Origin of the sequence: Slackia equolifaciens, from assembly GCF_003725995.1 — a bacterium.
GTDB classification, from domain to species: Bacteria; Actinomycetota; Coriobacteriia; order Coriobacteriales; family Eggerthellaceae; genus Slackia; species Slackia equolifaciens.
Genome location: NZ_QIBX01000001.1, coordinates 346,028 through 403,698 on the forward strand (window position 1 = coordinate 346,028; position 57,671 = coordinate 403,698).

Sequence of the window (57,671 nt, forward strand, 5' to 3'; positions counted from 1 at the left end):
TGTCCGGACGACCTCTCATAGGCCTCCATCGCCTCTTCCTCGGCGCCGAATCCTAGGATTTCCTTGCACATGGCGGGATAATCCGCATAGCCCTTGAGCAGCGCCTTTCGCTCGAGCATGCCCATGCATTCCTCGAACTGCGCCGCCTGCGCCGTCCGTACGCGGCACTCGGCCAGCACGTACGGCGTACCGGGGTAGAAGTATTCCCCGTTGGCATATTTCGGATGCACATCGTAGGTCTCGAAGATGGCATCCGCGAGGTACTCCTCCACATCGACATACATGTAACGCACCCAACCGGGACGCCACGAGTCGATACGAATATAGTTGGCTGTTCCGTATTCAGCCATGCATCCTCCGATTTCGTCCACCCAAAGCGCTATCGCGTAAGCGCCTGCCAAACTTCCTGCACCTGGGCCTGCGCTTCCTCCAGCGAGCCGTCGTTGCGAATCACGTAGTCGGCCACAGCTTCGCGCTGCTCGTCGGTGAGCTGAATGGCCAAGCGAGCGCGCACGTCTTCCTCGGTCTGCTCGCCGCGCGCTACCGCACGGGCCACGCGCACATCCTCGGCTGCGCTCACCGCAACAATAGCATCCGCCCACGGAAGCGTCTTGTGCGAGATTTCTCCCGACGTGACCTCCACCAGCACCAAGGGGTGAATCTGCGCGAGCTCTTTGATGCGACGGCGACACTCCTTCATGATGGCGGGATGCGTTATGCCGTTGAGCCATTCGGTGTGTTCGGGCGTGTCGAAGGCCGCCTTCGCAAGGCGCGGACGCACCACCTCGCCCTTCTCGTCAAAGATTCCCGTGCCGAACGTGCGCGCCAAATCGAACTTGACCTCAGGCGTAGTGAGCACATAGTGCCCGATGGCATCCAGACTGATGACGCCCGCGCCCATCTGCGCGAACATACCCGACACGGTGGACTTGCCCGATCCGATGCCGCCTATCAAAGCAGCCGTTGTCATGCGTTTCCTCCTCATGCCTCTTCCGCCAGGCGAACCGACTCGATGACGCCCGCGCCCAGCACGGCATCGCCATCGTAAAGCACGGCGAACTGCCCGGGGGCCGTGGGCGTTTGCGGCTGGTCGAGCAGGACGGTCGCCGCAGGAATGGACCCCTCGACACCAACCGGCTTGAACTGCATGCCGCGGCTGTTCACAAACGCGAGTCCCATATCGCCCTCCATGTCGGCGGGCACCAGACGGCACGGCACCGCATGCTGGCGATAGCGAAGCTTAACCGAGCACGCAAGCGGCCCGCGCTCAGCAAAGCGGGCAGCGAGCTCTTCTGGCGAAGCAGCCTGCCAGTTCATGCGCGCAAGCCGCACGCAATCGATGCGCGCCTCATGCGCGAACCCCACAATCAAGCGGTTTTGGACGGCGTCCTTGCCTACCACGTAATACGGTTCAGGTGCGCCACCGATGCCGAGCCCTTTTCGCTGGCCGATGGTATAGCGGAACAGCCCGTCGTGGCGGCCGACCACGATTCCATCGCGCGTCACGATGTCGCCCGAGGCGGCGCTTACGCCTCGATGCTCGAGAAATGCCAGATGGTTGCCGTCGGGAATGAAACAGATGTCCTGACTGTCCGACTTTGACGCCACGGGAAGCCCCAGCTCATGCGCCATACTACGAACCTCGGGCTTGCCGCCTTCGATATCGCCCAGCGGCAGCACGAGTCTCGCGAGCTGTTCTTGCGAGAGCAGGGAGAGCATATAGGACTGATCCTTGGAGAGGTCGGCCGCGCGGGCAACGGCAAAGCGGTCACGTCGGCGCGTCACGCGTGCGTAATGGCCAGTAGCGACAAAGAAATCAGGGGCGCTATCCGCAGCATCCGCGATGCCGGCATTCGCACCGTCATCAGCATCAGCCATCGCCTGTTCGGCCGCGGCAAAAAGCGCCGGAATCTTTACGCGGGCGTTGCACCCCACGCACGGACTGGGCGTCATACCGCATGCGTAGCCGTCCACGAAATCCCGGACAACGCGCTCTTCGAACAGGGCGCGCGCATCGTATACCACATGGCGAATGCCCAAACGCTCCGCCACGGCACGCGCATCTTCGACCGCCTGCTGCACCGATTCGTCATCGGAGAACAGGCACGTTACACCTAGCACCTCGTAACCCGCCCGCTGCAGCAACGCGGCGGCGACAGACGAATCCACCCCGCCGCTCATGCCCAAAACGACGCGCCGCTTTCCCGAAACAAATGCTTGTGTATGCGTGTAATCTTGATTCATAGGGGCATTCTAGCGCAAGGAGAGCCCCGTCACCCAATCCACACCCCGAAACGCAAAGAACCGCCCCGAAGGGCGGTTCTCGGTCGATACAAAGCGCGACACATAGAGGGAGGGGCATCGCGCTTGAGTCGATGTCGATTTACTGCTGGGCTTTCCAGGTCATGCCGTCGGCCACCGTGGGCTCGCCAGCACCGTAGTCATGGCAGTTGTCGCAGGCATCGGGAATGCCGCCCAGCTGCTCAGGCGTGTACTGGGTGCTGCCGCCATGGACCGGATTGTACGGGTTCCAATCGCCCATGCTCTCGTAGGAAGCCATCTCTTCCTCGCTCACCGCAGCGCCCTCGGCATACACGGCGAGCGGAGCGGCATTGCCGTCGAGCTTGGGGCCAACACCGAGCGTACCGTTGACGGCGCTCTCGGCAGCCACGTAGCCAAAAGTAATAGCGCGACCGATAGAGGTACCAGGAATGTGGCGCGGATAGTTGCCCGCAAAGAAGCTGCCGGACGCATTGCCGCATGCGAACAGACCCTTGATGGGGTTGTCGTTCACATCGAGCACGCTGCAGTTGCCGTCGATGCACAGACCGCCCACCGTAGCGAGGATGTTGCTGTTGGTGGTAAAGGCGTAGAAGGTCTTGCCGGTGATGGGCATGGCGGAATTCAGGTCGCGAGCGAAATCCTCGTCCTTCTTGGCGTCGAAGAAACCGTTATAGCGCTCGACCTCGGCGACCAAACCCTCGGGATCGATGCCCGCGGCCTCGGCCAGCTCCTCGAGCGTGGAGCCCTCGAACAGCCAGCTCTTGGCTTCGTAGCCCTCGATATCCATGCCGGTGGCCATGGTCTCGTCGAAAATGTACCAGCAGTTCTTGCCGTAGGCAGGCTGCGCGTTCTGGGCATTGGATACCACCTGGAAAGGAGCGTCCTCGCGCACGAAACGCTTGCCGCGACCGTTCACCAGGATGCCCAGGCTCACAGCGCCCCATGTGTCGGCGGCGCAGAACGAATCGGGAGTGCCCCAGCGGAAGTTCATGACCGGCTGCGGAATGGGATCCATCTGCGCGCCGATCTTGAGGCCCATCATATGACCGTCACCCGTGGTGCCCCAGCCCGGGTTCCACCAGCTGGAGTTGGCGTAGTCCTCGGGACGAGTCCATGCCTGCATCATCTCAGGGTTGCAGTCATAGCCGCCGGTGGCCATGATGACGCCCTTGGCAGCGTTGACCTTGAAGTATCCGTCGGCATCCTTGGCGATGACGCCGGTCACGGCACCGGAGTCGTCAGTGGTCAGCTGCACGGCGGGCGTGGAGAAGCGCATGTCGATGGTGTCGTATGCGGTCTTGGCCACGTCCTGCATCTCCAGGCACACATAGATGCCGGAAAGGCCGGAGCGAACGCCTGCGTCCTCGGGCAGACAGGGCGAGTCATAGAAGCCCAGCTCGCTGTCGATGAGGTCGGTCATCGCAGGGAAACCACAGGTGGACGGTGCCTGCTCAACCTTGGTAATAACGAAGCCGTTAGCTCCCTTGTCCAGCATTTCCTGCCAAAAATCAGTAGCCTCGCCGGAACGGTCAACATAGGTGCGTGCGGGCTCAGGGCGCGTGCGGAAGTATGCGGAGCGATAGATTTCGTCCAGAAGCACGGTTTTGTCGATTTTGGTGCCTTCCTGGCACTTGGCCCCAACGGCGCCGAAGCACTCGAAGCAGCCGCGACCCTTGGTCATCTTCTCGAGGATGAGCACATTAGCGCCCATGTCGGCGGCCTTAAGGCCGGCAATCAAACCGCCCACGCCGGCGCCCACGACAACCACGTCGAAGCTCTCTTCACGCTGGATTTCATCGTCGCCGATCTCGCGCGCCTCGAACGCCACGGGGCCGCGCGGGCCAGGGCATTCGGCCTTGCGGCCCGGCATGAGATTCACGCCATCGGCATAGATGTTCTGGTAGTCTGCCGCAGCGGCGGTGGTGCCCTCCGCCGTTCCCTCGGCGGCACCTTCGGCAGCGCCCTCGCTGGTGCCCGCAGGCGAGCAACCGGCAGCAACCGCGCCTACGCCCATGGCGGCAGCGGCGGCAAGAGCGCCCTTCATGAAGTTCCTGCGCGTGAAGGAATACTTGGTTTCGTCAGTTTTCGTCATCCTGACTCATCCCCTCTCTTGTTGCTTTGCGGAGGCAACGCTGAGCGAATTGGTTTTGGCTTGAACGATGCAGGATGATTCGCATCCCAGAATTGAGCGTGAACGTATCGGGGCTCCTAGAGTCGAGTACACCGGACACTTCCACGTCGCCTGCAATGCACCAAGACCGCCATGCGATTCCAACGACATAACACTCGCAAGAACCCCGCGGTCGCACATCATTCGCCGCAACAAATTCGCTATGTTGTTCTCCGCAATCCCTCCTTGTGTACACTGTACACGTTAGGCGAAAGTGTACGCCGTACACACGAATACTTCAAGAGGCTATTTGATTTTTTGCTATGAGCACGAACGACTCCGAGGCCTTTTCTCTTTAACAGCGCGACATTTTTGCGCGTTTGGTCGAAACGAAACCCCTTTGACGCAATTCCTGCTACCATCCTTCAGAACACTAACCGATTCATACGTTTCGAGGAATCATGCACAATTCGCCGACCCCGGCATCTATGATAAACACCCCCACCGAGCCGATAGGCACAGCACAGTCCGACGAACGGCTCACCAAGAACATCATTCGCAAAAAAGCGCTCGAGCTTGCCGACGAGGAGGGAATCGAAAACCTGTCGATTCGCAAGCTGGCAAAAGCACTCAATAAAACGCCCATGGCACTGTACCGTCATTACGGCTCAATTGACGAAATCAAGCAAGCAGTGTTCGCTCTGGCGTTCGAAGAAGTGGACGCCGATCCCATTCTGGGCGAGCGCTGGGACGAAACCCTTCGACGCACCATGACCTCCATTCGGCAGGTCCACCTCAACCACGCCCATGCGCACCTCCACCTCGTGCAGGCGCCTGCATGGAGCCCCGCCCTCATCCGCCATACCGAACGCATCCAAAAGCTACACCATGACCAGGGCATGCCCGAGGATGTTCTTACTCGAGTATGGCGTATCGTCGATGCCTTTCTTACGGGGTTCAACGCAAATGAGGGCATGCAGATTGAGGGGCATTACGATTCGGACCCTGAAAACCGCCCCTCGTGGTTTGAGACGGCTGAAAAGGCCTATTCTGATCAGGCATTTCAGGACGGTATAGACATCATCATCGCCGGGATTCGCAATCTGGCCGCGCCCGATCCCTGCAATTGGCATACGCCCGATAATTAAACGCGAACAGCACGAGCGGCACATGCGACGGGGCGGGGTCGGGCGGCCCTGCTCTTCCGCCCTTTCTATTGATGTTGAAAAACTCACGTTTAGCGCGATTTGGGCGCATTGCTGCTGAAAAACTCGCGTTTAGAACGACCGATTAGGCGCAGAATGGGCGAAATGGAGCGCGGCAAAAGTTGTGACCTGGGGAAACGTGCTCAAGACGTCCGTCGCCCCCCTTTTGGCGCGGCTTGCCGTCCGCGCTAAACGCGACTTTTTCAGCAGGGGAGTCCGGAAATCGCGCTAAACGCGACTTTTTCAGCAGGGAAATCCGGGACAGACCAGACCTGTCCGTCAAGGCTGCAGGAGCTGCCCTCTACCGCAATGAGAAATGGGCGAGCATCAAGTATTCTTCCCCGTACACCGATACGCCGGCACCTGGCGCAGAGCTGTGCGCCGTGCGAACCTTCTATACGCAAAGGAGCCACCCCGGAAGGGTGGCTCCTTTAGATTGCTATATCCGAGGCAGACGCGCTGTTATTCAGCGGCGTTCTCAGCGGCCTTCTCAGCCTTCTTCTTGGGCTGACGGGGCTCGGGAGCCTGGATGGTCTCGTCGACCTCGATCTCGATGCCCAGCTCAGCAGCAGCGGCCTTCATGGACAGGCTAATGCGACGACGCTCGGAGTTGACGTCCATAACCTTGACCTTGACCTCCTGGCCCACCTTCACAACCTGAGCAGGCGTGTCGATGTGCTTGTTGGCCATCTCGGAGATGTGCACCAGGCCCTCGATGGAGTTGCCCAGCTCGACGAAAGCGCCGAACGGAACGATCTTGGTGACCTTGCCGTCCACGATAGAGCCAACGGGATAGCTCTCGACAAGCTTCAGCCAGGGATCAGGCTGGGTCTGCTTCAGGCCCAGGGAGATGCGCTCGCGCTGCAGGTCGACGTCGAGAACCTCGACCTCAACCTCGTCGCCAACCTTGACGACCTCAGAGGGATGGTTGACATGGTTCCAAGAGAGCTCGGAGATGTGAACCAGACCGTCGATGCCGCCCAGGTCAACAAACGCACCGAAGTCCACGATGGAGGAAACGGTGCCCTTGAGACGCATGCCCTTGGCGAGCTTGCTGAGGATCTCGGCGCGCTCGTTCTTGCGGCCCTCCTCCAGCAGCACGCGGCGGGACAGAACGACGTTGTTGCGGTTGCGATCCATCTCGATGACGCGGGCCTCGATCTCGGTGCCCAGGTACATGTCCAGATCCTTGACGCGACGAAGGTCGACCAAAGAAGCAGGCAGGAAGCCACGCAGACCGATGTCCAGAATCAGGCCGCCCTTGACAACCTCGATGACTTCGCCAGTGACGTTCTCGCCGGCCTTGAACTTCTCTTCCACGCGGATCCAGGCGCGCTCGTACTCGGCGCGCTTCTTGGACAGGATCAGACGGCCGTCCTTGTCCTCCTTCTGGAGAACCAGAGCCTCGATCTCGTCGCCAAGAGCAACGATCTCAGAGGGATCGGCATCCTTGCGGATGGAGAGCTCGCGGGAAGGAATGACACCTTCGCTCTTGAACCCGATGTCGAGCAGAACCTCGTCATGCTCGATCTTCACGACAGTGCCCTGAACCAGATCGCCCTCATCGAACTCGGTCAGGGTGCCATCGATCATCTGGTTCATCTGGTCGTCGGAGATGTCCTCGAAGTCGATGACGGACGTGTTCTTGATTTCGGTCAAAACGGACCCCTTTCAAGCACGGGGACCCTTCGTCACATTGGTTACGTTCAATATGTCTCGGGGGCCTACAGTTACCTACCCGCTCGCCTATTCGAGACGGGGCTGTCTGCCTGTTACAGACAAGCCGTTGCATTGTATCACAGGGGGCTTTGAATACCTCTGGCAATTCGGGTGCTACGGCCCCGTTTCACACGGATTTTGCACGGGGTATCCACAAGCCTAGAGACAGCCACAACCATATCGTCGCCTTACCGTCAGCAGAAGGCCGAATAGCGCAATGAGGCAGCGCCAGGGGGTGTTGAAGCTGCGACGATTCGGCCGCGAAACAACGGCAGGAGTTCAATACTCGGCTTATTTGAAGCCCGTTGTCGAATAGAGCGAATATTGAACTTTTGAACGAGCGATGCGAAGGAAACCTTACGACCAGATAACACGCGACCAGGCGCGATGATTATCGAAATGGAATATGAACCGCGCTTACCGAAAAAGTAGCGTTCAATACTCGCTCCATTCGACAATCGACTGCATTTGAAGCGAATATTGAATCCCCAGTTGCATATGGAGCGAATATTGAACTGCAAACGAGCGAAGGCGAGCGGGAACAAGCAGAACCTATTCTCGCACCCGCCCTTGCCTGATGAATGCCAGCAATTCCTCAACGCGGCTCTCGCCAAACACGCGGATGCCGGCATCCGCAAACATGCAGGCAGCTATGCCCGAGCCCTCCACAAGCACGCCCGAAAACGTTCCGTCGTAAATGCGACCAAAGCCACAGGAGGGACTCTTCTCTTTAAGAAGCGCGAAGCGGCATCCTGCCGTCCGTGCATCGGCGAGCGCCGCAAGGGCTCCGGCCTGGAATTGCGCGGTCACGTCTTTGCCCTCGTTGGTGAGCACGCGAAGACACGCATCTTCCAGCGCCTCCCCTTCGTCCGCGGAGCAAAAGTCCTCGTTAGCGAGAGCGCAAGAACTCACTGTGCCCCTAACCCCTTCATCGCCGCTCGCAGGACGCGCATTCACGATCTCCGACGGAGGGCGAGGCGTAGGCAAGCCGCCCTGAACCTCGGGGCATATGGGCACCAGCTCACATGCCTCCCGGAGCCGCGCAATCGCGTCGGCGGGCAGCGCGTTGTGTCCGCCGCGCCAGGTGCATTCCTCACCCAGCAGACATGCGCTCACGGCCACGGCGGGTTTGGCGGAATCTGTCGACATGCGTCCCATACACCCGTCCCTCGTCTTTCCCTGTTCGCAACCTTTCCCTACTCGCAACATAGGTTTTTGCCCTGCCCAAAGTCAATGCTCAAAGCCCCGCCAAATATGATGCCGATGCACATCGCACACGCGAAGATACGCAGCACGAATCAGCGACTCGTGTGGCCGAGCGTGGTATGCTAACCACACCGAATGGCACACTCGCAAGGCGCAGCGCAGCACGAAAGGCTCACTATGAACGAACTCATCCAGCAGGTCATAGCTATAGCATCCAACGAATGGGTGCGCAATATTTTTTGGGCTGTCGTGCTGGCAGTGGCAACCGCCGTTGTGTCGCATTTGGTGAAAAAGGCGCTAAAAGCCCTGCTCAACCGTGACGACGTGCCGCTTCCTTCCTCGAGCATCATCATCAACATCGCCCGCGCCATCATATGGGTCATTGGTGGCAGCATTATTTTGGATTCGTGCTTTGGCATTAACCCCAACGCGGTAATCACCGCCCTGGGCGTTGGAGGCATCGCGGTGTCGCTCGGCTTCCAAGACACGCTTTCGAATTTGATCGGCGGCATACAGATGACGTTCATGAAAATCGTGGAGCCCGGCGACAACATCGAAGTGGGCGGCGACATCGGCGTAGTGCAAGACGTCACGTGGCGCCATACCACCATTCGCACCAAAGCGGGCGAGCTGGTGGTGATTCCCAACTCCGTCATCTCCAAGAACGCCCTGGTGAAGCTGCCGCCCGCCACACAGCTGAAGGTGCCGTTTGCCGTCACCAACAGCAACCGGTCGATGGACGAAATCGCCGAAGCCCTGGCCAGCACGTCGAAGGCGGCGGCCGAAGAGGTGTCGCCCGTCACGCAGGACCCGCAGGTGTTTTTCTCGGAAATCACCGAATACGGCTTCAAGGGCTCCATCATCATGCGCATCGAAGACGCGGACAAAACCGGTTCCGTCACCGATGCCGTGGTGCGCGCGATTGCTCACGAGACGCGGTAGCGGCGATAAACGAAAGACGCCTAACCTTGCTTAGCAGAATTTCCGGCAACCGCCGAGGGATTTGCGGCATCCGCATGCTTTGCGGCGCATGCCTCGCATAGGCCAGTGAACACCACCGAGCACTCCTCCACCTGGAAGCTGCGGGAGCTCAGCCCCTCGAACGCGCTCACGCCCCCGGGTATTTCTATATCGCACACCGCTCCGCATTCTCGGCACACGCCGTGAAAATGGGGGTCTTCGCGATAGTCGTAATGGTCGGCGCCGCCGGGAACCTTTACGCGTTTTATCTCGCCCGACTCGGAGAGCACTGCTAGGTTGCGATATACCGTCGCGCGCGAAATCGACGGATGGTGCTCGCGCACGCATTCATATACCTCGGCTGACGTGGGGTGGTTATGCATGGAACGCACCGCGTCAAGAACGAGGGACCGCTGAATGGTATTTCGCTTATTAGTATTCATTACTAATAAGGATATTTCGCCGCAGCAGACGCGTCAAGATTTTGCAAAATACACCAGGCCGGACCCGTCATTCTCCATAGGCGGTTCACGCTGCGTACATGCTTTTGATGCGGCGGGATGCGAAACCCTCTGGCGCGCCCCGCCGCTCTCCCTTGCAAATATCTTCCCAAATCCGAAGTCTATTCCGAATTTGGGAAGGTTTTCTTGCGTCAATCCGAGCGCCCATGACAACCGCCCCTGCAAAAGACGGATGCAGCAATGGAAAGCACCTGGTCATTTCCCGTTTGAGCGATTTAGACCCTATAATATCTGCAATACCCATCAAGAAACGCAACACGAAGGAGGTGCGAGCATGCTGTACCAGCTGATGAACAAGGACATTGTTGTTGCAACGTACAAGGAAAAGAGAGACATTGATGAATACTATTACGAAGAAATCGAGCAACTCGATGGCTACCTTCCGCATGGCTTCATCGATATCAACAGCTGGATTGACGGACGCCAAATAGCAAAGCATCGCATTTCCATCGAGAGACTTATGCGCGAGCTGGGACTTACCACCCGTCATGACTTCATAGGCATGGCTCGCTGCCTTTCGCTCACCGACACCTTTTGGATGAAGCGTGCAGACGAGGATCTGGCCTGGGAAGACGTGTCGCTGTATCGCAACCCGTTTGATGACGTGATTGCCCGCATCGCCTTCGACGGCACCGGCATGTACGGTCGCGCCGCCTCCCCCACCTCCCCCGAATTTGCCACTTCCGGCTCGTTTGCCAAATGCTGGATCAGGGAGAACAACCAGATTTCATTGCTCAAGCGCGGTTCTACGGGATACGCAAATGCAGGATTCGAACCCTATTCGGAGGTTCTTGCTGCCGATTTGCTCGAAGCCGCCCATATAAACCATGTGCCGTACAGTATCGTGCGGTTCCACGGTAAGCTGGCAAGCAAATGCCCCCTGTTCACCTCGGAAAACGTGGGTTTTGTCTCCGCGCACCGATTCTTCGACAAGCCCTTCGGAGTGCGCGACATGCTCGATTTTTGCCGCAAACATGGCTCCGAAGAGCGCTTCCGTGAAATGGTGGTCATGGATGCCGTGATGGCCAACGTGGACAGGCATGCTGGCAACTACGGCTTTCTTGTGAACAACGTTACCGGCGACGTGCTTGGTATGGCTCCGCTGTTCGACCACAACATGGCATGCCTGCCTATGATGATGGCGCAGGACGATTTCGATTCCTACGTGAGCATGATCGGGCCCAAGATAGGTACCGACTTCGTGGCAATCGCCCGCGAGCTCATCACGCCTTCCATACGCGAGAAGCTTGTGGCGCTCAAGGATTTCGAATACAAGAACCCCGGCCCGGGATACCCAGCATGGAAACTTGCAGTAGCAAACCACCTGAAAGACCGCATGATAGACGCGATTCTGGTGTAGGAAAACTTCTCAAATCCGGAATTGACTCCCGGATTTGAGAAGTTTTTGCCGCGAACAAACGACAAGAAGGAAATCGACCTACTGCTTGAGCAAAATGGTGCGCTTTTTCCTATCGAGGTGAAGAAAAGCTCGCTTCCTAAGCCGCACGATGCGAAAAACTTCAATGCGCTTTCGCCAGTCAATCGCTCCGACGTGCCCGCCGAATTAGCATCCCTCAAGCGCGAAATAGGCTGCGGAAGCGTGGTATGCCTGGCGTCGGATGCGTTTCCCTTAACGGAAAACATCTGGTCGTTCCCCGTTTGGGCGATCTAGAATGCGTCTGTCGCCCAAGCGGGCGAACGCCTTGCCGCACTCGCGTCCGCAAGCCATCCTCCCCTCCCTGCTTGCATCGCGTGCAATATATGTATCTCCTTATTCCGTGACCATCCCTAACGCTATACTGTGCTAAAGCGTTTTGCTTGGCGGGCGGGTTTTGCTTGCCGGGCGCCCCGAAAGCAAGGAGGTCATATGGCCGTAACGTTCCACCCCGTAACCACGCCCGAGGAAGTTGAGGATTTGGCTCGTCTGGCCGGGCAAATCTGGCGCGAATACTGGCCCGCGCTCATCGGCGAGGCGCAGACGGAGTACATGATTGAAAACTTTCAATCGCTTAAAGCCATCAAGCGCGACATGGCGGAGCATGACTACCGCTACTGGTTTGTGGTGGACGACGAGCTGACCGCCGAAGGTGCCGATGAGGCGTGCGCACCGTGGTTCTCGCGCGGCATTGCGGGATACACCGGTGGGCATACCGAGCCCGAGACGAACCGCTTTTTCATCTCCAAGATTTACCTGCTCGCAGGCGCGCGCGGACACGGTTACTGCTCCCGCACCATCGAGCACTACGACTCGCTGTGTCGCAATGAGGGCCTGCGTGCGATGTATTTGACCGTGAACAAGCACAACGATCTGGGCACCCGCGCCTACTTTGCCAAAGGATTCGAGGTGATCGATTCCGTGGAGACCGACATTGGCGAGGGGTTTGTTATGGATGACTACATTATGGAGAGACCTGCGTAGCTTCCAAAGGGGGAGGGGGAAGGGAAAGAGTTCCCTTCCCCCTCCCCCTTTGAATCCCCCTCCTCCTTCTCTTCGCACCAGTTCGCGAGCGAAACCGGACATTTGAACCCTTTGGCCCACAAGGCGCACATCGCTTCGCTTGCGCGCGAATCGCAGCAAAGCTAGGCCCCGAAACACTACCATATGTTTCGGGGCCACCTCATTCTTCATTCGATGGCTTAGCAGAACAACTTCTCGACCGTTATCCCTCAAGGTCGAATAGGCTTTTCATGTCGGTTTCCTTCATGGGCGCGCCCGATGAGGGCAGCTTTTCCGCGCGGAATTTCTCGGCCTGCGCTTCTCCTCCGATAAACTCCTCGGCTTTGCCCACCATGGTCACCGTGCGATCGCCCTTGATGGTAAACGCCTGCACGCCCTGCGTGTTTGTGGTGGTCTTCGTTCTCAACAGCGCTGTGTTGAAGTTGACCAGACGATGGTCGCTCGACACAAGGGCCACGTCACGTTCCTCTTTGAGCACGGTGGCGAACAAAAGCTTGCTGCCGCCGTAAATCGCGTTTTTCAGTTTCTTGCGATTGGTCTTCGTGGCATACCCCGACAACGCAACGCGCGCGACGCGGCCGTTCTCGAACACGAACAGCACATCGGCGGCGTAATCCTCCGGGTCGATGACCCATGTCACGCTCTCGTCGGGCGCCATATCCAAGTCGGTAGCCAAGAACGACCCCAGCTGGGCCGACTTGGTGTCCTCGAACGAAGCCACCTTGCACTTGTACACCTGGCACTGGTTGGTGAACACAAGCAGCTCGTGCGTGTTCGAAGAGGCGAACTCGATAAACGGCTCATCCCCGTCTTTGTACTTCAGCGAGGTGGCAGCGCGCAGCACGCGGTCGGTCAGCTTCTTCAGGTAGCCTTCGCGCGACACCATGATGGTCACGGGGTATTCCTCCACCTCGGGTTCGAGATTCACCTCGACAACCTCACTCGGAGAAACCAGGCCGGTCTTGCGCGGCGTGACATATTTCTTGTTCACAGCGGCAAGCTCGTCGCGAATGACCTTCTTGATCTTCTTTTCGCTGCTCAGCGTGTCTTTGAGCTCGGCGATGTCGGCCTCGAGCTTGGCGATATCCTTCGTGCGGTTGAGGATGTATTCCTCGTTGATATTGCGCAGCTTGATTTCGGCCACGAACTCGGCCTGCACCTCGTCGATGTCAAAGCCCTTCATGAGGTTGGGCACAACATCCACCTCGAGCTTGGTGTTGCGGATGATTGCGATCGCCTTGTCAATATCGAGCAGAATAGCCTCGAGGCCGTGCAGCAGATGCAGCCTATCGGTCTTTTTCGTCAAATCAAAGTTGATGCGGCGGCGCGTGGAATCAACGCGCCAGTTGACCCACTCGTGCAGAATCTGACGCACGCCCATCACGCGCGGGTAGCCGTCCACGAGCACGTTGAAGTTGCACGAGAACGAATCCTGCAGCGTGGTGGTGCGGAACAACTTCGCCATGAGCTGCTCGGGGTCTACCCCTCGCTTAATGTCGATAGCGATGCGCAGGCCGGAAAGGTCGGTCTCGTCGCGGATGTCGGCGATTTCAGGCAGCTTTTTCTCTTTGGAAAGCTTCACGATGCGCTCGATGATGATGTCGGTCTTCGTGGTGTAGGGAATCTCGTACACCTCGATGATGCGCTCGTCGGGCAAATAGCGCCAGCGCGAACGAATCTGGAAGCTGCCGGTGCCCGTTTCGTAGATGCGATCCATCTCCTCGCGTCGGTAGATGATCTCGCCGCCCGTGGAAAAATCGGGAGCAGGCATGTATTCATGTAGATCGCATTCGGGGTCGTCGATGAAATGCATCGTGGCCTCGCATACCTCATTGAGGTTGAAGCCGCAGATATCCGACGCCATCGCCACACCGATGCCTTTGTTCGCCGACACCAGAATGTTGGGGAACGTGGTGGGCAGAAGGCGCGGCTCCTTCATGGTGCCGTCGTAGCTGTCCATGAAATCAACCGGGTCTTTGTCGATATCTTTGAAAATCTCGGCGCAGATCGGTGAGAGCTTGGCCTCGGTGTAACGCGACGCTGCATAGCTTAGGTCGCCGGAATAATATTTGCCGAAGTTGCCCTTCGATTCCACGAACGGCATGAGCAGGGCCTCGTTGCCCGTAGCAAGGCGCACCATAGTCTCATAGATGGCGGAGTCGCCGTGCGGATTCAGCTTCATCGTCTGGCCGACGATGTTCGCGCTTTTCTGCCGCGCACCGTTGAGTAGGCCCATCTTGTACATGGTGTAGAGCAGTTTGCGGTGCGACGGCTTGAACCCGTCAATCTCGGGGAACGCGCGCGAAACGTTCGTGCTCATCGCGTACGGCATGTAGTTAGACTCGAGCGTTTCGGTGATGGGCTGCTCCACCACCTCGGAATGCAGGCCGATCACGTTCGGGTTGTCTACATGCTTCTTCTTCGGTTCGGTTTTCTTCTTTTTTGCCACGATTCGTCCTTGGTGCGTTTGGCGGGTTTACACGATGAACCGCACAGCGGATTCTGGTATGCGCGGGGCGCGTTGCCGCAGCACGAGCGCGTTCTACTGCAGGTCAAGCTGGTCGAGGTACTCCTTGCCATGCTCGGCGATATGGCGCTTGCGGCCTTCGTCGTCGTTGCCGAGCAGCAGATTGAACATCGACTCCATCTTGGCAACCTCCTCGGGGTTGACCTTGATCAGCCGTCGCGTTTCGGGGTTCATGGTGGTGAGCCACATCATATCGGGATCGTTTTCACCAAGACCCTTCGAGCGATTGATTGAGCACTTCTGCCCATCGATCTCCTTCAGGATGTTGTTCTTCTCGAGCTCGGTGTAGGCGAAATACGTCTTCTCCTTGCAGTTGATCTCGTACAGCGGCGATTCTGCGATATAGACGTAGCCCTCGTTGATGAGCGTGGGCACAAGCCGGTAGAGCATCGTCAGAATAAGCGTGCGAATATGGTAGCCGTCCACGTCGGCGTCGGTGCAGATGATGACTTTGCTCCAGTTCAGACTGTCCAGATCGAATGTGCCGAGGTTTTTCATGCGGCGGTCATTGACCTCCACGCCGCAGCCGAGCACACGCAGCAGATCCATGATGATGTCCGACTTGAAGATGCGCGCGTAATCCTCCTTCAGGCAGTTGAGGATCTTGCCGCGCACCGGCATCACGCCCTGGAACTCGGCGTCGCGCGACGTGCGAATGGCGCCCGCCGCCGAGTCGCCCTCCACGATGTAGACTTCGCGGCGGGTTTTGTCCTTCGAGCGGCAGTCGATGAACTTCTGCACGCGATTGGCCATGTCGGTCTTCTGCTGCAGATTGGTTTTGATGCTCTGGCGCGTCTTCTCGGCGTTTTCGCGCGAACGCTTGTTGATGAGCACCTGCTCCATGATCTTATCGGCAGCCGCCTTGTTTTCGATGAGGTACGTGCCGAGCTGCTCCTTGAAAAACGCCGTCATCGCCTGTTGGATGAAGCGGTTGTTGATGGCTTTCTTCGTTTGGTTCTCGTACGAGGTCTGCGTGGAGAAGCAGTTGGTCACAAGCACCAGGCAGTCTTGCACGTCTTGCCATTTGATGGCGCTCTCGTTTTTGTTGTACTTGCCCTGCGCTTTGATGTATGCGTCGATAGCGCTGGTCAGAGCGCTGCGCGCTGCCTTTTCGGGCGAGCCGCCGTTTTCCAGCCACGACGAATTGTGGTAGTACTCCTGCATTTGGAAGGTGCGCGAGAAGCACAGGCACGCCGTAATCTTCACGTTGTAATCGGGCAGATCTTCGCGGTCGCGGCCACGGCGGTCGGCCTGGATGAAGAAGGGCTCGGTCAGATAATTGGCGCCCACCTTTTCCAGAACGTAATCCTCGATACCCTTGGGATAGCAGAATTCCTCTTCGGTGAAACCGTCGGGGCCCTCGAGGCGCAGGCGGAACGTGACGTTGGCGTTGACCACCGCCTGGCGGCGCATGGTTTCGCGATACCATTCATGCGGAATGTCAATCGAGGTGAAAACCTCCAGGTCGGGGCGCCATTTGATAGTGGTACCCGTACGGGTTTCATCGGTGGGCTCCACCTGAAGGGCCTTCTTTTTGGCGCCGACAACCTTGCCTTTTTTGAAATGCAGCTGATATTTGTTGCCGTCGCGCCAAACGGTGACATCCATGTACTCGGAGGCATACTGCGTGGCGCAGGAACCCAACCCGTTGGTGCCCAGCGAGAAATCGTAATCGCCGCCTGCGTTGTTGTTGTATTTGCCGCCTGCATACAGCTCGCAAAACACGAGCTCCCAGTTGAAGCGCTTTTCGGTGGGGTTCCAGTCGAGCGGACAGCCGCGGCCGTTGTCCTCCACCTGGATTGATCCGTCGGCGAACGCGGTGAGCGTAATAAGATTACCGAAGCCCTGACGCGCCTCGTCCACCGAGTTCGACAGGATCTCGAATACGGCGTGCGCGCAGCCATCCAAGCCATCAGACCCAAAGATGACGGCGGGGCGCAGGCGTACTCGTTCCTCGTCTTTCAGCTGACGAATGCTGTCGTTGCCGTAATTGGCCGTGGTTTTTGCCATGCTCGCTCTTTCGATAATCGCGTTTCGTTTGGAAATCAGCGCCCTCTTGGGCGGCGCAACCCGCGCGCGGACGTCACCAGCATGCGCCGTGCGACAGCGCCGTGACAGAAGACCACGTGGACGGGTAGTGTGTTCAAGCTTGAAACTTTACCACAACACCAGGTCGACCAAAACAACACCACCACAAAAACATCGGACATGCGTTCGTAATTCGCGCGAAACGCTGCCGGACATTCGCCAATCCAAGCGCCTAGCGGTTTTGTACGGGATGACGCTTGACGAGCTCATCGATTTCGACTTGGACGTAAGCCAGGTCGAGGAAGCGATCGAGAGGTCGAGCGAAGAGCTCGAGGAGAAGATTGATTGGACAAACGCCTGGTCAAAGCGCTACCCAATTCTAGCCACGTACCAAAACGAAGTTAACGTGCCCTTGTACGCTCTCCGCATTCGAGAAATGCTTGACGGGCTCAAAGCGACGCACGGGTACAGCGAGCTTGACGCCATGCTCGCCTTGAAAGACATTCTTTACGGCGTTTGGAAGCAGTCCAAGGAGAAGGAAACGAGCGCGAAAGCGGGGCGCGCAAACTGAGCCCGAAATGCAGGAGAGGCGCCCAGAGTAGGTCTGAAACGCAAGCCCGAAGCACAAAGCGGGTCCGAAATGCAAACCTGAGGTACAGAGCAGGTCCGAAATGCAAGCCCGAGGTACAAAGTAGGCATAACATGCAGTGCGACTGCGAATTAGGCCCGCTTTTGCCGCCTCTCGCTCTCTTGCCTTACGCGCCCGCTTTGGCGGCCTCTCGCTCTTCTCGCTCAAGCACCTTCTGCATGGCTTCAATCGCGCATTCGATCTGACCGTCGTCGGGTTCGCGCGTGGTGAGCTTCTGCATCTGCATACCGGGCCAAAGAATAACTTTGACCAACGGATTTTCGGGGTGGCTACCCGCCCACTTCACCGTGATCTCGTAGCTTATGCCGGCAATCACGGGCATAAGCACAATACGCACCACGATGACGAGCGCCAGTTTGATGGGCCCGTCAGGAACGCCCCATGCGGCAATAAGCGCGTTGAGCGGCGTGATGGTGTACACGAAGATGGCGATGATCATCACCATGATCAAAAACGCCGTTCCGCAACGCACGTGCAGGCGGGGGAAGCTTCGGGCGTTTTCTGGCGTGAGGGGAAGGCCGTGCTCGTAGCAATGGATGGTTTTATGCTCGGCCCCGTGGTAGCCGAACATGCGCTTGATATCCTGCATGCGCCCGATAAGCCAGATGTAGAACACGAAGATAGCCACGCGCACGATACCGTCGACGATGTTCCACGCGAGCGTGTGCGCATCGTACTCGCCCACCAGAAGGTTGGCGATAAATGCCGGCGCCACGATGAACAGAACTACGCCGAGTACCATGCCGAGCGCCATGGAGATAGCCATCTCCTTTTTGCCGAACTCGACGGTTTCCTCTTCGTCTTCGGCGATACCCGCAGATTCCACGCCCTTTGCCGACGCCTCAACGGCTGCGTCGGGCTGCTTGGCATCTGCGGCGTCTTGCGCCGGATTGGAACCCGTCGGCGCAGACCCCGTAACGGACGCCTCAAACGGCTGAGCGCACACGTCACCGCACGCTTGCGCCGCCTCGCCCGCCGCCGCAGGGCTTGCCGGTTCGCACACCACCTCGAGAGAACGCTGAGCGCCCAGCGCGTCAATCATCTCATCGGGATTGCCAAAATCGTCTTTCCAGGAAAACGCACGCTTTTCAGGCGTAGAAAGGACCCCCGGCTTGACCGCGTCGTCCCTCGACTCCTCCGCCAAAGAACCGGCGAGGGGCTCTGCGGCGCCCGAGACCGACGGAGTTTCGCGAGCGTGACGCACTTCGCTAGGCGAGCTCGCAGAATCGCGGCGAGGCTGAACGCCAGAGGAGGCCGCAGCGGTGCAAGCGCCTTCGGCGCCTCCATCGGCCGGCGAGTCGTCAGAAGATACTTCCGCGTACGCATGCAGAGCCGCGATCTCGAGCGCCTTGTACCCCAGTACGAGGCTTTCCACAAACGCACGACAGCCGCGCACGATGGGCCAATACAGCCAGCCGTTCTTCTTTTTACCGCTGGCAAGATCGTGCTCCTCGACATAGATCTTTCCGCTGGGCTCGCGCACGGCGGCGGCCCAGTTGAACTTGCCGCGCATCATCACGCCCTCGATGAGCGCCTGACCGCCCACATGAGTCTTCAGCGCACCGTCTTCAGCGAACGCACGCTTAAGATCGCTCTGGCGCTTTTGCGCGGGCTCCGCCTGAGCGCACGACGCCTTCTCGGGCACGTTTCGATTTTGCTCGGAATCCATCGCGACAAGCTGCACTAGTCACGCACCACTTTCGGATACGGGTTTCCGCACGTCATCTTGCCCTCGGTGCACGCGCCGCGCACGCACGACGGACCTGCGTCCATAAACACGAACGGCGCAGTGGGGCGCACCAGCTCGAGCATGTTCCACGCCAGCTCGCGAATCTCCCATTGCGCACGGTTGCAGCAGCGCAGCTCGAAGAAATGCAGAAGCTCGCGCACGTTCATCGTGATGACGATTTTGCTTTCAGCGGCGTTAGGCAGCAGATAGCGCGCATCCTCGGCCGGGACGCCGGCTTCGAGCAGCTTCTGGTAAGCCTCGACGGCAGACTGGATGGCCTGATCGAACAGAGCGCTCGCCTCTTCGCTCTGCGCGATGCTCTGGGGCTTTACCACGTCCACGCCGTTCTTGAATTTCACATAGCGCTGCGACTGCTGATTGAAGCTCGCCAGACGATGGCGCACCAGCTGATGGGTCAGCGCGCGCGAAACGCCGTCCACGGCAAACGTGTAGCTCGCATGCTCAAGCGTGGAAAAATGGCCGCTTTTCATGATGGTGGACAGCACGCTTTTCACGCGATCCTCGGGCATGGTTTCCATCAGCTCGGATGCGCCGACGGGCGCATAGCACAGGCGCGCCGCCGTGGCGATGGCGCGCTCGGGGTTAGGCGTGTGGTACAGAAGCTCTACATGCATGGGTTCCCCCTTTGGTTCGTTTTGGATGGCGCCATCATACCCGACGCCGTCGAGCTTCTGGGCATATTCCAAACTCAAACCAGAAAGAGGCAAAACGCACGCGGCGGCGATTAGCTGGCTGCCGGAACCCTTGGATTCGCTGACCGTCGGAGTCCTTGAAGGCACCCAAGGAGCAAGAAGCTATTTCTCGCTGGTGATGCCCATGCCGGCGAGATACGTCTCCCACTTTTTGAATGAATCGGCGCTTATGCCATGCTCCAGCTGGCAAGCCTCGTAATTGGCGGTTTCCGGATCGATGCCCACCGCTTCGGTGAGAAAACGATACAGCAGCTTGTGCTTATGCCAGATGGCGGAGCCGTACTCGAAGCCCTTATCGGTGAGGGTGATATCGCCGTAGTACGGCTGTTCGGCATAGCCGCGCTCTTTGAGCGTGGACACCGCCTTGGACACCGAAGCCTTGGATACGTCCAGCTTGGTCGCCACGTCCACCGCGCGCACGGGATTATTCACGCCTCCGGAAAGATCGACGATCGCCTCAAGGTAATCCTCGAGCGAATGGCTCAGGGGCTCATTGCGAGATTCGAGCATCGTTGCGGTGTGGATATCGTTCATGGAGACGTCCCCTTTCGTTTGGCACTGCTCGTGCTCACGCCATTCGTTCAAGCCATTATAGGCATCTCGCGCGGACGCAACAACAAACATGCCCCGTCGCGCTAGAAAAGCATGGCCACCCTCATCGAAGCCCACATACCCCGGAAACATGCCCGCCTCACCAGAAAAGCATCCGAGGTAGACATTTGCGCTCGCAGCCCCAGCCGGCATGCGCAGCTTCAGCCGACATGCACAGCCCAGCCGGCACGCGCAACCTCTCCCGCAGGCCGCTTCCGCCGCAAACGTAAAGACGCCCGGCCGCGCAATGCGAACCGGACGTTTCGATGCTCAGGGGGCCTCGAAGCCTCGGGTGCTTGGCGTTCCAAGCTGTGTCAGTGTCTTGAGCAGAGGGGGAGCTGCCGTATGATACTGAGGCTTCGGGCCCTTCGGATAAACGATTACAGGGGCAGACACGCATGCAGAGAGCTACACATGGGCGAGCTTCTTGCGCACTTCATCCGCCAGCGTTTGGGCCGAGGCGCAGGTGGGGCACTCCGAGCACGAGCCCGACGAACAACCGCCGCACTTCTCCTTATACCCGCACGTTCCTTTTTTGCGCAACGTGCGAATGGAAAGGCACACGAGGGCCACGACGATTGCAAGAACAACGGCGGTGGCAAAATTCATGGTAAGCATGGAACCTCCTCGGTTCGACTGCGCATGCTTCGCGGCATGCGCGACATTTTGTTCAACCCGAATGGCTTCAGCAGGCCGGAGCAAACCGGGGCGAGCAAAATGCCCGTGCGGCGTAGGGGCCCGCCCAGCGAGCGGGCCCCGATCGCCAATCTTTACGCCGCCTCGGCAGCGCCGGCTACAACGCCGGGTTTCTCTTTGTCGTACTTAGGCATGGGACGGAACAGCTGGAACAGGATGGCGGCCAGCACCACAAGGGCGAACACGGTTCCGATGCCGAACCCGCCACCGGCAAGCAGCGTACCGAACTGGTAGATCATGAGCGCGACCGCATAGGCGAACACGGTCATGTAGCCAATAGCGAACCAGGTCCACTTGGCAGAGGCCATCTGACGACGAATGGTGCCGATGGCCGCAAAGCACGGCGCGCACAGCAGGTTGAAGGCGCAGAAGGCCATGATCGCCGGGGCGCTTCCGCCCATCATGGCGGCGAAGGCGGTCCAGGTGGTGGGATCGGTCTCGCTCGCATCGAGGCTGGTGAGAATGCCCACGGTAGCAACGACGTTCTCCTTGGCAACCAGACCGGTGATAGAAGTCACGGTTGCCTGCCAATCGCCGAAGCCCAGCGGCGCGAACAGCGGAGCGATAATGCTACCCAGGCCTGCCATCAGGCTGTACTGGATGTAATCGGGCATCTCGGAGTCAAGCAGGCCGAAGCTGCCCTCGTAGAAGCCGAAGTTCATCAGGAACCAGATCACGATGGTGGACAGGAAGATGATAGTACCGGCTTTGATGATATAGCTGCGCACGCGCTCCCACGTTGCCATGAGCACCGAGCGAACAGTGGGCAGGTGATACTGCGGAAGCTCCATGATAAACGGGGTAGCCTCTCCCGCGAACATCCTGGTCTTGCGCAGCATGATGCCGGAGATGATGATGGCGGCAACGCCCATGAAGTAGAACAGCGGTCCTACGTACCACACGTCATCGGACACCTGGCCGGCAAGCGCGCCAAACACGAGCGCGATGATGGGAAGCTTGGCGCCGCAGGGAATCATCGTGGTGGTCATGATGGTCATGCGGCGGTCGCGCTCGTTCTCGATGGTCTTGGTGGCCATGACGGCCGGCACGCCGCAGCCCGATGCGATGAGCATGGGGATGAAGCTTTTACCCGACAGGCCAAACTTGCGGAAGATGCGGTCCATGATGAATGCGACGCGCGCCATGTAGCCGCAGCCTTCGAGGAACGAAAGCATGAGGAACAACAGGATCATCTGCGGAATGAAGCCGATGACGGCGCCCACGCCTGCAACGATGCCGTCAACCACCAGGCTCTGCAGCCATGCGGCTACGCCAGCAGATTCAAGCGCGCCTGAGATGATGGGCGTGAGGCCGGGAATCCACAGGCCGTAAGAACCGTCGGAGGCGTCGGGCTCTTCCTCGGCGAGCTGCGCGAGAAGCGCCTCGTCACCCGCCTCCTCGGCTGCGGCCACCTGCTCCTCCCAGTCGGCCACCGCGGCGTCGTAGGCCTCGGTGCCGGTGTAGAGCCAGCCATCGCCCGAGATGCCGTCGTTGGCCCAGTCGGTCACAACGCCGCCGCCTAGCGTGACGGCAATGTAGTACACCACGAACATGACGGCGATGAACACGGGCAGACCCAGCCAGCGGTTGGTGACTATGCGGTCGATCTTTTGCGTGGTAGTGAGGTTCTTGCCGGAACGCTTGACCGTTTCGTCAACCATATGCGCTATGGCATCGTAGCGCTCGGCGGTCACGATGCTTTCGGCATCGTCGTCGAACCTCTGCTCGAGGCCGGCGCGAATCTCCGCCACTTTATCAAGAGTCGTCTTAGACGGCTTGATGGAGTCGATGGTACGCTGTTCGCCCTCAAGCAGCTTGATGGCATACCAGCGAGCGAGATGGGCGGGCACGCCCTTGATAAGGGCCTCCACCTGGTCGATGACATCTTCAACCGCGGCGTCGAAACGCACCTTGGGAGCTGCCGCGCTCTTGGAGGTCGCCTGCTTGATGGCGTGCTGCATGAGCTCATCGATGCCGGTGTTCTTCAGGGCGGAAATTTCCACCACAGGGCAGCCCAGCTGGTCGGAAAGCTTGGCCACATTGATTTTGTCGCCGTTCTTCTTCACCAAATCGGCCATGTTGAGCGCCACCACTACGGGCAGGCCCAGGTTTACGATCTGCGTGGTGAGGTACAGGTTGCGCTCGAGGTTTGTGGCGTCAACCAGATTGATTACCGCATCGGGACGATCCTCGATCAGGTAGTCGCGGCTCACGATCTCCTCGGGAGAATAAGGCGAAAGCGAATAGATACCCGGCAAGTCCGTGATGGTCACGCTCTTGTCGCGTACATATTTACCCTCTTTTTTCTCAACGGTCACACCGGGCCAGTTGCCCACGTATTGCGATGCACCGGTGAGGCTGTTGAACAACGTTGTCTTGCCGCAGTTCGGATTGCCGGCAAGCGCTATGCGAAGTCCCATCCTGTCTACCCTTTCTTTCATGCAGTTCCCGACTGCTTATAGCCGGAGATATAAAGTTTCCCATAGGTAACTCATGGTCGAAAAATATGCCACTTTCGTGGCGGTGTGAATCGGGAGGAAACCCCCGCTAGATTCCCGTTAAGCGTTCGCCTCGACCATGACGCATTCCGCTTCGCTCTTGCGCAGTGAAAGCTCGTACCCGCGAACGGTGACCTCAATAGGATCGCCCAGCGGCGCTACCTTGCGCACATGTACATCCACGCCCTTGGTGATGCCCATATCCATGATATGGCGCTTGATGGCGCCCTCGCCGGACAGCTTAACCACCTTGGCGCTTCCACCGATGGGAATATCGCGCAGTGTTGCCAACTTCTTCTCCTTCCAATAACAGGTTTTGTTTTTTGACGTAGCTTGGTGATGCAAGCCTTATGACAACGTGACGATCTTCATGCTCACCTGTCTGTCGAGGGCGACTTGGGCGCCTTTGACCTCCACGATGAGATTGCCGGCGTTCTCGCACACCACCGTAACCTGGGCGCCTTCCACAAACCCTAGGTTTTCCAGATGATGATGCATTTGATCATTGCCGCGAATTTTGATGATTTTGGCAACCTGGCCCGCAGGGACAAACGCGAGCGGCACCTGGGGCGCGCTTATGCCTGAGTCCGTCGCATCAGCAACGCCTCCTGCAATATTCGATTTCATTGCCGCTCCATCCATTGTTCTACCGCCTATCATAGATAGCCTTGGTTAACATGCTTTTCCAATGTAGCACACGGTTAACAAAAAAGGAACCCACGGATTACTTTTTTTCTTCTATGGTGCCCCCACATGCACGAAAATGAGGTACGCGGCCCCGTCGGCTTCCGCCGTGCCTCGCCAAGAGGGAGGGAGCACGTGCCCCAATGCATGGAACGCGCGGCATTGAAAGCTTTCGGCCCGAGATGCACGGCCTCGTCCTTCGCAGAAACGTGAAGAGGCGCGCCGGCGACCTTTCGACCCGAGGCGCATGGCATGGTCAGCTTTCATCCCGCCTCGAGCTACTCCACCCCCAGCAATCCCGCAGTCTTTAAGCTGCTCCAAGCGTTCTGCAGAAAGGCAGAGGCACCGGGCGAGCCCGGAGCCTCTTGAGATTCATTCTTCTCATTCCAGCGAGCTTGTGCGACCCATTTCTAAACCGCCCTCATGCGGGTTCGAGGTGAAGGGTGAGGCGGCAGCCGCCTGGGGTTTCAAGCGTGAGCCAGGGAGACGCGCCTGCGTAGGACGAAGCGCCCGCACATGCAGAGTTGTCGGGGCGCTGCGAGGCGGCCCCCTGTGTACGAGAGACAAGATTCGCCGTCGTATCCGGTCGTTGCCCGCAGGCAAACGTCGAAGTGAGCATAGGAATCGGCAAACTCATTATGGGACGCATCCCCGTATCGGCAGGCGCCGCCGATCCGCTTGCCCCAAAAGAGCGCGTGCGTGCAGAGCCGTCGCCCGACACCACACGGCTGGAGGCCGCCGCCCCAGACGCCTCGTGACGGTTCGCTTCTCTTGCTGGAACCGCCATGCGAGACGCCGCGGGTTCAACCGCCTCCTCGGGCTCATCAAGCACATCGCGTTCGAAATCGTGCATGCATCCGTAGCACACGGGCATATCGTCAAAACAAAGCGATTTGCACACAGGGCAGGTTTTCATGAGTCATCCTTTCTTGCGGCGGCAAGCGCGTCGCCATCTCGCGACATCCATCTCGGAGCGTCCATTTCGGGACGCACCTTCATCCATGCGGGACGATATTGAACAATCCGTCGCCGCATTCGAGCCATTTGCCTGTTTGGTATGGACGTTCGACCACCATGCACGCATCGGCATGGCGAATGCGTCTTCCGGGCATGACGCGGCGGTGAACCGCGACGACCGACCCAGCGGCATCTACGAACGCCGCGTCAATGGGGCCGTTCATCCCAAACGTATGGATATCGCGACAGGGAACCAAAACGGCGCATGCATCTTCGCCATCAAGCCCCTTCAATCCACGAAGCCGCTCCGCAATACGCGAAAGTACCCTTACGCCCCTGCCGGAACCCTCGCGACGCGCTGCCTGCGCTCTTCCCGCAAGCGAATCGGGTGGTTTCGCAATCGCTTGCTCCTTCTGCGGAACACGCCTTTTCGGACGCGCGCGCCGAGACCCGTCCCTTTTCTGGTTCATACAACAACTCCCTTCCTATAGGGGCTCACCGTCATGCTCACCTCGTGTTCAAGGGGAGGAACGCTTATGCCGAACACGCCCACGCCCTGCAGAAACGGCGGTGAAAACGCCGTCGAAGCCGTATAGCGCACATGGCCCAAACCCGTGCGCTCGCAGGACACCTCAACCGCTTCGTGGTCCATCGCCAGGCCCTCCTCGATGCGTGCCTTCACCTCGGCAGCACCCTGCGCTCCCTCGAAGCCGTCATCGGCCTGAAGCCGAATAGCGTCGCGCGCCACGATGTCGAACGCGGTGCAATCACCCACAAAGATGAGCGCATTGACCACAATGAACGCGATCGCCGCCATCACGGGCAGCACTACCGCCGCCTCAACGGTCATCTGGCCTAGGTTCTTTCGTGCCGATACGATCGTTCCGGGGCCGTCACGCGCTACGGGTCCTCGCATGCCACGCGGTTGACCCGTGATGGAGACCGGATCGCATCGTTTGACCCGCCGATTGCCGCCCAATCGGTTGCGCCGTGCCGAAAAGCCTGGCGATTGCATCGCGAAGCATCGCCCCCTCGCTCGTCGTCGCGATGGGCTCTCGAACGCGCGAGACGCCGCGCGGAACCACGAAGACCCCTCTTTAAGCGCGAGAACCGCCTGGGCCACCGGACCGTCCCCCTTTGCGGCAACATGCCCGCTGTTTGCGATGACGGGCTTTGCGGGCGCGGTGTTAGCGGGCTCGAGCCCCACCGATTCGAGCGCCTCCATCAGGGCGTTTGACGCCCATGGCCCCAAGCCGCTCGCACTGGCAAGAGGAATGCCGTCGAGCATGCCCGACACGCCATCGGTCAAGCCCTCGACGCCGGATCCGTATGCGTCGAGCAGCGAGCCCCAAAGCCCGAGCACCGCATCGCCCGCATCGGTCAGCGGCGGGCCTATCTCCTCCTCCACCCCGTCCAAAAGCGAAGACAAGGCGTTTTCTCCCTGATCTTCAACCATGATCGCCGAAGAGACCGCGGCGAACGACCCCGCATCGGACGGAGCATCGAAGAACGAGGAATCAGCCTGCGCATGGTTGGCGTCGAACGCGTATGCGGCAAGGGTTCCAAACCGCCCGGGCGGATACGCCTCAACACGACGAGCGGCAACGTCCTCGAACGCTTGCGTGATGGCGCCCAGGCTCTCGTCCACGAAATCCTTAACCTCCTGCGCCGCAGGAAGGGCGACCGCCTGAGCCGCGCAGTAGTCCTCCGCCGCACGAGCAACCTCGCGATAATGGTGCTCGAAACCATTGTCAATCGACGTCGATGCGGAAGCGACCTTGCCCAGCGTTGACGCGTCGAACTGGCACACGGAGCATTTCTCGTATGAGCCCGACTCGAGCTCGGAAAGCGACCCCTGCCCCTCAACGGCGCCTTCGATTCCGGGACACCCCGCATAGGCGTGCAATGCGCCGCCGGCGACCGGATAAGCCTTCTCGGTGTAAAGGCGCGTGCTCCGCATGCCGTCGGTGTTGCTGAACAGCTCCGGAAAATAGATGTCGGGAGGCGACACGCCGTCATCCACCGCACGCGCCGATTCCAGCTCCTCAAGCGCGTATTCATAGAATTTCGCGCGCATGGCGCTTCTTACCCGCTCCTCAACCGAATCGGAAAAAGGCGCCTCTTCTGCCGCGCGATGCGCGTAATACGCCTTGGCGCGGGCAAGTGCGTCGGAGAAAGACCAGGTGTCCACGCTGTGCTTGATGGGGTTTTCCGCTGCTGTTATCCCCGATAAAACCGAGGCGCGCTCTGCCATGCAGGGAGAGGGCGCGTTGCCGCAGTCGTGTTCCCATGCGCGCTTGCGAGCATCGGACGCCTCTTGTGCCGCTTCTTCTGCCGCCTGGGCGGCATCGGCGATCTCAGATCCTGCCTGAGGCGCCTCTTGCGCCGCTTCGGATGCCGCATCCGAAAACCCCACGCTGACCTCGGGGGCGTCGGCGGGAACAAGCTCCACATACCCAATGCCCGACCCGTCGATCTCCGTGCCGTTTTCCTGCAGCACCGCCTGCGCCTGAGCTTGCGCCGCCACAGGAAGAGTATCCTGAGCGGCGTCGAGCGCACGCTTCTCGGTACGCGCCACATCATCCCGCTTCTCAAGAATCGCCTTTCCGGCGTCGAGCAGCTTGGCGCCTGTCGGGGCGGCGGCCGGCACGCAGCAGCACACCGTTCCAACGCCCAATGCGGCAAGCCCCGTGAGCGACATAGTGAGAAGCGTCGCGTCTGCCACGCGAACCGACAAAACGAATTCGGCTACTTCGCTCTGGGCGGCGAGCGCAGCGGCGTCGCAGGCCGCCTGAACACCGGCCGCCTGCGACTGGGCGCGCGCAGCCCACAGGCAAAAGAACGCCAGGATGCACGAGAGCAGAATGGCGATGGCCGCACCGACGGTGGTGAATCCGCGTCCATCGACGAATAGATCGGTAGGGCATGCAGCACGCCGCGGCGCACCGCTGGCACCGCACGCCAGATGCGACCCGAACGCACTGTGCGACACGAGCGCTCTTCGAACGCTGTACAGCAGACACGCACTCGGCGTGCTGCGACGCGGATGGCTCGGTTCTCTCATGCCTTTTCCTCCCATCTGCCTATCCATGCTTCAGCATCGGCGCCAAGACGCGATTCCACCACCCATGCATCCACAACCTCGGTTTGGCGGAACGCGTCGTGGGTGAACAGCCCGCCGGGCCCCGTAAGCCCCAGCAATCCCATACCGGCCCCCATCAGCGGCAGCGGCTCAAGGGCATGTTCTATGCGCACGCTCGCGTACTCCTGCCCTTCGCCGCCCGAAAGCTCTATCGCCCAGCCGCCGCTATGGAAAATCGGGGCATCAGGAATCGCATCCAACCTGCGCTCCACCGCAGCGCGCGCCGCATCTTCATCGCCTGGCGCAAGCGTCTCGAGCATCCGGCAGCCCTCCGCCGCCGCAGCTTCCATCACGGCCCGGTCGTAGAGGATGATCGCCGGCTGAGCGAGCAGGAGCATGGCAAGCAGAATGACGGGCATCAAAAACGCCGCCTCAACCGTCGCCTGGCCGCGTTGGCAGCCATGCCCCGCCACCCCGACATGACGAACCCCGATCCGCTGGGCGCGCAGATGGCGCGCTCGCCTTCCACGGCGTGCATGCGCAGCAGCCCCGTCCTGCCTTTCGGCATCAGAACAGCATCGCATCGAGCACCCCCTTTGGCAGCCTATGCGTGAGCGAGTCGAGCACGCCCTGGGCCATGCCTCCCTCCGCGACGGCATGGGCAATCAGAGAAAAACCCACCGCCACAACCAACACGCCCGCCACGACGAGCGCATACTCGACCGTACTCTGGCCTGAGCCGCAAGGCGTGCGCGCCCAGGCTAAAGCCCGTTGATGCCATCTGCGATGGCAGTCCATAGCTCCTGAAGCTTTGGGCGGAACAATGTGATGGCGACAATGGCGATCACGACAAGAACCCCTACGAGAATGGCGTACTCCGTGGTGCCCTGCCCCTTCATGCACGCCGCCTTGGCATACGCCCCTGAAACCATGCTTCTCCCCTGTTCTCTGAGCTCGCGAATCTTCCTCATGTCTCTTTCCTCCATTCCTCATTCGTCATCCGATCAATTCGAGCACCACGGGCCCCATCATCATGATGAGCATCGCCGGAAGAATGAGGCCCGCCGTGGGCGCAAGCATCTTCACCGGCGCCTTTGCCACGCGCTCCTCCATCTTGGCGCGATAGCAGCTTCGCGCCTCGCTTGAAAGCACCTCCAGCATCCGTCCCATGGGGCTTCCGTATTTGAGCGCTCGCAGCGCATTTGCCACGAAACGCGACAGCGACGGCACATCGAACTCCTCCGCCACCGCACGAAGCGCCTCATCGCGCTCGACCAGGCCGCTTTCCCAGTTCTGGCAGGCACGGCGACACGCAAGCGCCAGCCGATCGTCGAAACGAAAGCCGTACAAACGAAGCGCGCTCTCAAACGAAAGTCCCGATCGCATGCCCAGCGCAATCGCATCGAGCATCTCGGGTACATGCCGTTCGACATCGAGCTGAATACGCTCCCGTTCGCGTTTCCCCCTTATTCGAGAAGCCGCAACCGAGGCGGGGCCGCTTGGCGCCCCGGCGACAAGTCCCATGCCCTCTCGCAGGATCTTTCTGCGACCAGCCTCTTCCAATTCCTGTGCCGCCCAACGAACAACGAGAAACCCTGCAAGCGCGGCGAAACACGCCGCCATGGCCAGAGCCTCCATATCTACCCCCTCCCTCAAACGTTGTCACAGCTCCACCGCGAGCATCCTGCGCACCATGAGCACACCCGCAACCTGCATGGATATAGCCAGCGCCAATACCGCAACGCCCTGCGCGTCCGCGAAAAACGGGTTCAGAAACCCCGGGCTTATCAGCGAGAGCAGCGCCAGCAGAAAAAACGGCATGATGCTTACCACCTGGGCAGAAAGGCGCGCCTGGGCTGTTTGCACGCGAAGCGACCTGCGCAGGTCGAGCCCGTGCGCCACCGAATCCTCCGCAGACCGCAGGATGGGCGTGGCGCTCCCGCCGCACACGTACTGAACATCCAGCGCCATGGCCACAAACCCCAGCTCGGGCAAGCCCGACAGCCTATGGAAACGCGCCAGGGCCTCATCCATCGAATACCCCAGCTCCAAATCGTGCGAAACGCGCGCGAACGACTCCTTGGCCGGAGAAGGAACCTCAGCCGCCACCTCGGCGAATGCCTGCGGAAGCGAAAGCCCCGCATGAAGGCACGCCTCCATACAGCGCAAGGCGTCGGGCACCTGCTCGCGCAACGCCTCCTGCTCGCGCTCTTTCTCGTGAGCCAAAAACGCCGATGCCGCCAACACCAGGAACGCCGGAACCAAAATGCCCGCGAGGGGCGACCCTGACAACGCCACGCACACAAGGCTCGCCACAACCAGCACCAGGCAGAACGTCGATGCCACGCTGCGCGCCGACGCAATGAGGCCGCGCCTTTGAGCAAGCCGCGCCGCGTCATTGAGCGCATCGCTTAGAACTCCCCACGACTCCATTCGCCCGGCTATTCCATCGAACGATTCCACGCCGTTGCGCAGCACATACACGAATAGTCCCTGCGCCACCGCTTTGACATCCCTGTTGCGCACGCCTTCCTCCATTGAGGCAGATTGCTGGCGCGCCGCCGAAAAGGCCCTATGAACAGCGCGATATATGCTCCTGCCCGCAACGATCGCCCCCGCGAAGCCAAGCGCGCACGCGGCGGCTAGAAGCATGCGCGCATCCATTCGCCCACCTCCTCCCGCGTCAAGGCCTTCGACTCGACTGCGGCCTCGATCCAATCCGGAGCCTTGCTCCACGAGCCCGAGCTATCGAGCCCGCGGCGCTCAAACAGCGGCACCACCCTGCACAAAGCATCAACGCTTCCGCGCTCCACCTGGGCAATCTGCGTCACAAACCTCCTTCCATCCCTGAAGCGCGCCGTTTGCACAACAAGGTCCAACGCCGAGGCGATGTTCGACTCGATTACATCCACGGGCAGGTCAAGCCCGTAACGCACCATGGTCACCAGACGCATCACCATGTCTTCGGGCGAGTTCGCGTGCAAGGTCGTGAGCGACCCGTCATGCCCCGTGTTCATCGCCTGCAGCATATCCAGCGCCTCAGCACCGCGGCACTCGCCCACGATGATGCGGTCGGGGCGCATGCGCAGGGCGTTGCGCACAAGGTCGCGGATGGTGACCTCGCCCACCCCTTCGGCGTTGCGCGGCCGCGCCTCCATGCGCACCACATGCGGGTGTTCGGTAAAGCGCAGCTCGGCGGAGTCCTCAATGGTCACGATGCGCTCCAGCGGGCTGATCGTGCACGAAAGCGCGTTGAGCAACGTGGTTTTGCCGCTGCCAGTACCGCCGCACACCGCGACGTTCTTACGGGCCTGCACCGCCCACATGAGCAGCTGCGTTACACGCGCATCGAACGAGCCCATTTCCTGCATTTGCTCAAGCGTCATGGCGCGCTCGGTGAACTTGCGAATGGTGATTGCCGGACCGTCCACCGCAAGCGGCGGTATCACCACGTTCACGCGGTGCCCGCTTGGAAGACGCGCATCCACCATGGGGCTGCTCTCATCGACGCGGCGACCGAGCGGCGCCAGTATGCGGTCGATCAGCGCCCGCACGTGCGCCACGTCCGAGAACATGGGAGCTACGCGCTCGAGCGTGCCCGCGCGCTCCACGTAGATAGACGAGGTCCCGTTCACCATGACCTCAGTCACCGCCGGATCGTCGATGTAGGGCTGAAGCGGACCAAGCCCGAACACCGTATCCAAAAGCTCCACGACCAGGCGTTCCTTGGATTCGACCGAGCGATGCGCCCAACGCCCCGTGGCGAACACCTTCATGCATGCGCTTTTGAGCTCGCTTCGTGCGCGCCGCGGATTCTCGGCAGAAAGCCGCGCAATCATATCGCCGGGAACAAGGCGAGCGACCTCCTCCTTCAGCTCGTCGAGCATCCAGCGCCGCCCCGCCGCGCCAAAGGGGCTGCCCTCCGCCTCGGCAGCGCGAACGCGCTCCATCAGCGTCATCTCAGCCACCCCTTCCAAACAGCGACCTGCGTTTGCGCGAGGGTTCCGCCTTTACGCTCTCGAGCGCCTCCCGCCTGTCTTCCGGCAGCACGCGCCCGAGCAGCTCTTTGGCCGACGCCACAAGCGGGTTCTTCGAGTCGATCAGCTCCTGCACATACCCCGAGCCCAAAAGCTCATCTACATCACGCCCGCCTTCCGGAAGCTCGACGGCATGCGCGCCGCGCAGAGAGCACGACACGTCCACCGCCGAAAGCAGCTTGGTACGGTCATGTCGGTTGACCACGAACGTGAACGAGGTGGTGGCAACGCCCATACGCGCGCACAATTCAACCGCATGCGTGGTCGCCCGCAGCGACGACGGTCGACTGTCCATGAGGAACAGCACCGCATCCGCCGCTTCGAACGCCGCAGCCTGGGCGTCCGACCAGAATGCGCCCGTATTCACAACCACCACGTCGCACAAAGCGGCAGCTTTGGCGATAACCCCAGAAAGCTCCGAGGCCACCTCTTCCGACATCTCGAGCCGCCGGGGCGCCGCGATGAGGGCTACACCCTTGCGCGCCTCCTCCCCCAGGCGATCGAGCCTCGACGGCTCGGCAAGCGCCTCTTCTATGCGCAGCGGCTCCTTGATTCCCAGAAGATAATGAAGATCGCCGAATTGGAGGTCAGCGTCTATCGCGATGACCGCAAGCCCCGCCTTGGCGACAAGCGCTGCAGCAATCGCCGAAACGGTGCTTTTGCCGCAGCCGCCGCTGCCCGATGCTACCGCGATGACCGCCGCCGATTTTGAAGTCGCAGCTGCTGCGTGCGGTTGGAGCGCATGCTCCGAAGACTCCGCAACGGCAGGCTTGGCGCCCTGAACCGCGTTGCCCACGGCTTGCTGCGGCACTGATGCCACACCCTCCGCGACGACACCGGAGGCAGATGTCGGAGCAGGAGCCTGGGCGGAAACTTTGCGCATCCGTCGCAAAGGCTCTTGTCGAGGCGCATTTTCGCTCTGCGCCTTGGTCTCCAAATCCGCACAGGCACGCTTCACCTGAGAAAACCGTTTGAGAAACTGCGACTCCGACCACAGGCCGTCGATTCCCGCATTCGCCACGCGGCTTGCCATGGAGCCATTCTGGCCGCACGAAACCACGAACACCCGCTTGCTTGGATCGTCGCGCTTGACCGCCGCAGCCACATTGATGGGCTCCATATCGTCGCACGAAACAATCCACGCCTCCTCCACGGCGGAAAGCAGGCGTGCCGCCTTGCGGCATTCCTCGGCGCCCGACGCGCATGCAAGCCACCCGAGGGCATCCAGCGGCTCGCCCGCAAGCCCCACCATGGCGGGGTTGCGCAACGATTGGCCATCCGCGCACATCACCACACGTTTCTCCATAGCCCTTAAACCTCCTCGGCGCATCGCCGCATAAATCAGCTCACGCAGATGTTCCCGCTCCCTCGTTGGACAAAGAGGCGGCAGACCGACCCGCCGCACCCTCAGGCGGTGCCTCATCCGCAGCATCGCCCAAAGCGCGACCATCCTCGGAGCCGTTCGAATCAGCCGATTCGCCTTCCTCTTCGGCATCGGCGCCTACGTCCGATTCGGCACCGACGCTCATGTCTGATTCGGCATCGCCCTCGTCGCCTGCTGGGTTCCACGGCATCCCGCCGTTGCCATCGGCATTGGAATCCGTCGTGCTTTGGCCCTCCAGCGATGCCCCTTCTGAGGGGAGCGTGAAATACAGCTCGGCCTTCTGAGCAGCCGCGATGAGCTCCTGCACTAAATCGGGCGCCACGGCGAGCGTCACCCAGGAGATGTCGTCATTCGAGTCTTCGCCCTCGGCGGATGTTGCCGACGTGGATAAGACCAGCACCGATGCCGCCAGCCGCTCCGTCGCCGTGCCCGAGGTGGCGTACACGTCCACCGCCGACCCCGCTGTGACCGACCCGCCCACAGCCGATACCGATTTAGATGGAACGCTTACGGCGCACAGCCCTTCAGGCACCTGCAGCGCAGGTGCGCCCTGCTCTTCGAACCTGCGCATTGAAACCACCTCGCCCGCATATACCGGGCTGGAAAGCGTCTTGCCCTCCACGGCCGCCAAATCCAGCACGGCATCCTGCGGGAGAAGCTCGCCCACCCACAGGCGCTTCTCGCTGTTGGCGGCAGAGACCGCCTCGCCTGCGGCTATGTCCTTGGTGGCAACGTATGCCTCCACCTGCTCGCCTCCGAAACGGGCAAGCGCCTCGGCGCGCTCGGCTTCCACCTGGTCGTTAAGCTCCTGGGCGTACAGAAGAATTGCCGCCACGCACAAAAGCCCGCATACCAGCCCGGCTATCAGGCTTTTCCTTCTACGCATCGGCATCTCCCTCCTCTGCCCGCCCCGAACGCTTGGGCATTCTCTTGCGCCAAGGAAGGCCGATGCCGCCCCATGCCGGCTCCGCGCCTCACTTAGCACGTTTCAATCATGGCCTACAAACCTTGCCAAACCCTTTCCCGAGAGTTCGTTTTCTGCGGCGCGGATTATCGGAATCCTGACTCTCAGAGGCCAGAAATCAGGCGGATTCCTCCTCTTGAATCGCACGGGTATATGCGCAAATTCCCTCCGTTTCCGCTCAAAACCTTGCCGGAATCTTGCCCAAACCTTGCCGCACGCAAAAAAAAACGCCCTCCGCGCGATGCGGAGGGCGTCTCAAAACGTCCGATATGTTCTAGATGAGGCTCTCGGAAAAGCCTTAGGCGTTAGCGCTGGGCGCGGCGCAAGCCGAATACCGCTGCGATGATTGCTCCCGCCGCAACGAGTGCCAGAGCCATCGCGAGCGGCCACGGGGTGGCGTCGTTGGTCTGAGCAAACGAGCTGCCGTTGCCCGAGCCGTTGCCGGCATCGCCGGTGCCACCGTTGTCGCCACCATTGCCGCCGTCGCCGTTGTCACCGCCGTCGTTGTTGCCGCCGGTGGTGTTGACGTTCACAAAGTGCGAGCCGTCAGAACCGTAGGTGACCTCGGCCACCAGATGGCCCTCGCCGTCGTCGGTCACGCTCACGTGGATGGTGCGCGTGGCGTCCTCGTCATAGGTGATGCCGTCCTGGCCGTCGTTGACCTCGGTAACGGTGTAGTCGTACTCGCCCACCGCGTCAAAGGTGATGGAGCCAAAGCTCACCACGCCCTGCGCGTTGTTGGTAACGGTGGTGCTCTCAGGCATCGGGGCGCCGTCGGAGCCGGTCAGCTCGAAGGTGAACTGCCCGTCAGCCAGCGTGCCGTCCTGGAGCTCCTTGGAGACCTTCAGCTCAACCGGGGTCGTGGCGGAGGTCGTATAGGTGTTCTCGAACGTGATCTCGCTCACGGCGTTGCCCTCAGCGTCGGCCACGGTCCAAGCAACGCTGAGGTTGCCGGCACCGTCGTCGGTGACGACCGCGGTCGCCGTGTAGTCGCTGCCATCATAGCTCACACCGCCGAGCGTGCCCACATCCTCGCTGATGGTGAAGTGGTACGTGCCGGGCTCGGTGAACACAAAGCCATCGCCGAACACTACGCTGCCGGTACCGTCCTCGTTCACCATGTTAGTCGCGGTGATGGAGGTGGGGCTCACGGCGTTGCCGTAGTCGCCCGCGGCAGCCATAGTGAAGCTGAACTCGCCCTCATTCATCGCGCGACCGGTCAGGACCTTGGAGATGGACAGCGCGGCGGTCGTCGGATCGGACGGGTCCGTACCCGGATCGGTCGGGTCGGTGGGATCGGTCGGGTCGACGCTGTACTCGTTGGTGAACGAGAACTGGGAGCCAGCCGCCTGCAGCGCATCAGAGTCGACGCTGATGGTGCCTTTGCCGTTGTCGGTCAGCGTCACCGTGAAGGTCTTGCCCGTCGAGGCAGCCCCATCGTTGGTCACGCCATCCACGCCGCCGCTCTCCGTCACCGTATAGGTGAAGGTCTTGGAGTCAGCGCCGCCCAGGTCGGCAATATCGTAGGTGATGGTGCCAAAGTCAACGGTGCCGTTGGCCTGGTTCTGGGCAGTGACGCTTCCGGTCGCGCCACCGGGCAGCGGAGCGGCGTTGCCGTCCTCGTCAACGCCCGTCAGCGTGAAGGTGTACTTGCCCTCGATGCTCGGCGCGTTCTTGAGGCCGTTGGTCTCGTAGATCTTGGTGCCGCCCACATTAAGCGTGGCGTTTGCCGAGGCGCCGTACACATTCGTGAACGTAATGCCGTTCTCGGAGCCCGTAGGATACCCAACCTCAACCTCGAGCGAGCCGTCGCCGTCATCGGTCACCCAAACGGTGACGTTGTAGCTCGACTGGCTGGTGGTCAGACCCAAACCGTCAAAGCCGGAGGTGTCCTCGTACACGCGGTAGAGGTAGGTGTACGTAGTGGTGCCGTTGTCGTTTACACGAGCCCGTGCATACCCGTCCGCAACATCCTGCGCCAAGCTATCAGAGTCGTACTGAATGGCCGGGAACACGATATCCGCAGCGGACGCAGCACCGTTAGTGCCATTCGTCGTGGTAGCCTCCACGCGCTCATCAGTGCCGTTTGAGTTCACCGCGGCGACGTTGAACGTGAAGTCGCCGGCTGCAAGCGTGTCATTCTCGAGCACCTTGGTTGCCTTGATCGAGGCAGAACCGTTGCCGCCCAGCTCGCCGGTGGCGTTGTAGGAGTTGTTGAACACAGCAACGGGCATCGTGCCGCCGCTGTTCGGCGTCGTGGTCATCTCGCGTAGCGTGCCGGTTTCATTGGAGACTGCCGTATGGACCGTCACCACGCCGTCCGCGTCGACCGAAACCTCAATGGTCAGCGAGTAGCGAGCGGTATCGTACGTCACACCATTGCTGGGATTTTGGTCGGACTGCTGCTCGTATACCGTGTAGGTGAAGGTCTTGTCGGCATCCTCGGCAGTGAAAGCGATGTCGTTCAAGCCGTTGAGGATATCAACCGAGACCTCGACGCCATCGTTGGCGGCAGGCATGTCGATAACCTTGTTCTCGCTGGCATTCGCGAGACCCAACAGTGCGGCAGACTCATCGTTAATGGGGTCAACAACGACCGCGAACTCGCCAGCCGTCATATCACGACCGGTCATCACTTTACTCACCGTGAGGTCGATGCTGGCGTCGTAGTCAACACTACCGCCCCAGAAATCGTTGGAGAAGGCCGCCGTTGCACCGTCGTTGTCAATCGTGCCCGTAGCGGTGAAGCTGCCGTCCTCGTTAAGGGTACCGGAGCTTTGTTGGACGCTCGGCGTGTAGTACCCCTTCGCCTCCTCGGTCACGGTGTAGTTCGCGCTAATGGGCAGGCCGTCAATGGTGACGCTCTCGCCATTCCTAAGCGTGAGCTGATTGCAGTCCGCTTCTGCGTAGATGACCATATCCGCAGTTGATTCGGTGCCGTCAGCACGATGCGTTGTCGCGGAGAAGGTGCCCGTAACTGAATTCCCGCCTGCATCGGTCAGCGAAAAGCTGAAGTCGAACGTCACATCAGACGGTGCACCCGTACCCGTCACCGTCTTGCTGATAGTGAGCGAACTCGTGGTGGGAATCTGACTGTTGGTCACATGAATGGTCACGTCACCGGTAAAGAGCGCGTTGAGGCTCTGGTCGCCCAGGTTCTGCTTGTTCTCAATCGGGTCCTCGCCTGCATGTGCCGTGCACTGGCGCAGGTCAAGGCGCGACCAACCAGCATCGGCGATAAAGGTGGCGTCACCGTTGTCCGTCACGTTGTCGTTGCGGATGTAGTTGAGCCCATCGGTCTGGTCATCGTACTGATAGTGCGTCACGGCATCGGCATTATCCCACGCCGTGCTGGCGCCCTCATAGGAATCAGCAGTCTGCGCCTGCGCCACCACGTCGTGCAGCGTGGAGTCCACATCGTCGCCGGCAGCAAAACCGCGCATGCTATAGACAAGGCTGCCGATGCCGGTTTCCACAGTCACGTTGTCGTTTGCATCGCCGGCATCTACGTGCACGCCATCGTCATCTACGATCACGCGAATAGACGTCTGCTCATCTACATAACCACTGGGGACGGTCTCAACGAGCACGTACTCGCCCTTGGCAAGGACCTGCTCGCCGTTGTTGATGTTAGAGGTAATTTCGAGCCCACCGTCAGTGCCGGTCGTTCCCGTGAAGCAGCAGCGCTCTCCGTTATTGTATGTGCCGTCCCCGTTCTTGTCCTCATACATGTTGAACACAACGCCGGCAATCGGGTCGCCTGTAGTCTCATCGGTCTTGACCAGCGAGAGCTCGTTCTTGATGTTGGGAATCGAAAGCGTCACCGAGAAGATGCGCTCAAAACCATCTCCGGTGTTGGGATCAATCTCAACAATCTGGCTGTTGGAAGAAAGGTCATCAATCGAGGTAGCATCGGACCAGTAGTATTTGACGGCATACTGCGCAGTGCTGGTATCCCCGCCGGCCTGCTCGATCATGTACTCATACGTGTTGATGTCACCAGGCAGATCATCAATCGTAACCTGATACGCTCCACCGGACCCCAACAGGAACTGATAACCCGACGCCTTGGCGGCGGTCACGATGGCATCCTTGCTGGTGCTTGCGTCGTCAATCGTCGCATCGGCGACACTCCAGCCGGCAAATGCATCGCCTGTCACGGCATGGTAGTTACCCTGTTCGTCAATTTGAGCAACCACGGCAAACATAAGGCTGCCTGCAGACTCATACGTTCCACCGTTGTCAACAGCGGTCACGTTCGTTGGCGCAGTAGCGGTCACATGAGCCTGAGAATAGGCGCCCGTCTCCCATTGGTTGCTCGAGAGCAACACACCGTCACCCGTGCCATCACCGTTTATGGTCGAGAAGCGCAGCTCGACTGTTCCCGGGTTACGATACCCGATGGTCTCGTTCCCCTCAGCTTCCTCGAGAATCCAGTACGCACTACGCTCGCCCATCTGCTCAAGGGTGATGGGCATCTCCTGACCGGAGTTATTCTCATAGGTAAAGATCATCTCGCCGTTGCTGTCGGTACGACCGGAAACCTCCGTCACCACGCCGTCGTTGTTGTTGTCGGCGGCCTCGTAATTAGAGTTGGCCTCGCTCAACGTAAACTGCACGCCAGCAAGCTCGTCGCCGTACTGGTCGACCTTCACGATGCCGGACTCGGGAATGTTCACGAGGTTGTACTTGAGCGACATGTTGGAGTCGGTGTTGCCTCGCTCAAGATAGAAGAAGTCGAGGGTGTGGTAGGTGTCGTCAGCGAAAGTCGTGTCCGTCAGCCCAGTGGTCACACCGGCAGCGCGCATAATCTCCGCGATGGTCTGGCCATTGCTGCCGTTGTAGAGCGTCTCGCCCTGATCGTACTCGTTGTTGTTGCTACGGGAGTCGTTATCGCCAAACGTGCCGTCATCATAGATGTATACGCGACCCGTGGCGAAGTTAATCTCGATTGAAGTGGCGTCGTGGATACCACCCAAATCGCCCACAAGCACGCCATCGATATAAATCCATACGTCGTCGTCGCCCGAGAAGTTATAGGTAACCTGCTGACGACCCTGAGTCCCATCGGGAGCCGTGTAGCCACCGTTCTGTTGAATAAAACGGGTGGACATGTTCAAACCGAAGTAGTGGTTAATTACCTCGTCGGTAGAGATAAGATCTCGGCGCCCCTGGCTTGTATTGACCTGCTGTTCGACAAGCTGGCCATTCTGCTCGTCGAAAACCTCGTCACCCGTGTTGAACGGGAAGAACTGACCATCGGGCGACGAGCCCGCAGCCTCCACTCCCCATCGGTTGTACAGCGTGAAGTTACCGCTACCACTGCCATCAGCATTGAACTGTGCGAAGTTATCCTGGCTGTTGTAGTAATAGTAACCTTGATCGTCCACCTGCAGAAGGCCGTCGACGTCCATATACGCGGCCTTGCCCTCTTGAGTCGAGTTGTCAAAAAGGTAGGCAAGCGATTCGCTTCCGATTCCGCCCGCATTAGAAAGAGTGGGGTATCCATCAGTCAGCGTATCGGAAACAATCCCCTGGCGCGGTGCCGAATCACCCGTCCAATAGTTGATATCCCGTCTGTTGATCAGGTCCTCGTTATTATCCGTGCTCGTACCCATGCCGGCACCGAATTTAAGCGTGTGATCGGCATTGATGCCTTGCTTATAGCGCTCGTTCAGTTCTCCCTGATCATTCACAAGCGCCTGGGTTACGTTATCGGGATCGTCCTGCGAGGTAATCCAGTAGTCAAACACGTTGATCGTAGTACCGCGTGGTGAGACACCCGTCACGGTGTAATCCTCTACCGCCTGCGTGGATACGCCCGCATCGCTGGACTCGTCATTGGAGCTGCCCGTGAAAAACGATGTGACGGCACCCACCACGTCGTCGATCGGGTTCGCGTAGGCAGCACTGCCCACACCAAATGCCAGGACTACCGCCGCAAGCAGCGCCACGAACGCCCGCCTGGTCCTCTTCATGCCTTGGGGTTGCTGCTTAAGCACCCTCCCCCTACTGCGACCGCGCGAAGCGCTCCGCTGGTTCAACATCGTTGGCACCATGTCCTGACCTTCCTACCTTGACTGAACTGCTTGCTAAGGCCCGGCCTCCAACCTCAATTGAAATTTCACTCTTGACGCGTTGGAGGCATACGTCTACAGAATGCTCCTACTATAGTCTATTAAGTGTTGTTGAGACATAAACAATTTGTTAAAAGCGGCCCATTTGCAGCAAAAAGAGGAAAATCCAGAAAGCTTAAAACAATAAACTCACGCCAAGCTTAAGTCTCTGCTTACGTCGTCACGGGCTGCACCGAAGATAAACGAAGCCAGATCTACTAAGGCCTGGTTACATATCGTGCTTCGAGAGAATCCCCCTCGCCTACAACTACGATCTTGTTCTGTCCATTCTCTTTACATTATGAAAGACACTAGAATTCCGTAGACTCTGCACCCTTCAAAATGGTGTTAGAGTCCGCGGCATTCAATGCTTGCAGACAATCGTCGAACAAATCTAGGATATTTCTCTTTTTAAGGTTTACGAAAGGTGCTTGAGCACATGGGTGAGCCGAAGCAAGGTTTGCGGAACACGCTTGAGCACATGGGGGGAGTCGAAGCAAGGTTCATGAAGAACGCTCGGGCGAATAGGCAAGTCGAGTAAGGTTTCCGAAGAACACTCGTGCGCAGGGGGCAACTCCGAAGCCTCCGCTAACGCGCCTCTAGAATGCTTCCAAGCCCCACAACGAACTAATCGACATCGGCAATGAGCAGACCTCCCGCCTGATGAACCAGGTCGGCGGCCACGCGCACGAACTCCGCCGATAGCGGGTGCACGCCGCTTTCGCCCTGGATGGGTTCGAGCATTACGGCGCAAATCTCGTTGCCAAGCTCCTCGAATATCGACCGAAGCTCTTCCACGTTGTTGGGCGAGCACGCAACGAAACCCTGGGGCAGCGGACGAAAGTCCTCCTGAAGGCGCTCCTGTATGGTCGCCGCCACCGTTTCAAGCGTGCGCCCGTGAAAGCTGCCGCGCAGGCACACGATGGTATTGCCCCCGTTGCCGCGGCGCTTCGCGTAAAGGCGCGCAAGCTTCATGGCGCCCTCGTTGGCCTCGGCGCCCGAATTGGCGAAAAACGTCTGCCACGCCTGCTCGCCTTCCGCAGAAGAGGCGGCATCTATTACGGCGTGTTCATCATCGGCGGCAATCGCATCGGCAAGCGCACGGGCGCCCTCCATGTCATTGTTCGCCAGCTTTGATATAAGCGCCGCCGCCTGCCCGCGATGCTCCACGTAGAAGTAATTGGAAACGTGCAGGAGCCTTTCGACCTGCCCCTTGAGAGCATCCTGCAACACGGCATGCCCGTGGCCCAGGCTGCACACGCCAATGCCTGCAAGAAAATCCAGGTAGCTACGTCCTTCGCTGTCTATGGGCCTCATGCCTTTGCCACCGTCGCCACCACGGGGATGTACTCGTTTTCCATCAGGCTGTCCAAGTAGTCGGCGTTCACGCGCACGATGCTGCCCACGCGCCCCAGCTCGGGCGCGAGCTGCTCGGCGACAATCGTGCCGGCATCGCTCCCCGACACCCCAACCGCCACGTCGCCGTGCCCGTTGAGCGCAGCTACCAGCTCCTGGTTCACCTTTCCCACCAGAACCTCGCGCACGATGTCCATCACCTGGGGCGTAGTGACGCGCTGCCCGTGCTTGAACTCCACCGGCAGCCCGTAGTGCCCCGCGCTAGCTTCGGTAGTCGCCGTTTATCGACACGTAATCGTGCGTGAGATTGCAGGTCCACGCCGTTGCGCTTCCGGAGCCTGCGCCCAGATCGGCCCAGATGGTAATCTCAGGGTTCTCAAAGCGTCGCAGCGCCTCATCCTCGTCGAAGGCCACCGTGAGACCCTCGCGGCACACGGGCATGCCCATGATGTCTATCGACACGTCGTCTTGGTCAAACGCCACTCCGCATTTGCCGAGCGCCGCGGCAATGCGGCCCCAGTTGCAATCGCGCCCGGCGACGGCGGTTTTCACCAGGGGCGAGTTGGCCACGGCACGCGCGGCCGTATCGGCATCTTCGTCGGTCGCAGCGCCCTGCACGGTCACGGTCACCGGTCGCGATGCGCCTTCACCGTCGGCGGCAATGCCGCAGCGTTATCAAGCTCGGCGGGAAAGAGCTCCGGCAAACCAAAAGCGCGTGTTTCCAAAAGCCACGCCGAAGAATGCTGCACGCCGTACCATCGCTCGTACGCCGCAGCGCTGGACAGCCGGTAGTCGGCCGAAAGATCGAACACCGAAACGCCTTTGGCAAGAAGGCCGGGCGCCATGGCCATGGCGGCGGTATGGGGCACGGCCAAAAACACCGCGTCGCACTCCGCCAGCCCGGAATCGTCATGCGCGGCAAACGTCAGGTCGGTCACGCCTTTATAGGCGGGATACACGTTTGAGAAAGGCTCGCCTGCATCGGCGTTCGAGGTAATTACGCCGAGCTCGAAGAAAGGATGCGAGGCAAGCAATCGCACCAGCTCGGCGCCCGCAAAGCCCACAGCCCCCACCACTCCAACTCTATATGCCATCGCGCACACTCCCATCCGCCCGCGCTGCCTACTCTCGTACACGCTGCCCAATCGCCCCGCTTTGACGGATGAAGCGAAATGCCGCTGTTCGCCCGCGACGACATTGCACGTTCTCACGTGCAAATTTGGATATAGTTGCATTTTTATTGCATTAATTTAAGAAATATTCAAATATTGAAATGTTATGCAATTAGTAACCAAGCTGGCACAAGCAGGAAACATTACGAGGGGAAAGAACCAAAGCGTCACCGCGCCCGAAAGGGCGCGAATGCAAAAATAAGCACGCGCACAGCCGCTTTGAAGAAAACCGGGATGCACCGGCGCACAGGTGAGGGTATGCCCCTGCTGCGGTCCAAGATTCCGCCGCGCTCGCAAGACGCGAAGTACGCAGACTCGCCTAAAAGAAAAGCGGAAACAAAAAAAGCCCTCCGAGCAAGCACTGCTCGAAGGGCTTCATGCATACATGGTGGGCGATGAGGGATTTGAACCCCCGACCTTGACCTTGTAAGGGTCCTGCGCTCCCGCTGCGCCAATCGCCCGCGTAAGGCGGTATTCTCGCACAAACTGCCGCAATTGTCAGGCAGAGAATGCTAAACACCGCGCAATCAACGAGATGCACAAAACTGTGCAGAAAAAGACAGAGGGTTCGGCTCCCCTCCTATTAGCCGAACCCTCATCCTTACCGAAGCTCAATGCCTCTGTAATACGCAGGCAATTGTACAACTTTGCGCACGAAAAAGATACCGTTTCTCCAAAATCTAGCATCCACATTGCGCCACATTGTGCCAAAAAACAAATGCTCTTTCGCAAAGCGCATTATTCCTCAGTCGTATATCGACGAGCTTTGCTTGTTTTATGTGGCGATTACGCGCGCCAGACGTTCAGTGGTCTTTTTAGCAACGACAGATCGAGTAGCCAAATCCGGGGAACACAAAGCAGGCTTCCTTTCATGTTTTCTATCTCTGCCTGGCATAGAGGTTTTTAGGCCATCGCTTTTGACGGATATCATTGTTACTTAGAATGCAAAGTCCAACTATACTAATTTTCAACTCAATCTAAAATAACGCTCACGTGTTGGAATCCCGATTAAACGAAGTTGATAAGTACCGTTGGAGCGACTTCGTGACCCAGCGTGACCCAGGAAAATGACCCGAATGGTCCGAATGACCGTGACCCAGATTTGACCCAGCGGTTTCACTTGAATTTTTGATAACGGGTGTCATTTCGACAAACTAGAACAAACTGCGGCAAACTGGAGAGGCTGAGACAAACGATTTAACTATTGAGTGGGAGTGATTCCGCGCATTACCGCGTGATTTGAGAAGACGTTTTCGCGAACACTTTCTTGATTGTTTCCGTGACGCGCAATTATTTTGAACCATTTAGAGCAGCGAAACAAACGGCCCTCCGGGGCTATCCCGGAGGGCCATTGCTCACACCACCAATCCGCTAATAAATCTAAACGATTGATTTTGTCGTGGCTCTTGCTCGCGGCATTATGACCGCACGCTGATTGCCCAAGTTCTTAATCATGCCTAGATGCCACGCACTCGCAATATAGATAAACCGTTTTTGCAACGCGCCCACTGCGCTTAATGATCGTTCAGAAGCTGAGCCTAAAAGATTCCCGCAAGCGCCATTTTGTAAGCACGAAGAGCTGTGGTGTAACTTTGAGGAGCTTTGCCAACCTTCTGAGGATCATAGCCCCAAGGAGCAAGAACGTCCGCGTAGCTCTCGACCACGACTTCAAGATTCTTTTCGAGCCACGGCATCGGATCGACAGACCAGAAAACGATTTGCTTCCCGTTCTCCACTCTCACATCCATCAGGGCTTGAAGGCCATAAGCGAGAGGGGTCACAAAGCCATCAGGACTAAGAGTTTCGACCTCCTCTCCCAGAAACGGAGTTACCTTGGTTTTTCGCTCATTGAGTTTTTTGACCGCAGTGATTCGGCCATAGCTCCCACCAGCACGATTGTAAAGAGTGGGGAACATTTTGTAGATGTAATCATAAAGTTCAGGCATCTGAACAGCAAGTTTAAATGCACTGAAAACAGAAGTGTTATTCAGCTCGCGACGATATCCATTTACGGGCTCAATGGTCACATCAGGAGAGCTCATTAGACGTTCGAAGCTCTTGAGACAGCCGCCCTTTCCGCTATACAAGTTATTGGGAGCAGGCGGGTTGACCTCGCGACCTGCTTCATCCTTGACAGGATTAATGAGAGACAAGGGCACCCAGGCCAGGGCTACAATATCGGCAATCTTAATGGTTCCACCTTCATTGGTCTTCCATTCAATCTTCTCCTCGAGGAAGGGGTTCCTCTCGGCGAACAGGGCCCTGAGGGTGTCAAAGTAGCCTTGCTGGTTGGCGCGAGTGCCAACAGTAAGTTGAACGTTATTGTTGCGGGCAACGCAAATGTCGAAGAGATTGCTGCGGAATGCCGCTTCGGCCTCGTAATCCCCAGATTCGATGGGAAGCAACAATTCGACTGGAATGTAAGCGCCAAGATTACCCGGGAGTTCTTTCCCAGTCGCCTGAGCGTCTTGGATCATCTGTTGATATTTGTCGATAATCTGTCGATTCTCAATCCAGACCTCCTTGAAATCGCCCCAAGTAGATACCCCCTTAGGAAACGCGCCGCCTACGGCCTCGTAAGCGGAATGGAGGATATACAGGCCGATCGCGAGAGTGTTATGCCCCCCATCAAGAATACCCTCGGTCTCAGCATCTTCAAAACTGACACGATATCGATTGCGCTCAAGCTCTTCATACTTGGAAGCAGCAAGTAGAACGCCCTTTGTTTTGAAAGGAAGGAGCTCCGGAGTGAGCCTTATGGAATCCTGAATCTCATTGGTTACGTTACCGACCTTTGAATTTCGCGGATTTGCCTCCAGATCAAGAGCATCGATTATGTCAATGAAGTTTCGAATTTTGACAAAGCCGGAGATCTTGCGCATGTCTCCGATCTTCTGGTCGTTCGGCTGATTGAACTTGATGATTGCGTTCTTGACGTTTGCCATTTACTCCTCCAAAGAAAGCGACTACTTTTGCAAGGAAAACGTCTAGAACAAAAAAGCCAGCTTTGCTGGCAGTCCAAGAAGCATATTTTTGCTAGCCAATCCGGCTTCTTGTTCCAGCTGCTTATCCAAGCACTTACCTGCATCTATCCAGATGCTATTGATATGATAATCCGGATTCTTGTCGGCGTCAACCGAAACAGCAACGGACAACAGTGTCATCGTGCACTAGAAAATGTGCTCACTTGAAAACCTTGGCGCAACACTGCAGATGTCAACGCAACAGTTGCGCTCCGCCTTGCGATATCGGCCCTCGGGCGTTGCGCCTTCCCTTGCGGACGGGGCCTCCGCCGGGGCTCCCGGGCCGCGGGGCGCGCGGCTGCCCCGAATCGGGGCATGCTGGCGCGGGCCCTCCCGGCTGGGCTCGAAAGAGAGAGCGCAACGGCGGGCCTGGGATGCGCTATGCCCACGGCGTCGCGGGCGCCTCCCGAATCCTTCGTCCTAGCGGGCGACGACGTGCGGCACCAGGCTCGGCCTGAGCACCACGTCGTCGGGGTCGACCTTCTCGATCCCCAGCTCCTCGAGGAGGCCCTTCGGCAGCAGCGGCTCGGCCAGGTCGAACGGGCACGCGCCGCCGCGGCCGCCGCCGACGTAGGAGTTGACGTGGCTGGTGATGACCGCGGCGTCGTAGACGCTGATCGCGTCGAAGTCGCTGCGGCCCTTGGGCAGGATGCGCCTGAGCTGCTCGTGGTTGCGCTCGGCCTCGGCCTTCTGGTCCGAGCGCATGGCGTCGCAGTAGAAGACCCGGCAGCGGTGGGCGCCGCCCTCGAGGCAGGACCTCTCCATCCCCTCCCAGTCGTCGAACTCGACGCCGCGGTCGAGCAGCATCACCCCGAACACCCCGGCGAACGCCTCCGGGGACCCCAGCGTGCGCTCGATGTGGTCGAGCCAGCCGACCACGGCCTCGGGGCTGCCGTGGTCCTTCGGCAGGTAGAACTGGAACTTGCAGGCGACCAGGTGCAGCGAGAGCAGGTCGCGCGCGCCGCCCTCGTGGCCGCACACGGAGTCGCCCTGCACGGCCCCGGCCTGCTCGGGCAGGGGCAGCGCCGCGAAGTCCGAGTACTCCCTGCCGGACCTGTCGACCCGGCTCCTCCCGGAGGCCGCCTTCCTCCTCCTGGGGCGCAGCCTCACTTTGCGGGGCAGCTCGATGCTCGGCACGCCGAGCACGCCCGCCTCCTGGTAGTTGTAGGCGGTCCTCGCGCACACGGGCAGCTCGCCCCCGTGCACCGCCCAGATCGCCTCGAAGCTGTGGCCTTTCTTGACCAGCGGGGCCACGATGCGCCGCATGCCCTCCGGCTGCTCCTCCGTGCACGCGATCCCCGAACGGCTCTCCGACAGCCTCCTTCGGTAGGCCGCCTCGGCGGCGCCGGCCGAGTAGGAGCACTTGGGGTAGCCGCAGTACGCCCTCCTGGGGCACCCTTCGGGGCAGACGTACGGCCAGGACACCGTCTTCGGGCACATCTTGCGCTCGAAGTCGGGGCACGACTCTATGCAGCTGCGGGTCCTACACGCCTTGCACGGCGCGAGCCTCGTGGAGCATTTCCCGCACGCCGTGCCGCTGGCATGGCAGTCCCTGTACCTGGCGCAGCGGACGGCCAGGTTCGCCCCCTTGCGCGCCTTGACCTCGCGCACGGTGCGGTTGGCCAGGACCTCGCGGGTGACGGTCGAGGGCGCGACCCCTATCGCCTTCGCGATCCTCCTGGCGGAATCGCCGGCGGCGATCCCGCGCTCTATAGCCTCCCGGCTCTCGATTCCCAGATGCTTGCCTTTCCTCTCGGGCATAATCGCCTCCTTCCCGCCCGGCAAGCCGTGGTGGGAGGATTGTAGGCCGAGGGAAAAAGGAGAACCTCTCCCCGCGGCAGGCCTTGCGGCCTGCGCGCGGCGAGAGGCTGCGGGCTTCGCCCGCAAGACTGAACGCAACGGTGTTGCGATCCAAATTTCAACTAAGACATTGTGCCAAGTTGGACCGGCATCTTACAAAAACGCCCCATTCCCGACGAAAATCTTTCATTGCTCTCGCAAGGCTCTGACGTGCATCCGACGAATCTTAAGCAATCCGCTCCTACACTTTGCACCGCGCGGCGTAAGTCAGCCGTCATCTATCCCGCACGTGGGACCCTGACGCCGCCCCTTGGAGTCGCCGACGCCGCAACACGTCACATATCCCGCGCAGGGGAAAGTCGTTAAGAGAGAGGAAGCCATGAACGAACTTGAGAACGCATACGAACGCGGAACATTCGGGGTGTCCCGCCGCACGTTCATGAAGCTGGCGGGCATCGCCGGCGTAACCGCCATGGGCGGCATGCTCGTGTTCCCCGACAGGGCATACGGCCTCTATACCGAGCCCACCGATCCCCATTGGGATGCGCTTACCGGTGACAAAGTGCGCTTCACCGTGCACAGCGACACGCACTTCACCAAATACGACATGAAGAACAAGTTCGCCCTGGCTTTTAACACCATCTACGAACAGATCCCCGACATCCAAGCGCACGTTTTCGACGGCGACACCACCGAAAACGGCGCCGATGGCGAATACGCCGACCTCGTGGAATACTTCAACACCTACGTCAAGCGCCCGCCTATCATCTGCATGGGCAACCATGAGATGTATGCGCACAACGGCAATCTGTCCGAGGCGATCAACGCGTTCAAGAACAACGCCCTTGCCAAGCTCACCATTCCCGATATGCCGCAGGCACCTGGCGGCACGCACGAAGGCTTGGTCAATTTTGCCGGCAAGATAGGCGGCGACGACGGCTATTGGGTAATCGCGGCAAGCTGCGGCCTGAACTACGATTACGGATATCAGATTCCCTCTGAAGCCGGCGAGTACGGCGCGCCCACGCCCGTGCAATGGATGCTCCAGTGCATTCAGGAGGCCGTTGCGGAAGATCCCGACAAGCCCGTATTCGTGTTCACCCACCACCCCATGCCCGAAACCGTGCACTACTCGCCCGAAAACTTCGGCGCCGGATGGATCGGCCAGTTCCATGACGACGACATGTTCGTGGGCCAATACGCATTCCAGGAAAAGCTCGCTGAGTATCCGCAGGTCATTCATTTCTCGGGCCATACTCACATTCCCGACAACGACCCGCGTTCCATCTGGCAGGATGGCTTCACAGCCGTCCAGACGGCCACCTTTGGCAACGCGTTCTGGATGCAGGGCGGCGCAAATGTAGACGGCTATGACAACGCAGGCGATACCGGCGGATTCCCCGCTGACACGCAGGACGCAAGCCAGTGCCTGCTGGTGGAGGTAGACCCCGCCAACGGCCACGAGGTAACCATCCGCCGCATGGATTTCCGCGAAGGCGCCTACATCGGCCGCCCGTGGACGTTCAAGGTTTCCGATCAGAGCACGTGGGTGTACAGCCATGCCGCCATGGAGGCCGCAAACAAGCCGCCGATCGTTGCCGATGACGCCCAGGTAGTTGTGAGCGTGTCGGAGCCCGAACCCGGCGAGAACGCCCAGGTTTCGTTCACCATTCCCGCAGACAAGATTACCGCCGATGCTACAGGCGTGGAAGACGACATCGTGATGAGCTACCGCATGGTGGTACGTCCGGCAAGCGACCCGCAGGGCGAGCCCGTCTATGACGCCTGCTTCATGTCGGACTACTACCTGGCCTCGCAGAACCGCCCGGCGGAGTTCTCCCGCCCGCTGTTTGGCGCCTCGCTTGAGGCGGGCGACTACGTGCTCACCGCCTACGCCCGCAACCCGTGGGAAAATGAGGCGCAGATTGGCGAGGCGGTCGAGTTCACCGTGCCCGAACCGGTCGCTGTACCCATGACCGCGATGCTGGCCGTGAGCTTTGCCAACGGATCCGCGGCCGACACCTCCGAATTCGCCCATGCCGTGACTGCCTACGGCAACCCCACGTATGAAGCCGCGTCCGAATTCGGTGACAAGCTGGTGGCCAACTTCGACGGCGCCTCGTGCTACGGCTACGGCTTCGCCCAGGAGGACTACGACAAGCTGGCCGGATCGGTCACCCGCGAGCTTTTGGTGAAGTTCAACGAGCTGCCCGACAGCGGCTATCGCGATATCTTCTCGAGCGGCGAAGGCGTGGGACATTGGATCGAATACGACGGAAGCGGCACTCTGTACCACTACGGCAACAACGGCTCAACCTGCGCCACCGCGCAGATCGAAGCCGGCGTATGGATGCATCTGGTGTGCACGTTCGACGGCAGCGCGCTGCGCGTGTACAGAGACGGCGCCCTCGTGGACGAAGTCGAATACGCCGAATCGTACCAGGCGCCCCGCGCGAATCCTTACGTGTGGTACATCGGAGCCGACACCGACGGCGATGGCGAAGCACAATGCTGGAGCAACGCCAAGATCGCATTTGTCAACATGTACTACGGCACCGCCGCCGATGATGCCGCCGTGGCTCAGATGTATGCCAAGGCAGCCGTATGCACCATCGCCGACGACGCAATTGCCGAGGGCGCGTTCGGCGAACCCGAGGTGGGCAAGCTGTGCATCCTGCCCACCGTGATGGCGACCGACGTGAACGGCGCGCAAATCCAGGCGGTGCCTTCGGTGACCGCCCCCGACGGAACCCAGGTCGAGCTGTCTCGCGTTGAGGGCGGCGAGGTATCCACGCTGGCGGACACCGTGACCTACGGATTCACCCCCACGGTCGAAGGCTGCCACGAGGTCGTCTACACGGCAGGCTATGGAGCCACGTACGCCGTCACCTTCTCGGTCGCCGCAGCCGCAACCACCGGCCCCGATGAGCCCACCACCGACCCCGATGATCCCACGGGCGATCCCAGCAATCCCGGCACGGGCGACGGTGGCCAGGGCGGCAATCAGGGCGGCAGCTCCACGCCTGGCGGCGACCAGGGCGATGGCGGTCAGGGCGGATCGGGCTCAGGCTCCGACGGCGGACAGGGCGGTTCCGGCTCCGACAAGCCCTCCGGCCAGGGGTCTTCCGATCGCATCGACCCCGATAAGCTGGCCGATACCGGCTCCGGATCCGACAAGGGCGGCTCGCTTCCCAAGACTTCCGACCCGATGGGTGCCTTCACCACGGCCGTGGGCGCGATAGCCGCCGTGGCAACAGTTGCCCTGGGAGCCGTCGGCGCTGCAGCCAAGAAGCTCGGATTCGGTGGCGGCGATAACTCCGATCAGCAGTAACGGCTGACCGCACCTGCTCCCGCGTTCGGTTCGCCTTCACCTATTCCAGAACCGGCGCACAACAAAGCCCGCACGCTCCACAAGTGAGCGTGCGGGCTTTTTCGCAGTCAGATGCTTGGCGCCCCGTGCCGCGAACAGCGCTACAACACGCGACGGCTCTCGATAGCGCGCCCAAGCGTCACCTCGTCGGCGAATTCCAGGTCACCGCCCACGGGCAGGCCGCTCGCCAGACGCGTCACCTTGATGCCTAGCGGCTTGATCAGGCGCGCAAGATACGCCGCCGTGGTCTCCCCTTCGACGTTGGGATTGGTGGCAAGCAGCACCTCGGTCACGTCCTCCGATGCAAGACGCGCCATCAGCTCGGATATGCGCAGGTCATCGGGCCCTATGCCCTCCATGGGCGAAAGCGCGCCGCCCAGCACGTGATACACGCCCGAATACGCCGCGGTGCGCTCGATGGCAGCGATGTCGCGCGGCTCGCTTACCACGCAGATCGCCGAAGGGTCACGCCGCGACGACGCGCAGATCTCGCACAGCTCGTCCTCGGCATAGTTGAAGCAACGCTTGCAAAAATGCACGCTATCCTTCACCTCGACGATGGCGTCGGCCAGGCGCAGTGCGGTCGCGCGATCGGCGTTGAGCAGCCAATACGCGATGCGCTGCGCGCTTTTAGGGCCTACGCCCGGCATGCGTTCAAGCTCGTCGAGCAGCTTTTGTATGGCGGGAGCCGACTCCACAGACGGTCGCGCCCTACATCAAACCGGGGATGTTCATGCCGCCGGTAGCGGCGCTGATGCGCGCAGAGCCCTGAGCGGAAACGGCACGCAGCGCCTCGTTGCAGGCGGCGACCACCATGTCCTGCAGCATCTCAACGTCCTCGGGGTCAACGGCATCGGGGTCGATGGTGACGGAGAGGATGGTCATGTCGCCCTGCGCCACGGCCTTCACCATGCCGCCGCCCGCGGTGGCCTCGGCGGTCATGGACTTGATTTCCTCCTGCGCCTTGGCCAGTTCTGCCTGCATCTTGAGCGCCTGAGCCATCATGTTCTTGTTGATTCCCATCGGGTTCTTCGCCATGAGAACGGTTCCTTTCTCTTTACAGCCGCCGACACTTTGCCGCCGGCGACGTATTGCACGATTTCATACGATGCGAAAGACTACCACACCTCGCGCGTTATTCCTCTTGCACGTCATCCATCGACACGCCGAAAGCGCCGAAGATGTCAGCGATATCCATGCCGCCGTCGGTAGGTTGAACCGGGCGCGACGACGGGAAGGGCGAGGGGCTCGAGCCCCCCTTCCCAACGCCGCTTGGCATCTTTCTGCCCGCGAACGGATTGGGCTTATTGGGGTCAACCGCGGTATTCGGGTCGAAGGGGATGAAAGGCCGCGACGTCGGAGTCGAGCTGGGCGCAGCGCCCGAGATGTTCGATGCGACGCCATCGGAGGTCGAAGCGGCCTGGACAGAGCCGGGCGCGCCCGAACCGGATTGCGCCGTGGCGCTCGGAGCGCTCGCTGACGCCCCCTCGCTTGGCGCGCCCGAACCGGATACGCCCGACGCGCCGGCCGGATCCGCCGCCGGACCATCCCCCACACCCGGCCATCCCTTGGCAACCACCGTGCCTTTGGGACGCCTCTTGGGCGCGGGCATGGAGTCAAATCCGAGTTTCTTGCCAATCAGATACGGATCGACAGGAGCGGGACCCGTAACGCCAAGCGCAGGTGGAACGGTCGAATGCGTAGCGTGTATCGACTCGCTTGACGCCTGATTCGACTGAGCGGGACGTGCGCCGTGCGCGGCAGACGCATCAGTTGGCGCCGTAGCAGGCGCATCGGTTGGCGCCTTCTGCCCTTGCTGCGCGCCATCCCATGGAGCAAAGTACGGCGAATCGGACGCGCCGTACGAGTCTCCCTCATGTATATATGACGCGACATCCGCATCGGAATACGGAACCACGTCGTCGTCGAAGACGGGTGCCTGCGAGTTGGATGCGGCACCTCTATCCCCAGCCGCATTTTGAGCCGGCTGGGCAGGGGCGTTGGACGCAGCCCTCGCAAAGTTCGGCTTCGGCCGTGCGAACGAAGGCGCGGCCGAGGAACCGTCGCCGTTGCCCGCGCCGCCGACGGGCGCACCATCAAAAGGGGCGGAGTTCCCCGCATCCATCGAATGGGGGCGTCGAAACGCCGGCGCCGCCTGGCCGGAAGGCCCATTGGGCATAGCGCGACCAGATGCGAATTGAGCCGCGGGGCCTGGAGCGCTCGGCGTCGATGCGGGCGCATGCCCGGCTCCCGTTGCCGCCGCGGCCGCCATGACGGCGGCAGCCACGCCTCCGCCCTGGGTGAATTGGAATGGCACGGGGCCGCCGAACGCATGCTCGAGCGCTGCGGCGAGCGCGGCCGACACATCGGGCTTCTGGGCCGCGGAATATGCGAAGTCGTTCTCCTTGGAAAACTCGACCGACACGCCCGAGCCGTCGGGGTTGGCCACCACGCGCGCCGACTGCATGAGCGCGGCGTACACGGCACGCTGGCGTTTTAGCTCGGCGAGCGCAGCCTGCCACCCTCGCTGCAATGCTGCGGGATTGAGGAGCTTTGCCTTAATCGCGTCGGGCGCGCCCTGGGCGGAAGCGGGAACATCGCTCTGCGCGGTGGCGGAAGCCGAAGGAGATGCCCCGGCGGGCTCTGCTGCCGCAGGCGCCGGAGACGATGACGGCATCGGCGCAGATGCCGGTGCGGCGGATGGCGCGGCGGAAGAGACCGTTGCGGCAGAAGACGCCGGCCCCGGTGCAGGTGCAGGCGCCGCAGCAGAAACGTGCGCCGGAGCAAAACTGGGCGCTGTTACGGCAGGAGCCGGAGCATCGAACGTCGGAGTCGCGGGCGCATGCGTTGAAGCGGAGGAAGCAGCAGCCGAAGCAGCGGGTACCACCGGAGCAGCGGGCTGAGACGCCGCAGCGCCGCCGCCCTTGCGCCGCTGTTCCATCTGCGCGCGAAACGCCGCCGCCTTGCTCATGGCCGCAACCGCAGCATCGGGCGAAGGCGCTGCGGGCTGCGCGGGCTCGGTCACGGGCTTATACCCGGCAGACGACGCCGGAACCGAAGCGCTGGGCTGCGCCGCGGAACCCCCTTGCGCCGCTGAAGCGCCCTGCGCCGCAGAGACAGCCGGCGCCACGGGAACGCCCTGCGCAAGCCGCGCCTCCAGCGCCTCGATGCGCGCCGCCAGGCTCTCAAGCGTCAGATCGCTCTCGGGTCTCACCATACGCGTAAGCGCAATCTCGAATGAAAGACGCGCGTTGGTCGAAGAACGCAGCTCACTGCTCAAATCGCCCAGAACGCGCAGGATGTAAGCGAGCCTATCGGGTCCGAAAAGCTTCGCCTCGTTCGTCATGGCGTCGCGCGACGACGCGGGCGCATCCACCGCTACGGCGCCGTCGGTGAGTTCCAACACGTAGAGGTCACGCACGTATGAGGCCAAATCGCGCGTGAATTGCGCCAGATCGGCACCCGTTTCGATATACTCAGAAACCCACGTGAAGCACGCTGCCGCATCGCGGGCGGCTATGGCGTTTACGATGGCGGTCATGTCGTCGGTATCGAGCGACCCCAGCACGTTGCGCGCCACGTCCATCGTCACGGCGCCGTTGCCAAAGGCAATCAGCTGCTCAAGCGTGGTCAACGCGTCGCGCATTCCGCCCTGGGCCCTGTGCGCGATCAGATCGAGCGCGTCCCCTTCGAACTGCACGCCCTCGGCCATGCACACAGCGCCAAGCCGCGACACGATTTCCTCGTTGGAAAGGCGATGGAAGTCAAAACGCTGGCAACGTGAATGGATGGTTTCCGGCACTTTCTGCGGATCGGTGGTGCACAGGATGAACACCACGTGGTCAGGAGGCTCTTCCAGCGTTTTGAGCAGCGCGTTAAACGCCGCCGTGGACAGCATGTGAACCTCGTCGATGATATAGATCTTATAGCGACCGCGCGTAGGGGCGTACTGAACGCGCCCGATGATTTCTTCGCGCACGTTTTCCACGCCGGTACGACTTGCGGCGTCCATCTCGTTCACATCGGGATGCGTGCCCTCGGCGATCGCCAAGCACTGTTCGCACGTGCCGTCGGGCGAAGGCGTGGGCCCCTGCTCGCACAAAAGCGCCTTGGCCAAAAGACGCGCCGTGGTGGTTTTTCCCGTGCCGCGCGGACCGCAGAACAGATACGCGTGACTCACCTTGTCCGACTCGATGGCGTTTTTAAGCGTACGCTCAATATGGGTCTGGCCAACCACGTCCTCAAACGTCTGCGGACGGTATTTCCTATACAAAGCCTCTGACATGCATGCCACCTTCGCGCGAACTGTCTTTCAGGTATCGTTACCATGGTACCGCACTCTTTACTGACCGCCATGCGCATTCGACCCCGAAGCAAGGTTATTCCATCGCGCTCGCACGCCAGCAAGGCCTCGAACAAGCCCCTTTTCGCGCCGGAGATGAAAAAGATGGCGATATGCTGCAGTTTTTCCGCGGCTCCAAAAGTAGCCGTTTTCTACCAGCACGATGACCTGGGGAAATAAGGGCGATGGAGACGGTCTACTCCGCACCCCTTCGATAAACTGCAGCAAATCGGCGTTTGTTGCATCGAACCCCGAAGATATCGCAACCCAGGCGGTTGTTGGACGGTGCTCGCACTGCGTTTGTTGCATCAAGCCCCGCGGATGTTGCGACCAAGACGGTTTATTGGACGTTGCTCACGCTGTGTTTGCCGCCTCAAGCCCGTGGATGTCGTGACCTTGCCTCGTGTCAGGCCCCGCGGATGTCGCGACCCCATATTGATGCCCGCGTCAGACCCCGTAAGGATGTGATTTTACACGCCATCGCGCCAAAACCTTTTTCGCAATACAGGCCACTTGACTTAGAGCCTGCTCAAAGGAATAGGATTGCCTACTCGTAGGGCGCAAATCAGAACGAGGGGCAGCCCCTTCTGGCTCCTCAACGGATTCCCGTCCGACAAACGCCAGCCAGAGCGTGAGACGGCCCAAAACCAAGGAGAAACGCGACAAAGGGCGCAGGAAAACGAGGTCCGGCGGACGAACGGAGCCCCACGAAAAGGGCAAAGCCGACAGGTAGACGGAGCCCCACGAAAAGGGCAAAGCCGACAGGTAGATGGAGCCCCACAGGAGGGGGACAGAGCTGGCAGGTAGATGAAGCCCCGCAGGGGACAGGGCTGGCAGGTAAACGGAGCCGCGCAAGAGGGCGGAGCCGGCAAACGGGCGGAACCCCATAAGGGAGCACGGACAACAATGGGGCGAAGCGCACAGATATCGCTGCCCCGGCATTGGCAAATTGGACGCACAAGAAGCGCAAAGGAGCATCATGGAGTATCGCATTCTGCCTCATGGAGGAGAAAAGATCGGCGTTCTTGGCCTAGGCACGAGCGTGCTGGCCGAGGCGGGTGAGGCCGCGGCGGCGCAAACCTTCGCAGCCGCCTTCGAAAACGGCATCAATTACGTCGATCTGGCCGGAGGCCACACCGCCCTGTTCCCGGGGCTTGGCCGCGCGCTGAAAAGCGCTGTGGCGGGCGGGCGCGATGAACTGTATTTCCAGATGCACTTTGGCGCCAACTACCTGGCCGGGTCCGAGTACGCATTCAGCCTCGACCTGGACACGGTGAAGCGCTCGGTCGCATGGCAGCTCGAGCAAACGGGCATCGAGTACATCGATTTCGGGTTCATTCATTGCCTCGATAGCATTGCCGATTGGAACGAGTACCGCGAGGGCGGCATCCTCGAATATCTGCAGGACATGAAAAGGCAGGGCATTGTGCATCACCTGGGCTTTTCAACCCATACGCCCGAAGTGGCAAACGCGGTGCTCGATGAGGGGAT

The 57,671-nt window shown here is 60.1% G+C and carries 44 protein-coding genes and 1 tRNA gene (2 of these 45 running past the window's edge); 8 read left to right on the plus strand and 37 right to left on the minus strand.

The annotated features are described in order from the left end of the window. The 4 genes from DMP06_RS01395 to DMP06_RS01410 all read right to left on the minus strand — a co-directional run. Positions 1 to 350 carry the 5' portion of a hypothetical protein gene (locus tag DMP06_RS01395; protein WP_148042473.1) on the minus strand. The gene continues 235 nt to the left of window position 1, outside the view, so only the first 350 of its 585 coding nucleotides appear in the window; the start codon lies at positions 348 to 350; its stop codon lies off the left edge, out of view. Positions 351 to 379: 29 nt separating this feature from the next. After that, a complete protein-coding gene (coaE, locus tag DMP06_RS01400) occupies positions 380 to 970 on the minus strand; it encodes a dephospho-CoA kinase (protein WP_123207952.1) in 591 nt (196 codons plus the stop codon). 11 nt (positions 971 to 981) lie between these two features. Continuing rightward, positions 982 to 2,244, minus strand: a complete 1,263-nt coding sequence (gene mnmA / locus DMP06_RS01405; protein ID WP_123207953.1) for a tRNA 2-thiouridine(34) synthase MnmA — start codon at positions 2,242 to 2,244, stop codon at positions 982 to 984. Between the two features lie 139 nt (positions 2,245 to 2,383). Continuing rightward, complete coding sequence (locus DMP06_RS01410) at positions 2,384 to 4,375, minus strand: FAD-dependent oxidoreductase (RefSeq protein WP_123207954.1); 1,992 nt, start codon at positions 4,373 to 4,375, stop codon at positions 2,384 to 2,386. Between the two features lie 479 nt (positions 4,376 to 4,854). On the opposite strand from DMP06_RS01410, the gene DMP06_RS01415 reads away from it, so the two are divergent. Beyond that, a complete protein-coding gene (locus DMP06_RS01415; protein ID WP_245962313.1) occupies positions 4,855 to 5,541 on the plus strand; it encodes a TetR/AcrR family transcriptional regulator in 687 nt (228 codons plus the stop codon). 519 nt (positions 5,542 to 6,060) lie between these two features. On the opposite strand, the gene rpsA is transcribed toward DMP06_RS01415, so the two are convergent. Then, a complete protein-coding gene (gene rpsA / locus DMP06_RS01420; RefSeq protein WP_123207956.1) occupies positions 6,061 to 7,257 on the minus strand; it encodes a 30S ribosomal protein S1 in 1,197 nt (398 codons plus the stop codon). A gap of 612 nt (positions 7,258 to 7,869) precedes the next feature. Beyond that, a complete protein-coding gene (locus DMP06_RS01425) occupies positions 7,870 to 8,475 on the minus strand; it encodes a 2-thiouracil desulfurase family protein (protein ID WP_245962314.1) in 606 nt (201 codons plus the stop codon). 225 nt (positions 8,476 to 8,700) lie between these two features. Here DMP06_RS01425 and DMP06_RS01430 point away from each other — a divergent pair, with 225 nt between their 5' ends. After that, positions 8,701 to 9,465, plus strand: a complete 765-nt coding sequence (locus DMP06_RS01430; RefSeq protein ID WP_123207957.1) for a mechanosensitive ion channel family protein — start codon at positions 8,701 to 8,703, stop codon at positions 9,463 to 9,465. A gap of 20 nt (positions 9,466 to 9,485) precedes the next feature. On the opposite strand, the gene DMP06_RS01435 is transcribed toward DMP06_RS01430, so the two are convergent. Beyond that, positions 9,486 to 9,926 carry a Fur family transcriptional regulator gene (locus tag DMP06_RS01435; protein ID WP_123207958.1) on the minus strand — a complete coding sequence of 147 codons (441 nt, stop codon included), beginning with the start codon at positions 9,924 to 9,926 and terminating at the stop codon, positions 9,486 to 9,488. Between the two features lie 352 nt (positions 9,927 to 10,278). Between DMP06_RS01435 and DMP06_RS01440 the strand changes: the two genes are divergently transcribed. From DMP06_RS01440 to DMP06_RS01450, 3 genes are all read left to right on the plus strand, one after another. Further along, a complete protein-coding gene (locus tag DMP06_RS01440; protein WP_123207959.1) occupies positions 10,279 to 11,364 on the plus strand; it encodes a protein kinase family protein in 1,086 nt (361 codons plus the stop codon). A 21-nt stretch (positions 11,365 to 11,385) separates the two neighbouring features. After that, entirely contained in the window at positions 11,386 to 11,676 is a 291-nt protein-coding gene (locus DMP06_RS01445) for a hypothetical protein (RefSeq protein WP_123207960.1), read from the plus strand. Positions 11,677 to 11,871: 195 nt separating this feature from the next. Beyond that, positions 11,872 to 12,423, plus strand: coding sequence for a GNAT family N-acetyltransferase (locus DMP06_RS01450; RefSeq protein ID WP_123207961.1), 552 nt, complete (start codon positions 11,872 to 11,874; stop codon positions 12,421 to 12,423). A gap of 241 nt (positions 12,424 to 12,664) precedes the next feature. Here the strand turns inward: DMP06_RS01450 and DMP06_RS01455 are convergent, their stop codons facing one another. After that, positions 12,665 to 14,911 (minus strand): DNA gyrase subunit A, encoded by a 2,247-nt coding sequence (locus DMP06_RS01455; RefSeq protein ID WP_123207962.1) that lies wholly within the window; start codon positions 14,909 to 14,911, stop codon positions 12,665 to 12,667. A 93-nt stretch (positions 14,912 to 15,004) separates the two neighbouring features. Further along, on the minus strand, positions 15,005 to 16,999 hold the full coding sequence (locus DMP06_RS01460; protein ID WP_123207963.1) for a DNA gyrase/topoisomerase IV subunit B: 1,995 nt from the start codon (positions 16,997 to 16,999) through the stop codon (positions 15,005 to 15,007). A gap of 268 nt (positions 17,000 to 17,267) precedes the next feature. Between DMP06_RS01460 and DMP06_RS01465 the strand changes: the two genes are divergently transcribed. Then, on the plus strand, positions 17,268 to 17,588 hold the full coding sequence (locus DMP06_RS01465; RefSeq protein ID WP_123207964.1) for a hypothetical protein: 321 nt from the start codon (positions 17,268 to 17,270) through the stop codon (positions 17,586 to 17,588). 184 nt (positions 17,589 to 17,772) lie between these two features. On the opposite strand, the gene DMP06_RS01470 is transcribed toward DMP06_RS01465, so the two are convergent. From DMP06_RS01470 to DMP06_RS01590, 25 genes are all read right to left on the minus strand, one after another. Beyond that, a complete protein-coding gene (locus DMP06_RS01470; RefSeq protein ID WP_245962315.1) occupies positions 17,773 to 19,350 on the minus strand; it encodes a DUF1385 domain-containing protein in 1,578 nt (525 codons plus the stop codon). Then, positions 19,350 to 20,030, minus strand: coding sequence for an FAD-dependent thymidylate synthase (gene thyX / locus DMP06_RS01475; RefSeq protein WP_123207965.1), 681 nt, complete (start codon positions 20,028 to 20,030; stop codon positions 19,350 to 19,352). The genes DMP06_RS01470 and thyX overlap by 1 nt, the downstream gene beginning before the upstream one ends. A gap of 180 nt (positions 20,031 to 20,210) precedes the next feature. Further along, positions 20,211 to 20,642 carry a metal-dependent transcriptional regulator gene (locus tag DMP06_RS01480; protein ID WP_123207966.1) on the minus strand — a complete coding sequence of 144 codons (432 nt, stop codon included), beginning with the start codon at positions 20,640 to 20,642 and terminating at the stop codon, positions 20,211 to 20,213. 465 nt (positions 20,643 to 21,107) lie between these two features. Continuing rightward, the gene (locus DMP06_RS01485; protein ID WP_181443001.1) at positions 21,108 to 21,317 is read right to left on the minus strand and encodes a hypothetical protein; all 210 of its coding nucleotides are present in this window, start codon (positions 21,315 to 21,317) and stop codon (positions 21,108 to 21,110) included. A gap of 152 nt (positions 21,318 to 21,469) precedes the next feature. Beyond that, on the minus strand, positions 21,470 to 23,815 hold the full coding sequence (gene feoB, locus DMP06_RS01490; RefSeq protein WP_123207967.1) for a FeoB small GTPase domain-containing protein: 2,346 nt from the start codon (positions 23,813 to 23,815) through the stop codon (positions 21,470 to 21,472). A gap of 138 nt (positions 23,816 to 23,953) precedes the next feature. After that, positions 23,954 to 24,184, minus strand: coding sequence for a FeoA family protein (locus DMP06_RS01495; protein ID WP_123207968.1), 231 nt, complete (start codon positions 24,182 to 24,184; stop codon positions 23,954 to 23,956). A 57-nt stretch (positions 24,185 to 24,241) separates the two neighbouring features. Further along, positions 24,242 to 24,520: a FeoA family protein gene (locus DMP06_RS01500; protein WP_123208054.1), complete on the minus strand. Its 279-nt coding sequence runs from the start codon at positions 24,518 to 24,520 to the stop codon at positions 24,242 to 24,244. A gap of 478 nt (positions 24,521 to 24,998) precedes the next feature. Beyond that, positions 24,999 to 25,493: a hypothetical protein gene (locus DMP06_RS11505; protein WP_181443003.1), complete on the minus strand. Its 495-nt coding sequence runs from the start codon at positions 25,491 to 25,493 to the stop codon at positions 24,999 to 25,001. Positions 25,494 to 26,000: 507 nt separating this feature from the next. Continuing rightward, on the minus strand, positions 26,001 to 28,598 hold the full coding sequence (locus tag DMP06_RS01515; protein WP_148042474.1) for a hypothetical protein: 2,598 nt from the start codon (positions 28,596 to 28,598) through the stop codon (positions 26,001 to 26,003). Continuing rightward, positions 28,595 to 29,200 carry a TadE/TadG family type IV pilus assembly protein gene (locus tag DMP06_RS01520; protein ID WP_123207971.1) on the minus strand — a complete coding sequence of 202 codons (606 nt, stop codon included), beginning with the start codon at positions 29,198 to 29,200 and terminating at the stop codon, positions 28,595 to 28,597. The genes DMP06_RS01515 and DMP06_RS01520 overlap by 4 nt, the downstream gene beginning before the upstream one ends. Further along, positions 29,184 to 29,321 carry a hypothetical protein gene (locus DMP06_RS11395; RefSeq protein WP_161957785.1) on the minus strand — a complete coding sequence of 46 codons (138 nt, stop codon included), beginning with the start codon at positions 29,319 to 29,321 and terminating at the stop codon, positions 29,184 to 29,186. Before DMP06_RS11395 ends, DMP06_RS01520 begins: the two co-directional genes overlap by 17 nt. Positions 29,322 to 29,377: 56 nt before the next feature. Next, positions 29,378 to 29,587, minus strand: coding sequence for a hypothetical protein (locus DMP06_RS11660; RefSeq protein WP_245962316.1), 210 nt, complete (start codon positions 29,585 to 29,587; stop codon positions 29,378 to 29,380). Positions 29,588 to 29,612: 25 nt separating this feature from the next. Then, the gene (locus DMP06_RS01530) at positions 29,613 to 30,254 is read right to left on the minus strand and encodes a type II secretion system F family protein (RefSeq protein WP_123207972.1); all 642 of its coding nucleotides are present in this window, start codon (positions 30,252 to 30,254) and stop codon (positions 29,613 to 29,615) included. Between the two features lie 24 nt (positions 30,255 to 30,278). Beyond that, entirely contained in the window at positions 30,279 to 31,142 is an 864-nt protein-coding gene (locus tag DMP06_RS01535; protein ID WP_161957786.1) for a type II secretion system F family protein, read from the minus strand. 116 nt (positions 31,143 to 31,258) lie between these two features. Continuing rightward, positions 31,259 to 32,575 (minus strand): TadA family conjugal transfer-associated ATPase, encoded by a 1,317-nt coding sequence (locus DMP06_RS01540; protein ID WP_123207974.1) that lies wholly within the window; start codon positions 32,573 to 32,575, stop codon positions 31,259 to 31,261. A gap of 1 nt (position 32,576) precedes the next feature. After that, the gene (locus tag DMP06_RS01545; protein WP_161957787.1) at positions 32,577 to 33,959 is read right to left on the minus strand and encodes a CpaE/TadZ family protein; all 1,383 of its coding nucleotides are present in this window, start codon (positions 33,957 to 33,959) and stop codon (positions 32,577 to 32,579) included. A gap of 40 nt (positions 33,960 to 33,999) precedes the next feature. After that, on the minus strand, positions 34,000 to 34,923 hold the full coding sequence (cpaB, locus tag DMP06_RS01550) for a Flp pilus assembly protein CpaB (RefSeq protein ID WP_123207976.1): 924 nt from the start codon (positions 34,921 to 34,923) through the stop codon (positions 34,000 to 34,002). Between the two features lie 383 nt (positions 34,924 to 35,306). Next, on the minus strand, positions 35,307 to 41,003 hold the full coding sequence (locus DMP06_RS01555) for a Spy0128 family protein (RefSeq protein ID WP_161957788.1): 5,697 nt from the start codon (positions 41,001 to 41,003) through the stop codon (positions 35,307 to 35,309). Positions 41,004 to 41,744: 741 nt separating this feature from the next. Further along, the gene (locus DMP06_RS01560) at positions 41,745 to 42,434 is read right to left on the minus strand and encodes an aminotransferase class III-fold pyridoxal phosphate-dependent enzyme (protein ID WP_123207978.1); all 690 of its coding nucleotides are present in this window, start codon (positions 42,432 to 42,434) and stop codon (positions 41,745 to 41,747) included. After that, on the minus strand, positions 42,431 to 42,712 hold the full coding sequence (locus DMP06_RS01565) for an amino acid kinase family protein (protein ID WP_245962317.1): 282 nt from the start codon (positions 42,710 to 42,712) through the stop codon (positions 42,431 to 42,433). The genes DMP06_RS01560 and DMP06_RS01565 overlap by 4 nt, the downstream gene beginning before the upstream one ends. 22 nt (positions 42,713 to 42,734) lie before the next feature. Next, positions 42,735 to 43,103: a bifunctional ornithine acetyltransferase/N-acetylglutamate synthase gene (locus DMP06_RS01570; protein ID WP_245962318.1), complete on the minus strand. Its 369-nt coding sequence runs from the start codon at positions 43,101 to 43,103 to the stop codon at positions 42,735 to 42,737. Continuing rightward, the gene (locus tag DMP06_RS01575; protein WP_123207980.1) at positions 43,100 to 43,567 is read right to left on the minus strand and encodes a hypothetical protein; all 468 of its coding nucleotides are present in this window, start codon (positions 43,565 to 43,567) and stop codon (positions 43,100 to 43,102) included. The genes DMP06_RS01570 and DMP06_RS01575 overlap by 4 nt, the downstream gene beginning before the upstream one ends. A gap of 464 nt (positions 43,568 to 44,031) precedes the next feature. Further along, positions 44,032 to 44,106 (minus strand) — tRNA-Val (locus DMP06_RS01580). A 1,077-nt stretch (positions 44,107 to 45,183) separates the two neighbouring features. Continuing rightward, positions 45,184 to 46,590, minus strand: a complete 1,407-nt coding sequence (locus DMP06_RS01585) for a hypothetical protein (protein WP_123207981.1) — start codon at positions 46,588 to 46,590, stop codon at positions 45,184 to 45,186. 498 nt (positions 46,591 to 47,088) lie between these two features. After that, positions 47,089 to 48,429 carry a helix-turn-helix domain-containing protein gene (locus DMP06_RS01590; protein ID WP_123207982.1) on the minus strand — a complete coding sequence of 447 codons (1,341 nt, stop codon included), beginning with the start codon at positions 48,427 to 48,429 and terminating at the stop codon, positions 47,089 to 47,091. 418 nt (positions 48,430 to 48,847) lie between these two features. Between DMP06_RS01590 and DMP06_RS01595 the strand changes: the two genes are divergently transcribed. Further along, complete coding sequence (locus tag DMP06_RS01595) at positions 48,848 to 51,799, plus strand: LamG-like jellyroll fold domain-containing protein (protein WP_123207983.1); 2,952 nt, start codon at positions 48,848 to 48,850, stop codon at positions 51,797 to 51,799. A 140-nt stretch (positions 51,800 to 51,939) separates the two neighbouring features. On the opposite strand, the gene recR is transcribed toward DMP06_RS01595, so the two are convergent. The 3 genes from recR to dnaX all read right to left on the minus strand — a co-directional run bounded on the left by recR (position 51,940) and on the right by dnaX (position 56,123). Next, positions 51,940 to 52,536: a recombination mediator RecR gene (gene recR, locus DMP06_RS01600; RefSeq protein ID WP_123207984.1), complete on the minus strand. Its 597-nt coding sequence runs from the start codon at positions 52,534 to 52,536 to the stop codon at positions 51,940 to 51,942. A 13-nt stretch (positions 52,537 to 52,549) separates the two neighbouring features. Further along, positions 52,550 to 52,876, minus strand: coding sequence for a YbaB/EbfC family nucleoid-associated protein (locus DMP06_RS01605; RefSeq protein WP_123207985.1), 327 nt, complete (start codon positions 52,874 to 52,876; stop codon positions 52,550 to 52,552). Positions 52,877 to 52,973: 97 nt separating this feature from the next. Then, the gene (dnaX, locus tag DMP06_RS01610) at positions 52,974 to 56,123 is read right to left on the minus strand and encodes a DNA polymerase III subunit gamma/tau (RefSeq protein WP_123207986.1); all 3,150 of its coding nucleotides are present in this window, start codon (positions 56,121 to 56,123) and stop codon (positions 52,974 to 52,976) included. A gap of 1,036 nt (positions 56,124 to 57,159) precedes the next feature. Here dnaX and DMP06_RS01615 point away from each other — a divergent pair. Beyond that, positions 57,160 to 57,671 carry the beginning of an aldo/keto reductase gene (locus DMP06_RS01615; RefSeq protein WP_123207987.1) on the plus strand. 598 nt of this gene lie beyond the right edge of the window, so 512 of the gene's 1,110 nt are visible here — the first part of the coding sequence; its start codon is at positions 57,160 to 57,162; its stop codon lies beyond the right edge, outside the window.

Excerpts from the sequence above, each read along its gene's own strand:
- coaE (WP_123207952.1), bottom strand. The coding sequence starts at position 970 with ATGACAACGGCTGCTTTGATAGGCGGCATCGGATCGGGCAAGTCCACC.
- mnmA (WP_123207953.1), bottom strand. The coding sequence starts at position 2,244 with ATGAATCAAGATTACACGCATACACAAGCATTTGTTTCGGGAAAGCGG.
- DMP06_RS01410 (WP_123207954.1), bottom strand. The coding sequence starts at position 4,375 with ATGACGAAAACTGACGAAACCAAGTATTCCTTCACGCGCAGGAACTTC.
- DMP06_RS01415 (WP_245962313.1), top strand. The coding sequence starts at position 4,855 with ATGCACAATTCGCCGACCCCGGCATCTATGATAAACACCCCCACCGAG.
- DMP06_RS01425 (WP_245962314.1), bottom strand. The coding sequence starts at position 8,475 with ATGGGACGCATGTCGACAGATTCCGCCAAACCCGCCGTGGCCGTGAGC.
- DMP06_RS01430 (WP_123207957.1), top strand. The coding sequence starts at position 8,701 with ATGAACGAACTCATCCAGCAGGTCATAGCTATAGCATCCAACGAATGG.
- DMP06_RS01435 (WP_123207958.1), bottom strand. The coding sequence starts at position 9,926 with ATGAATACTAATAAGCGAAATACCATTCAGCGGTCCCTCGTTCTTGAC.
- DMP06_RS01440 (WP_123207959.1), top strand. The coding sequence starts at position 10,279 with ATGCTGTACCAGCTGATGAACAAGGACATTGTTGTTGCAACGTACAAG.
- DMP06_RS01450 (WP_123207961.1), top strand. The coding sequence starts at position 11,872 with ATGGCCGTAACGTTCCACCCCGTAACCACGCCCGAGGAAGTTGAGGAT.
- DMP06_RS01460 (WP_123207963.1), bottom strand. The coding sequence starts at position 16,999 with ATGGCAAAAACCACGGCCAATTACGGCAACGACAGCATTCGTCAGCTG.
- DMP06_RS01465 (WP_123207964.1), top strand. The coding sequence starts at position 17,268 with ATGACGCTTGACGAGCTCATCGATTTCGACTTGGACGTAAGCCAGGTC.
- thyX (WP_123207965.1), bottom strand. The coding sequence starts at position 20,030 with ATGCATGTAGAGCTTCTGTACCACACGCCTAACCCCGAGCGCGCCATC.
- DMP06_RS01480 (WP_123207966.1), bottom strand. The coding sequence starts at position 20,642 with ATGAACGATATCCACACCGCAACGATGCTCGAATCTCGCAATGAGCCC.
- DMP06_RS01485 (WP_181443001.1), bottom strand. The coding sequence starts at position 21,317 with ATGCTTACCATGAATTTTGCCACCGCCGTTGTTCTTGCAATCGTCGTG.
- feoB (WP_123207967.1), bottom strand. The coding sequence starts at position 23,815 with ATGGGACTTCGCATAGCGCTTGCCGGCAATCCGAACTGCGGCAAGACA.
- DMP06_RS01500 (WP_123208054.1), bottom strand. The coding sequence starts at position 24,520 with ATGAAATCGAATATTGCAGGAGGCGTTGCTGATGCGACGGACTCAGGC.
- DMP06_RS11505 (WP_181443003.1), bottom strand. The coding sequence starts at position 25,493 with ATGAAAACCTGCCCTGTGTGCAAATCGCTTTGTTTTGACGATATGCCC.
- DMP06_RS01515 (WP_148042474.1), bottom strand. The coding sequence starts at position 28,598 with ATGAGAGAACCGAGCCATCCGCGTCGCAGCACGCCGAGTGCGTGTCTG.
- DMP06_RS01520 (WP_123207971.1), bottom strand. The coding sequence starts at position 29,200 with ATGCGATGCTGTTCTGATGCCGAAAGGCAGGACGGGGCTGCTGCGCAT.
- DMP06_RS11660 (WP_245962316.1), bottom strand. The coding sequence starts at position 29,587 with ATGAGGAAGATTCGCGAGCTCAGAGAACAGGGGAGAAGCATGGTTTCA.
- DMP06_RS01530 (WP_123207972.1), bottom strand. The coding sequence starts at position 30,254 with ATGGAGGCTCTGGCCATGGCGGCGTGTTTCGCCGCGCTTGCAGGGTTT.
- DMP06_RS01540 (WP_123207974.1), bottom strand. The coding sequence starts at position 32,575 with ATGACGCTGATGGAGCGCGTTCGCGCTGCCGAGGCGGAGGGCAGCCCC.
- DMP06_RS01545 (WP_161957787.1), bottom strand. The coding sequence starts at position 33,959 with ATGGAGAAACGTGTGGTGATGTGCGCGGATGGCCAATCGTTGCGCAAC.
- cpaB (WP_123207976.1), bottom strand. The coding sequence starts at position 34,923 with ATGCGTAGAAGGAAAAGCCTGATAGCCGGGCTGGTATGCGGGCTTTTG.
- DMP06_RS01560 (WP_123207978.1), bottom strand. The coding sequence starts at position 42,434 with ATGAGGCCCATAGACAGCGAAGGACGTAGCTACCTGGATTTTCTTGCA.
- DMP06_RS01575 (WP_123207980.1), bottom strand. The coding sequence starts at position 43,567 with ATGGCATATAGAGTTGGAGTGGTGGGGGCTGTGGGCTTTGCGGGCGCC.
- DMP06_RS01585 (WP_123207981.1), bottom strand. The coding sequence starts at position 46,590 with ATGGCAAACGTCAAGAACGCAATCATCAAGTTCAATCAGCCGAACGAC.
- DMP06_RS01590 (WP_123207982.1), bottom strand. The coding sequence starts at position 48,429 with ATGCCCGAGAGGAAAGGCAAGCATCTGGGAATCGAGAGCCGGGAGGCT.
- DMP06_RS01595 (WP_123207983.1), top strand. The coding sequence starts at position 48,848 with ATGAACGAACTTGAGAACGCATACGAACGCGGAACATTCGGGGTGTCC.
- DMP06_RS01605 (WP_123207985.1), bottom strand. The coding sequence starts at position 52,876 with ATGGCGAAGAACCCGATGGGAATCAACAAGAACATGATGGCTCAGGCG.
- dnaX (WP_123207986.1), bottom strand. The coding sequence starts at position 56,123 with ATGTCAGAGGCTTTGTATAGGAAATACCGTCCGCAGACGTTTGAGGAC.